This is a genomic window from Neobacillus sp. plas4, from assembly GCF_057221695.1.
In genome coordinates this window covers 811883-866896 of sequence record NZ_CM170152.1, presented here as the reverse complement: position 1 = coordinate 866896, position 55014 = coordinate 811883, and the positions used below count along the sequence as shown (strand labels likewise).

Below are 55014 nucleotides of genomic sequence, written 5' to 3'. Positions count from 1 at the left end.
ATGGGTTTATCCCAATGAATGGTTTTGTCAATTTTCAAATATGAGTTTGCGTCCACAATAAATTCAAATGGAATGGTTGACGTTTGGTCATTCTTGACATAGATTTCCTCCACTGCATAAACAGGAAATAATTTATTCTTTTCGTACAAAGGAAATTCAACCAATTTCAATTGTTCCTTTGCCAGATGGTCTATTTTATTAAAGGAAAGTGTGTATGTTTCCTCCTTTACCTTTTCTTTTGAAGGAAATTGTCCAGAGACAGAAAACGAAGTGAGCTTCCCTTCAGGATTAACTTTAACTTCAATAAATCCAGAGGGTGACACCGCTATGCCTTCAAAACATTCTTTAAAAAGCATTTCTCCTTCCTCTTCTTGATGTAATTGAAATTGCTTCCCATATGTCAATCCAGTTTCATGTTCAAGCCATTTGATAATATCCTTCTTATTATGATTAGCAAACGTAACTCCACCCTTGGCATATGTCTTGCCCATGACAAAAATAACACTTTCAAACTTACCAGTATTCAAATTTACCTCAATCACTGCTGTTCCTTCTGGATTTGAACCATCATCCTCTTCTTCCGTTACAAGATTAGGAAACCATTCCATCCCAAAACTATAGACAGTTTCATTAAAAATATTGACGTATCGGCTAAAACTATAACTTTGTAAATGGTATTGCTCTAATCCAAATTTAACTTTTGTCAAATCAATTAATTCTTTTATTCTTTTATCCACTTGCATTACCCCTTTATACTTTGGTGTATCCTTATAAATTTTTTGTTTCTCAACTATCACAACATCAGTTCGTGGGTTTTAACCTTAATCCAATTACCTCTTGTCTAATTGTTCCGTGAGTATTAATTCCCTTAGCTGATCTGCAGCCTTTGACGATGTTAGATACGTTTCCCCTTCTCCTACCATATACATGAGGGTACTTTTTTCATCTTCCTCTCCTAACCATACATGGATGGCATGAGTAGGAAATTCCCCATCATATTCAACCATTAAGTCATAATCAGGCTTTGTGTCATTGATATTTGATTGCTGTTTAACTGCGGTTCTTATCGCCTTCTCAAACACTTCAATTGATTGTTTATCATCGAAGGTAAGAATAATGTCTTGATTCATGCCACCAATTCCACTTGATTTGGATACGTTTATCTCTTTAACCTTTTCATCTAACAGAACCATCGTATTTTCTTGACTATTTTGACAACCTACAATAATAGATAAAGCTACAAGCAAAAGAAAAGAATATAAAACTTTCATTGTCATCTCCCCTAAAAATATCTTGCACTACTTATCTACAATTTTACTATTTGTTACCAATATAATCTAAGCGTTGTATCGCCTACAAATAATATTGTAATACTACTTTTATATTGGATTAACCCGCTAATCACATCGTTAAATTAAAATAAAAAACGTTACTTCGTTATTTACGAAAACACTGCATTTTCTTGATATAAAAAAACCCCATAAATGTTAGATTAATGTCTAACATTTATGGGGCAGTACAAATTCTATGAACCGAACCATTGCTTTTTCTTCATTTTATTAAACGCATCCGCTAAGTATTCTATTTCAAGCTTTATGACGCCACATGAATAGATGTCATAAAATCCTCAAATGCTCCCACTTTCAATGGTCTGCTGAAGAAGTAACCTTGTCCAAGTATATAACCATCTTTGATAAGTTCATCAACATGTTCCTTTCGTTCAATTCCATCTGCAATGACAGTTAATCCGATGGATTTTGCTAAGTTTATGATAGCCCTTGCAATTTCCTTACTTTCTTTATTCGTATGAATATCTTTTACAAACGATTGGTCGACTTTTAATGTATCAATTGGAAGATCTTTGATATAACTTAGTGAACTATACCCTGTTCCAAAATCATCGACGGAAATTTGGATGCCTGGGTTTCGAATTTCCTCTAAAATGGAGGCGAAACAACGGATAGGGCTTCCAAATTCAAGAAGCCCCATTTTAGTTTAAACCTTTGAAGGATCATAAATCATATAATATATGTGCTTCGAGTTATACTTTGCCTTACTATTACGAATACACATATAGGTATGTTACCACCATAAAAATGCAGCAGCTAGAGATACTCCAACGATTGCGCCTAAAGCAATTCCCCAGCCGGCCCCCCAGCCATATCCGTAATAACCATAACCAAATCCCCCTAGGTTTCTTCCACGTCTTAGAGGTTGTAGATACACTCTGTTTGGAGTAACACGATGAATAATTCCATTGTGAACTCTCCCATCGCGTGTCCTGATTACAACTGCTCTACCTCTATATTTGTTACATAAACCATAATAATTTCCCATTGTCATAAATTTTTACCCCCATCCGATTTAAGTACAAGATATCTTATGTTATTAATTAATAGTCGTATGGACAGACATACCAGGTTTTTTGCGGAAGTGTGTCTTTATTAAAAAATTTTTGATACAACCTGATTAATTTCCAAACATTTAAGCTGTTTTTATCCAAATATTCAGTATCGTGATTTATGAACTTAATCTAATTTCCAGGGTAAGTGATCGTGTTGCATTAAAACCTCCTTTTAAGTCCTCCTTAGCGGGAGGTTATTAAATGAAGCCCCATAAAATAAAAAGTTGGGATTTTAATCGAGGTCCAATGACCTTGAAACGACATAGACTATTTTAGAGCGTTTGGAGGTGATCATAAATGAGTGGAGCTGGAGCAGGCTACGGAGGCGGATTTGCCTTATTAGTCGTATTATTTATACTGCTTATCATCATTGGAGCTTCTTGGTGGGGATACTAAATTTTATGGGCTTTGGATGTTGTGGATTTAGTGGGATATTGATACGGCGATGGCTTTGCAAAAGGATTCGCGTTAATTGTCGTATTATATTTCCTCCTGATTATTATCGGTCCCGTTCGTTATTAAAAGAAGCAGAAAGGGTGGCGGAATAAACCCGTCACCCTTTTTTACTATTTTCATGATCCCATCGATTTTGAAAAAAATTGATTCAATCCCTTTTTTAAAGACTATACTGCTCGGGCTCGGCGGAAAGTAAATCTTTTGACGTTAAATCATTGTTTTCCATATGTGTTTTAACTAAGAAATACCCAACAGAGTATCCCGCCATTTTGGGGTATAAAGGTGATCCATATAATAGGTTATGGTGTTTAAGGTCTGTTTTTAAAATAGAGCGGTTTGGATCAATTAGTTTTTTCCACATTTTAAGCAACTCTTTGTCTGTATAAAAAGAAGTCCAAGAGGACAAAAATTCTTCCCCAAACCTTTCACGTACAGCATTTTCAGCTAATCCTTCTAAAATAATAGTATCTAATAATGTGTAGTCATCTTCATGTTTTGGATAATAATTCAACCGACAAACATGGTTGTATTCATGTGTAAGCAATGATTTTATTTCCGCTTCAGTATTCTTCTCGGAGATAAACAAAAATAATTTATCCTTAAAAGATAAACCAGACTTCCCATTGAAATCAATCTTCATTGTTTGGTTACTATTATCTGATGGAAAGATAAAAATAGGAATATCTGGACCTTTCCACATATTTTGAAGGATTTGTGCTTCATTTTGAACCATTCCCCAGACCTGATTACTTTGTAACTTTATTATTCGATCTTTTCCATTTGTAGAGGGAGAATACATTCCATGTAGTAATAAATAATCATAAATCTCGGAGGCATACGCACCATCAAAAAGCTCCCTTAGTTTTTCACAAAGTTCAATGGGCCTTTCATATGCTTCTAACAGCCATTTATCTGTTCTCATCACGCTCATACCAGCACCGCTTTTCCCTTTTTACTTAAATTAACTCACAGTTTCCATATAAGTATATTCATGGTTCATTCTTCACGATCTTGTTTTCATTCATCTGTGAGGTAAGAGGCTCTGTACGTAATCTTCAATCATAAATTTATGATAGGAGTAATTTTCATTGTACTGTTTCATTCCACTAAAATTCGTCTATTCTTATAAAATTTAGCACAAATTGAAGTTACCGTCTTGATTACAACAAACAATCCATATAAAAATCTGAAGTAAGAAACAAAACATGAAAAACTTATTTCACAAAAAAAATAATGCCTCAATCAAGGCGGATGCCCTATCCCAAACCTACTTTTTGAATAAGATATTGCATTCAATATAGAAGGTATTCATCATGTTTTAAGGGAGATCTAGACACCCATTCTCACCACGATATCATCATGAAAGACACACACATCGTCGTCAAAAGGCCCAAAAATCCATATATTTTATCCCAGCTTTATGATTCGGAAGGAAAATTTAATATAGAGATGATGACAACAACTGCTGGAAATATAAAACAACTTTATGATCAAATTAGTCCAAATTTTACTAATTTGAATTAAAAAATAAAATTTTTAATAAAAGGGAGCAAAAAGGTGGAATACACATATCTTGATTGCTTGGCGTTTTTGGGAGTTGGGGGTGCTCACCCTGGAGGACTTCAATTGACTAAAGAAATTTTGCCACGGGAAAAAATAAGTGAAAAAACCATCATTTTGGATGTTGGCTGTGGTACCGGACAAACGTCTGCCTATATAGCGGAAAAGTATAAATGTAAAATAACATGTTTAGACAACAATGAAATCATGCTTGAGAAGGCGAAAAAAAGATTTAAATCTAGAAATCTTTCTATTGAAACAAAGCATGGAAGTGTTGAACGTCTGCCGTTTGGTGAAGAATCATTTGATCTGATATTATCCGAATCGGTCGCAGCCTTCACAGATGTCTCCAAGACCCTTGCAGAGTTAAGACGAGTTTTGAAGCCAAATGGTGTTTTATTAGCGATAGAAATGGTTCTTGAGGAACCCCTTCCTAAGGAAGAATTAACCACAATCAAGGAGTTTTATGAAGTTCCCCAGATTCTTACAGTTCCGGAGTGGAATTCCCTTTTTCAAAAGGCCAATTTCCAACAAATAAATATTGAAAAAGTCAATTTGCAATTTGATGAATCTGATTTAGAGAGTGCTACTGATTTTTCCATTTCTGAACAGTTAGATGATAAGTTATTTGCCATACTAGACCAACATCTGCAACTAACAGAAATGTATCGTAATATAATAGGTTTCCGAGTGTTTAGATGCTGTGTGTAATAGTAAAGGATCAAGTCAGATAAAACCTTAACCATGTATAAAAATCTGTTGATAAAGGGGTTGGAGCAGGATGACAATCAGAAAAGCCACCTGCCAAGAGAATCAGGAGATTCTGACTTATTCTAAGAAAGTCTTCGAGGAATCCACAATGGGTCTGCTCGATGGTATCGAAAATCATGAAACCCCAATAGGGTCACCTTTTTCAGGAGATGATGGTTATTATCTTGTATATTCAGAGAATAACGTGATTAAAGGGTGGTTAGGTGTAGCGAGTACATGTAACTATTATAACGGTGAAATGGTTGGATTTATTTCAGAGGTGTATGTTATCCCGGAATATCGCAGGAAAGGAATCGCACGACAGTTGTGTATAGAAGGGATTAAAAACTTGAAGAAACAGGGACATCATAAAGTACAATTACATGTATTTGCAGGAAATTGTGCAAAACAACTTTATCAAAAGCTGGGTTTCCACGAGGTGTCAAGATTAATGGGAAAAAACATTTACCTTGACACTTAATAATTTAGATGTAACAAAAGACTTGCAGAAACCTTGCAAGTCTTTTTGTTTTACCAGCTGTAACCGACACAAAACTTAGATAAGAACTCTAAGAAGATTGACGTCTCAATTCTAACTGCCTATAAATATTACTAGATCAATCTGGTTCATTCCCCTTTTCCGTTAAATAGGTTTCAAATGAGTCCATCACATTCCTCATCCATTTTTCATAAATTTTAGCTTTATGATGGATGATTTTATCAAAGGAGCTTTGGTCTGGAAGGAGGGAGAATAAATACGGATCCGGGCCTCCTTGGGTATCATCCGTGTTGATCTCAATAATCCATAGGTTTCCACGATGGTCCAATCCAAAATCAAGTCCTACTTCAGAAAAAAAATGGTATTGATCAAGCATATGACAAATTTCCAAGGAGACATTCTTTAATGTTTCGGTTGAAAAGGGCTGGTTTTGATCAGGGAATATCATAGAAATAACTTCATCAGTCGGTCTAACTGAACCATTGCTAATTTCAACATTGGAAACGATGGATCCTGTCCCGCCAATTCTTACTAAATCACCTGCATAGACCCAAGAACCATCCATCTCCTTATATAAATGGGACCTTATATCAAATACATGATCGTTAAACCTGACTGTTGGGATTCCTCTTTGTATGATAGTACTTTTTTCTTGATAAAATTGGTCAATTTGATGATAGATCTTATTAAAGTCATGAGTAAAGACTGCTTCTCTCCCCTGTATAGTCCAAACAAAGGAGTTGTCGTTTTGTTGAATGGTACTGATATCTTTCCCACCCCAGGAGGCAATTGGCTTTATATAAAGAAGGGGATATTCGATAAGCATCGATGACAAAGATTCTTTTGAAAATAATCTTGTATCTGGGATTTGTATGTTTTTTATGGAATGCCGGAATAGTAATTTATACATCTCCCATTTGTTAAAAAACTCCCTATTTGGATCCAAAAAAGGCGACATTCTATTAATCCTCCCATGATTCCATTAATGGATTTTCTTCAACCTTAATCATTTTATTTTGGCCATCTACATAGGCCACCTTCGTTCTTAAATTCTTGATTTCTTCTTCAGTGAATATTCCAGTACTTAAAATGATGACAAGGTCTCCCTTAGTAAAAAGGTGCGCAGGTGGACCGTTTAAACAAATAACACCCGAATGTGCCTCTCCAGGAATGGCATAGGTTTTCCAGCGGGCTGCATTGCGAAGATTGGTAATTTGGACTATTTCATAGGGCAAGAGGTTTACTGCTTTCATTAGTTCTTTATCTACTGTAATGCTTCCTGGATAATTTAAATCTGCCTCTGTTACAGTAGCTCTATGGATTTTCCCTTTACACATATAACGTTGCATTTTACTCCTCCAATAGTTGAACTTTTAACAACTGTATATGAGGTTTCAGCACACAATGTGCCTAAAAGGAACTAAAGTCTTAAAAAAATATCGGTTTGTTATGATTATTTATCCCAGAGTTAGGATGATTGATATTGATTCAACATTGCAAACACCTTAATAAGAATTCCCAAATACAAAAAAGCCCTACAAGGGCTCTTTTGCATTTGAAGAAAGGTTAATTGGTTTTTACTTAGAAACAGATAACTGCTCCAACGATGATTAACAAGATAAACAATACAACAATTAATGCAAAACCGCCGCCATAACCGACACCGCCATAGCCATAGCCACCACAACCATATCCACCATATCCAAACATTAGATAGCCCTCCTTTATATACTTATTCCTTATAAAATATGCTTAGAAACTAAGGTGGTAAGGGCTATTTCACTAGTTTTTATAAGGACAAACCTACGGAATATGAATAACGCAGTAAATAGGGAGCCGAGTGCAGCAAAAAAATGCCTAATTTGTCTTATTCAAGTAACGGTCCATTTTATTAAAGAATCGGTCCTTTTAAACTGTTCTTTTTCATCTAGAATAGCTCCGCTATGATATGCAAGGAATGCTTTACCTTATACTAATTAAATAAAAAAGACGAGCAGCGATGCTGCTCGTACCTTTTTAACGTCGGTGTTGGACAAGGTCAATAGCTCCTAAAACCACATGTGCTAAACCGAAACCAAAAACGGTATTGGCAATCATTTTATTGGTTCCACGTCTTTGTTTTAGTATATACCCAGTTGCTGTTACAGCTGAACCTAATGCAGTTGGAATTAATCCTTCGCGTATATTCATCGAATGAATCCCTCCACACACCGTTATTTGGTGAATAAACACCTTATTTATTTTGCACGCAGGAACATCATTTATGCTCTCGGTTCTAATTCCCTTTACCCACATTTCCTATCATTCGGAAATGCGTTTTTGTAATTCTTCTCTTTCTGCTTCATATCCTGGTTTGCCTAGGAGCGCAAACATATTCTTCTTGTATGCCTCTACTCCTGGCTGGTCAAAAGGATTCACTCCCATTAATAATCCGCTGATTCCACATGCTTTCTCAAAGAAATAAACCATTTCACCGAAGGTATATTCATTTAATTGATCCATCTCGACAGATAGGTTAGGAACTCCTCCGTCCACATGGGCAAGCACGGTACCCTGTGCAGCATTCTTATTAACAAAGTCCATTGTTTTTCCAGCAAGATAGTTTAATCCATCCAGATCAGCAGCTTCTTCCTTAAGGGTAATATCTAGTTCAGGTGCCTTTATGGATATAACTGTTTCAATAAGGTCCCGTCTTCCTTCTTGGACATATTGTCCCATCGAATGAAGATCGGTCGAGAAATCGACAGAAGCAGGATAAAGTCCTTTTTGGTCTTTTCCTTCACTCTCACCAAATAATTGCTTCCACCATTCAGATACATAATGAAGAGATGGCTCAAAATTGACTAGCAATTCTATTGATTTTCCTTTTCGGTAAAGAGCATTTCTTACTGCAGCATACTGATAACTTTGATTTTCTTCCAAGTTCGGATTATTATACTTATCCGCAGCAGCTGCGGCACCTGCCATCATTTTATCAATATCTAATCCTGCAGTTGCGATAGGTAATAAACCAACTGCGGTTAACACGGAATATCTGCCGCCGACATCATCAGGAATGACAAAGGTTTCATAACCCTCTTCATCAGCTAATGTTTTTAATGCACCTTTAGCACGGTCAGTTGTTGCATAAATACGTTTCTTCGCTTCTTCTTTCCCATACTTTTTCTCTAAATATTCTCGGAAAATTCGGAACGCAATCGCAGGCTCTGTTGTTGTACCTGATTTTGAAATGACATTGACTGAAATATCTTTGTCCTTAATTACATCAAATAAATGGGTTAGATAGGTAGCACTGATATTTTGTCCTGCAAAATAAATTTCTGTTTTGCCATCCATTTGGTTATGAAACGTATGAGATAGTGCCTCTATCGCAGCTCTCGCACCAAGATAGGAGCCTCCTATACCGATTACGATTAATGCGTCTGAATTACTACGGATTCTTTCAGAAGCAGCTTTGATTCTTGCAAATTCTTCTTTGTCATAGTTATGCGGTAGATCTACCCATCCAAGATAATCAGAACCCGGACCTTTTTTCTCGTGAAGCATCTCATGCGCAGTTTTCACAAATTCACTTAAATAATCTACTTCATGCTGCTGCATGAATGATAATGCATTAGAATAATCAAATGTAATAGTCATTGTTGTTTCTCCTCGTTCTATCTTTTAATTTGTCCATTTTGCAGAACCAATGTTGTTTTTTTGAAAATCGGCTAAAACCTATCAGATACTAATCTGATTCCCACTAGCTACTTTTTTCGTGTCCAATGGTAACCAGATGGCTTGTCTGATTCCCTCTAGCCTTTTTTTCGTGTTCAATGGTAACTAGATGGCTCGTCTAATTCCCTCTAGATTCTTTTTTCGTGTTCAACGGTAACCAGATGGCTTGTCTGATTCCCAAAAGCATGACTTTTCAGCTTCAACGGTAATCAGAGGACTCGTTGTTTCCTTTAATAATGTGTAAGGGCGTTAGTTAAAGTAACGCCCTTAAATTTTCCGGAAAATATTAAACAGTTTTCCAGTCAGCAGCAAATTTTTCAAGTCCTTGATCGGTTAAAGGATGTTTTGATAATTGCTCAATGACTTTAAATGGAATCGTTGCAATATGTGCTCCAGCCAACGCTACGCGGGTTACGTGGTCTGGGTGGCGAACAGATGCTGCAATAATTTGTGAATCTAGATTTTGAACACGGAACATCTCGGCAATTTTTGCGACCAGTTCTACACCATCTTCATTAATATCATCTAAACGTCCTAAGAATGGTGAAACATACGTAGCTCCTGCACGTGCCGCCAATAATGCCTGGTTGACACTAAAAATCAGGGTAACATTGGTTTTAACACCTTTTTTAGTTAAATAACGGCAAGTCTCTAGTCCATCAAGTGTCATTGGAACTTTGATAGTAATATTCTTATCGCCACCATTGATTTTAATGAGCTCGTCTGCTTCCGCAATCATTTGCTCAGCCGTTAAAGCGTTGGGTGTTACCTCGGCAGAAACTGACTCAACTTCTGGAACTGCATTTAAGATTTCTGCAATACGATCTTCGAATTTTACGCCTTCTTTAGCCACTAAAGATGGGTTCGTTGTAACACCGGATAACACGCCAATTTTATAGGCCTTTTTGATTTCTTCTAAGTTTGCAGTATCGATAAAGAATTTCATGATGTAATCCTCCAATTATGATTCATTTAGTTTTTTTCGACAGTGTGTCCGCCAAATTCATTTCTAAGTGCAGCTACAACTTTACCTGTAAAGGTATCATCTTCTAGGGAGCGATAGCGCATTAATAAGGACATGGCAATGACTGGTGTTGCTGTTTTAAGGTCTAAAGCAGCTTCTACAGTCCATTTTCCCTCACCTGAGGAATGCATAATCCCCTTAATTTCATCCAAATTTGGATATTTTGAGAATGCATTTTCTGTTAATTCCATCAGCCATGAACGAATAACCGATCCATTATTCCAAACACGTGCGACCTTTTCGTAATCAAAATCAAATTCGCTTTTCTCAAGAACTTCAAAACCTTCACCAATAGCAGCCATCATCGCATATTCGATTCCGTTATGAACCATCTTTAAGAAATGCCCGCTGCCTGCTTTACCAGCGTATAAGAAGCCATTTTCAACAGCTGTATCTTTGAAAAGAGGTTGTACAACTTCCCATGCTTCTGGATCCCCGCCGATCATATAACAAGCACCATTCCGGGCACCTTCCATACCGCCTGAAGTACCCGCATCCATAAATCTTACGCCTATTTCCTTTAATTCATTGTAGCGTTGAATTGATTCCTTATAGTGCGAATTACCTGCTTCAACGACAATATCGCCTTTTTCCAAATAAGGTAAGATTTCACCAATAACGGAATCAACCACTGCATGTGGGACCATGATCCAGATAATTCTTGGTTGTTCCAAGGATTGGACGAGCTCTTTATAACTTGCAACCCCAGTTGCTCCATACTGTTTCATATTTTCTACTGCACTTGGATTCACATCAAATGCTACCACTTCGTGATGGTGGTCCAATAAATTTTGTCCTAAGTTTAATCCCATTTTTCCTAAACCAATAAGTCCTACCTTCATTATGTTCTCCTCCAATTGTGAAATTAATTTGTTTTATATTTTTTCTACTTAGAAATATTTAAGACACTTTTCGCCATACGTACTACATTATCAGTTGTAAAACCAAATTCCTTCATGACCGCAGCTCCATCGCCTGATGCACCAAATGTTTCAATGGATAATATCTTTCCTTCAAATCCAACAAAACGCTCCCATCCAAGTGAGATCCCCATTTCAATAGCAACTCGTTTAGGTTGAGAAGAAGGAAGTACTTCTTGTTTATATTCTGCTGACTGCTGACTAAACAATTCCCAACTTGGCATGGAAACGATACGGACCGAAATATTTTCTTTTTCAAGTTCGGTCTTAGCATTCACTGCCAATGATACTTCGGAACCGGTAGCGATTAAAATGACATCTGGATTTGAATTTGTCTCTCCAAGTACATAAGCTCCTTTAGAGAGGTTCTCTAGATTTGCTTTTGTTTCGTTAAACACCGGTAAGTTTTGGCGGCTTAGGATTAACGCAACCGGGCCTTCTGTTTGCTGAAGTGCATATGCCCAAGCGCTTGCTGTTTCATTTGCATCAGTTGGTCTTATCACCGTTAATCCAGGAATGGATCGAAGTGCTGCTAAATGTTCAACCGGTTCATGTGTTGGACCATCCTCACCTACTGCAATGGAATCATGTGTAAACACATAAATCACTGGAAGTTTAGAGAGAGCAGCAAGGCGGATTGATGGTCGCAAATAATCATTAAAAACAAAGAATGTACTTACAAAAGGTTTGACACCACCGTGATAGGCCATCCCATTAGCTGCTGCTCCCATTGCATGTTCACGAACACCAAAGTAAACATTGCGTGCACCGTATGATTCAACTGCATAGATTTGTTCGCCTTTAATTTCTGTCATGTTAGAATGGGAAAGATCTGCGCTTCCTCCGAAGATTGCTGGCACAGATTTCACATAATGGTTGATTGCGTCTCCACTGGCAACCCTAGTTGAAACTGCTTTCCCTGTATCAAAGGTCAATATATCTTTTGTTTCGATCAGCACTTTTCCATCTATAGCGTTTGTTAATTCATCGGCTAATTCTGGATATGCTTGCTTATAAGATTGGAATAAGTTATTCCAGTTTTGTTCCGTATCGATTCCCTTACGCTTTATTTGCGCAAAATTCTCTTTTACTTCTTCTGGTACAAAGAAATCCTCTTCATAAAGCCAGTTATAAGCTTGTTTTGTTGCTTTTCCTTCTTCAACTCCAAGTGGTGCACCATGTGCTTTATTGGTTCCTGCAACCTTCGGACTGCCATATCCAATAATGGTTCTGATTTCAATCAAACTTGGCTGATCTGTTTTTTGTTTGGCTGCTTCGATGGCATTAGAAATGGCCTCAACGTCATTTCCATCCTCCACTCTCAAATAGTGCCAGTTCGCTGATTCTGCTCTTTTCTCAATATTTTCAGAGAAGGAAGCATTTAATTCTCCATCGAGTGAGATATCATTTGAATCATATAAAACAACTAGCTTCCCAAGTTTCATATGACCTGCCATTGACATGGCTTCATAGGAAATACCTTCCATTAAGTCACCGTCACCGACTAACGCGTAGGTGTAGTGATCAATTACCGGGTGTCCTTCTTTATTGAACTTTGCTGCTAAATGAGCTTCTGCCATCGCCATTCCAACTGCATTTGCAATTCCTTGACCTAATGGACCTGTAGTTGCCTCTACACCCGCTGTGTGACCGAATTCAGGATGCCCTGGTGTTCTGCTATTTAACTTTCGGAAATTTTTCAAATCATCAATCGTGACATTGTAGCCAGCTAAATGCAGCATGCTATAAAGCAAACTCGATCCATGTCCCGCAGATAAGACAAATCTGTCGCGGTTAAACCATTTTGGGTTTTCAGGATTGTGATTCAGATGTTTCGCCCATAATGCATATGTCATGGGTGCTGCACCCATCGGGAGACCGGGATGACCTGAATTTGCCGCATTAATGGCATCTATAGATAATGTTCGAATAGTAGATATTGATAGGTTTTCAATGTTTTGTGACATTGTTTTTATTTCCTCCTAGATGTTCTTAGTTTTGTAGTACCTTATCCTTACTTATTTGAGTTTTTTCATCCAACCACCATTTAAAGCCATTTTCGAAAAGTAATAAATTAGCGGCAGCAGGACCGAAAGAACCTGACTGATATTCATTGAGCGGTACTAAATTTTCCTCAAAGGCATCTAGAATGGGCTGTACCCATTCCCATGACAATTCAACTTCCTTCCAATGAGCAAAGAAGGTCGAATCTCCGTTAATTGCATCATATATAAGCCTTTCATACGCTTCAGGGACCCCTAAGCTTATTTGATCATTCGATAACTGAATCCTAACAGGTTCAACCTTTCCATTATTCAATGGATTTTTGCTGTTTAATTGGAAAGAAATATTTTCATCTGGATTGATCTCAATAATTAATAAGTTAGGGTTCATTTGATTATTTTTATACGAAAGGTTTACCTGATTTTTATATTCAATTACAATTCTTGTAGATTTTTCCTTCATTCTTTTTCCTGTACGAATGTAAAAGGGAACCCCAGCCCATGATGGATGATCAATCCACAATCGAGCAGCCACAAAGGTATCCGTAGTGGAAGCAGAGGCTACACCTGGCTCCTCTTTATAGCTTGGAACCTTCTGCCCGTTTACCTCTCCAGAGATGTATTGTCCGCGAACTACATCGTAATGAACAGCTTCTTTACTTATGGAACGAAGCGATTCCATGACCTTCCGTTTCTCTTTTCTAATTTCTGTTGCGTTTACTTCTCTAGGTGTATCCATAGCAGTCATCATCAGCATTTGCAGCATATGGTTTTGAACCATATCTCGTATTGCTCCAGCCTGATCGTAGTATCCAGCTCTTTTTTCAACTCCAACCGTTTCACTCGCGGTAATTTGTACATTTGCAATATGTTCTCTATTCCACAAGGACTGTAGAATCGGGTTTGCAAAAGACAAAGCTTCTAGGTTCTGTACCATCGGTTTGCCTAAGTAATGGTCTATACGATAAATTTCCTCTTCAAGAAAGGCACGACTTAGTTTTTCATTTAGTTCCCGTGCAGATCGAAGGTCATGACCAAATGGCTTTTCAATGATTAATCGTTTCCACCCAGATGTCTCACCAAGTCCATTGTTATTAATGTTTAAGGCAATTGTATCAAAAAATTCAGGTGCCACTGAAAGGTAAAACATACGATTTTGTGTTAAATCAAGTTCGTCTTCACGCTGCTTTACTAAGTGTAGTAATGATTTGTAATCTTCTTCACGGTACACATCCAATTTACTATAGCGGAAGTAATCTAAAAATTCCCCCATCGCAGCTGCCTCATGTTCAAGGCGTCGTGAAAAGTCCAAAATTGAGTCTTTCACTTTTTCTTGAAAATCTGAATGAGAAAGTTCCCCTCTTCCGAGTCCAATAATTGATATCGACTGTGGTAATTTTTGATCAACATATAAATTGTAAAGAGCTGGAAAAATCTTTCGCTTTGCTAAATCCCCTGTTGCTCCAAATAAGACAAAGGTCATTGATTCCATTATTGTTCCCCCATGTTCGTATTCTGACTTCTCCCACGTTCTAACTTCGGACCATTGTTGTAAGCTTTTTATCTTTCATGGTAATCACACAATCTGCCATTCCTACAAATAGTCCGTTATCCACCACACCTGGTATAAGGTTTAGATTTTTCTCTAACTCTCTTGGGTGTGTAATTTTATGAAAAGAGCTGTCTATAATATAGTTTCCGTTATCTGTTAGATACGTTTTCCCATCCTTTTGCCGCAGCTTTGGACTGCCTCCAAGTTCCCTGATATGTTTTACTGTCATTTCGTATCCAAATGGAACAACTTCTATCGGCAGTGGAAAAGTCCCTAGTGTTTCTACATTTTTATCAGAGTCAGCAACAACAATAAAATTTTTTGCTGCTGCAGCGATGATTTTTTCTCTTAAAAGAGCACCGCCGCCGCCTTTAATGAGGTTTAACTTAGGATCTACCTCATCTGCACCATCAATGGCGACATCAATGTGTTCAATTTCAGCAAACGAAGCTAGCGGAATGCCAAGTTCTATCGCAAGTTGTCTCGTTTGTTCAGAAGTAGGAACTCCTTTAATGGAAAGTCCCTGCTGGACTAACTGACCGAGCTTGGTGATGGTATAAAATACTGTCGAACCAGTACCAAGTCCAACCACCATACCGTCTTTTACATATTCAACAGCTTTTTCTCCCACTTCTTTTTTTTCATTCAAGGCTTTATCTCCCTTCAACTAAAGTTGGGATTTCTCCATTATTAATTTGTCCATTGTTTCGCAACTTGTTCCCATGCCATTTGCAAGATTTGATTTTCAGGAGTGTCCTTTCTTGCAATGACATTCGTTTGGTAATTCTTCCCTTTAAAATTAAGTTTTACAGTTACTTCGATCATCTTGTTCACTCCCTCAATTATTATTATTTTGACTTATAACGGTTATAAATAATAACCTAAGTAACTTTATGTAACCATAATATATCCTAGTGTCGAATAACGTCAAGTAAAATATCTCGAATTTGAGACATTTCTTAAATAACATCCTTCTAATTCCTTATTTAATACTAAAAAGCAAAATAAAAGGACTGGTGCAACCAGGCGAAATTGTTCAACCTCGTTTATTAACTTCAATAAGTTTTCCAAATGACGATAGGCTGCATATGCATAAATAGACCCTGATTTCACAAAATAATTCTTTGTGAAATCAGGGTCTTTCTACAAGAGTTTACTTAATCTAGCATATGTTCTTTATACCCTCCAACAGGTAAGTTGTCGCAAAACTCAATGCGGCTGGCACCGTGTTCGATTGCTTTGAGCACCATAAGAAATTTTCCACACAGACTTCTATCAACAAAAATTTTATTTATATTCTTGCACACTCGAGAGATTTTATTAGTAAAAACGTCTCATTAACTGTTCCCACCACAACCCCAGAATCATTCCTTACAATAGACGGCTTTAACTCCCTCAACCTTCTAATTGTTTCTTTATTACTATAATCAATTTGCTCTAGAATGGAGGCAACGATGTTTGGCCAGACATCCTCTGAACCATTTAATACTTTTAAGGCAAAACCAAGTTTCTCATTTTTTAGTCCGAAGCAATACACACCTTGAGCTCCGCCTTTTGCTACGATATTTGTATCCTGTAGCAGGATTGAACAAATAAAACGTTCTGACGCAACCATAAGTGGGTGTTCGTTCATAATGCCTGTCATTTTACTAACTGCATGTTGTAGTGAAGAGTCATTAATTAAATCAGGACAGGCCAACTTTAAGTATGTAATCGCCATATTCTGTAACGGAATTGCAAATACTGGTACACCGCACCCATCTAGCCCTACTGTAATCTTGGAAACCGGTACTTCGGATAAGGTTGATAGGATATTCAACAATTGCTGCTGAAGCGGATGACTCTCTTCCCAGTACCCTTCCACAGGGTACCCTAATTCTCTACAAACAGTAATGAATCCCATATGCTTTCCAGAGCAATTGTGGTAAAGTCTTCTTTTCTCTACATTTTTCCTTAATAGTTCCTCTCTAGGTCCTACATTTAAGGGATAGGAAGGGGGGCAGAACAATTCTTCTTCCTTGACTGGTAATTTCTTTAACATTGATTCTAGAGCAGCGATATGATAAGTTTCTCCTCTATGAGAAGCTGTGAACAAAGCGGCTTCTTCATTAGTAAGATTATATTTTTCTATTATGTTTGATAAAAAAACAGGTATCGCTTGTATTGGTTTTGCTGCGGACCGAAAATATGTGTAGTGATTTACATCTCCTACATGGTACACCGTTTGCAATTGTTCATTTACCCCACATATGACTCCCGTGTGTATATTTTCAACTAATCCGGCTCTCGTTTCTTCGACTAGGACTTCAAGATTCATGTATTTCATCTCCTTCTGAAGGCCGCAGGAGTTCCCTGACTAACCTTATAAATTAGTCATAAATAATCTATAATGAGGGGCAACGTATTCTGTCGGTTTTAGTCAATCTACTCTCAATTATTCCACTCTTAAGGAATTTCCAAATTCATTTCAATATAACGTTGTCTTGCTTCGCTGACTCCTTCATCACTAAAAAAACGACTCGGGTAAATACCGGAGTCGTCTACAGGTTGTTTATACTATGTTTTTTTCAGATCATATCTCTTTATCTTTTATGGATGGTTTTAAGCGTTCCAGTCAGCCGCGAATTTTTCAATTCCTTGGTCTGTTAAAGGATGTTTTGATAATTGCTCAATCACCTTGAATGGAATCGTTGCAATATGTGCTCCAGCCATCGCTACACGTGTTACGTGATCAGGGTGACGAACAGATGCTGCAATGATTTGTGAATCTAAGTTTTGAACTTGGAACATCTTAGCAATTTTTGCTACCAGTTCTACACCATCTTCGTTAATATCATCCAAACGGCCTAAGAATGGTGAAACATAAGTTGCACCTGCACGTGCAGCCAATAGTGCTTGGTTTACACTAAAAATAAGGGTAACATTGGTTTTAACACCTTTTTTGGTTAGGTAGCGGCAAGCTTCTAGTCCATCAAGAGTCATTGGAAGTTTGATTGTAATATTCTTATCTCCGCCGTTAATTTTAATGAGCTCATCTGCTTCCGCAATCATTTGCTCAGCTGTTACAGCATGAGGAGTTACCTCAGCAGAAACGGATTCCACTTCTGGAACGGCATTTAAGATTTCTTCAATTCGATCTTCGAATTTTACGCCTTCTTTAGCTACTAATGAAGGGTTCGTTGTTACACCAGATAATACACCAATTTTATAGGCTTTTTTGATTTCCTCAAGGTTTGCAGTATCAATGAAAAATTTCATGTTGTAGTTCCTCCAATTCTTTTATGTATGTTTCTTCATTCTTCTTAATCTATTACTTTATTACTTTACCTTAATATAATATATCTTTCATGTCAAAAATCGTCAATAAAAGTAACTTAGAAATACCATTGAACACACCCAGGAAAAAGATTAATCTATTTCTATCGACATTATTTATACTGAGGTGCAGAATTCTTGAAATATACTCTTTGTTTTTTGAAAAAAGATGATGAAGTTTAATGTTATTGCGTGCAAAAGAACCGAATAAAGGAAAATGGAATGGTGTCGGCGGTAAGATTGAGCACGAAGAAACACCTGTTGAAAATTGCAAACGAGAAGTATTGGAGGAAACGGGGTTACAATTAAAAAACCAAATTTTTAAAGGCATGATCGCATTGAACGGGATTGAATGCATTTATGTATTTGCCAGTAATGACTTCGAAGGCAATATTCTTCCATCTGATGAAGGAATCCTTGAATGGAAGAAAATCGATTGGATTTTATCCTCAAAGGGTGTGGTGGAGAATATCCCATTTTTTATTGAGGATGTTATAGATTTTACGAGTGAACCAAAAGTGTACGACTGCAGCTATTCAGATAGTGGAGAATTAACTGAAATCCAAGTTAAATTATTTCAACCCCTTTAGGGTTTAATAATAAAAAAGTCACCGGTACCTATTAAAAAGCAAGGCCCGATTGGCCCTGCTTCTTATTTGACTATTACCTTTCCAACCATACCTTCGTTGACATGATACCTACATATCAGTTCATATGTACCAGGATTTTTCGATATCACAGTAATCGTTTTTTCTTTTCCAGGCTGGACTTCGGTATCAATTCTAAGCTCTTTTACTGTGAAGGTATGTTCTTTTGTATCTGTGTTTTTCAATACCAACGTTGTCGTTCTGCCATTGGGTATAGTGATGACATTTGGTTTAAAGGAATTATCGTTCATCACGACCTCAATCGCTTTAACCGTCTCCATAGGTTGTGTTGCAACACGTGTTTCAGCAAACACGCCGAGTGAGCCCGTAGTTGTCACAACCACTATCATTGCAAGCAAAACAACCAATCCTGTTAACCACTTTTTCACAAACATTTTCAATCCCTCCATTTCTATCACTATTTTTACCAATTCATTAAATATTATCAAAATAAATTGGGTTCCAGTGTCTTTCAATTACTGATTCATTTATCTGGAACTGTATGACCGCAGGATAAAGGATCCGTGCCATACAAGTCTTTAAAAAAGGAGAAAAGAATTAAAAAATTTTTTTGAAGCATTCTATATTTTGTACAGATTAAACGTTATTAAGTCGAGGTGGATGGATAATGGCTAATGAAAACACAGACCCGCCCAATACAATACAATATAGTATATGGGATACACGAACTGACGAACAACACATACCTGTTATCAAGGATAAATTTGTTGAATCCATTGACAAACCTGTCCCTGAATCAAAAGGAACAGAAAATCGGGACTAACTTGGAGAAAGCAACCTGAGGTAAGGTTGCTTTCATTGTTTCTTCAAAACTGGAATCCTATTTCTAGTTCAAACTTTCGTAATTTTCACCTTTATAGGTGTTTACTGTTGATTGTATTGTTAACTAAGTTTTGAGTTGCATCCCGAGACGGCTCTGCCGCATTTTCAATTGCTGGCTGCACGTAGTTTAAAGCTGACTGATTAATGTTTTTAAATCTTTTCATTTTATTTTCAGGTTCGTTCTGATTTCGATTGCTCTCTTTCATTGTCAATTCCTCCAGTGTTTTCTATCATCTCTGTATTCTTCGATTTATTTAGAAAAATATACAAAACCACTACTTTTTCCTTCATACCCAAACCTGCCATTATTTTTCCTTATACAAACAAGAATCTCAAGAATAAGAAGAGAAGCAGGACACAAACTAGGCTAAAAAGGAGAGTGTATTTCATGGATGAAAAGGGTTTAAAACAGAACACTAGTAATAGTTTACCCACTGATAAAAAGGAAACGCCAGAAATAATAGCAAGCATTGATGAGTTGAAAAAAGAGCATGAACCAGAGTATGTCTTTTTATATTGGGATGAATGGTGATGTGTATCTACTAAGAGAACTTAGCTCATTAATTAAGGAGCCGCCACAGGCAACCCCTTTGATTACTCTTTTATAAGGTAGTTGTAGTTCAAGGATATGTTTTCACGGGCGATGGATATTAAAACATCGCCTCAATTAACTAACTATCTATTAGGAAATAAGGTATTTTCCTTGAAGATTGGACTTAGTTCACTCCATACATCAAATTTATTACCATCTAAATCATAAAAAACAAAGTTTCTTCCAGCGTGCCCTCTGTCTTCAATCTCTCCAACTCTAATTTCACTTTGCTTAAAGTCTTTGTGTATTGCTTCTAATGCATTTAATCCATTCACTTCGAATGTTAACGAAAAACGCTCATTACCGTAAATATCAAAGAAATTGGCGCTTTGATTTTCATTTGACTTCACAAGAAAAATGCTTTGATTGGCAAAGTTTAAAATAGCTTTGTCTTGATCCTTGTAGCTTAACTCTGCTCCTATTTTATTAACATACCAATCAGAAGAAAGGTCTACATTCGTTACTGGTATATATGTTGTTCCGATCCTTAATAATTTCTCACCCATTTTTTGTCTCCTTTCAAAATCTTTACGCTTGAATTGGTAAATAAATCTGTACTTCTTCATCTCCTTCCCCTTTAGGGTGATATGTCTCGATAATATAAGAATCGAGATCTCTTTGATAACCTTTTTCTTCTGCCCAATTCAATAAATTCAAATGAAGTTCTCCCAAGTTAGACATATTCCCTCTTGTAGTAATATAACTTTTATTTGTTTCTATATAATCCATTCCTGTTGGTACTTCATTTAATTTCTCACTCACAATTAGCCCTACATAATAATGACCTATCCTATGCTGCTCATACTTTTTAGGCTCATATAATGCAATTTCGGTCTCTGTAGTATGTAGGATTTCGTTTGAGCGACTTAATAGTTGCTTTGCCAGCAAGGGTACTTCATGACCAAAGTTAACAAACTCCCCACTGCCTTTTAATCCAACAATCTTAAATACTTTTTTAACCATCATAAACGGCATTTTAACCACTCCAGTCACATAAAAGTTCCATAATATTCTAATTTTATGATTCAACAAAAAATCCCTACTTCCTGCATAGAAGTAAGGATAAAATTAATGGCAACTAATTAAAATCAACATTAACGTTACAATCTTTTAACTGTTCGAGTATTACCCTAAAGGTGCTGCGTTTATTTTTTGCTAAAAGCCGTTTCAAAGTATGTTTTCGTTTCTTTTTCGCCCAAACTATCACTTCATAGAACAAAGCATTAACCTGTACTTGTTAGGAAAATCTAACTAGCAGGAGGTAATGCCATGCCAATAAAAGTTTTATTACTTATGTTCCTTTTCTTATCTCAATTCTTATCTGTGACGAAGGCAGAGGTACCATTGAAAGCTGCGTTTGTTCGCGACCATCAGTTATGGATGAAAGAGGGAGAACAAGAAATTCAGCTTACGAAAGATAAATATGTCTATTCACCGAAGTGGTCCCATGATGGTAGATTTATTGCTTACCTCGACGGCGATGAGCATGGTAAGAAGTATAACTTGTGGATATATGATACGAAGAGGAAGGAAAACTATGAACCATATACTAGCATTGAAACTTCATCTTTTACTTGGTCCCCTGTTGCAAATGAGCTGGCCTATTTATCTGGATGGGTATTGAATGTTACAAAGATGAAGGATGATAGGCCTTATGGATTTGAAAATGTCTCGTTAGGAGTTAGTGGCTTTGAGTGGTATCCAAATGGGAAAGAGCTTATTGTTTCTTTAGCTCAAACCGTCTTCCCACAGGCTGGTCGCCTATTAATGTGTACCGAATTCCTAAGGATATGAAGCTTAATGAGAAAAAGGCTAAGCTATTATACTCGATCCCAATTGATGAAAATGAATTATTTGCTGTTGATGTAGGTGATTTTAAATGGAGTCATAATGGAAAGTGGGTCAGCTTTCTCGGCACCCCTACACCGTCTTGGGCGATGGACAGTAATCCGTTATGTGTTCTATCTTCAGATGGAAAAGTGTTCAAAGATGTTGGCAGGATGTTAGGTTTTAGCGACTGGTTTAAGTGGGCTCCACAAGCCAGCCAATTAGCTTATATTTCAGGAGAAGGTCGTTTTTTTGTTGAGAATAAGAGTATGAAAATTGCTGATATAGAAGCAGCTGCCAAGCAGGTAGAATATACTCCCAAAGGATTTGTAGACCTAGATTTGGAGTGGCTTTCACCTTCCAAAGTAGTCGTCACACGTTCACAGGAAAACAAAACGTGGAAAGAAGGTCCAGTACCCAAAATGTTTACCTCTCTATATGAAATAGATCTACGTTCAGGCACTCAGAATCAAATCACATCCCCCAAAGAAAATGAGTTAGATATAGATCCCCAGGCTGTTGGCTTTTATTTGACATGGTTACGAAACCAAGATAATACATCCAGAAGTAGTGTCTGGATAAAGCATTATAAGCAGAAATTTGCGGGCATTTGGATTAAAAATGTAGATTCCTCACCTGCTATAATTAAAAACTAACGAAACAATACTTAATCGAGTAAGCAGCAAAGGAAAAATAAGCGAGATTTTCCGGTTAAATGGAGCATGGAGCTCGTTCGGGGCGATATAAGGGGAGATTTTCCGATTATGGAAAGCAAAATTTCCCATTTTTGAATGTTTCTAGTCAATAGGCGGAATCTCTTCGTCTATTTAAGCCCTTTTTAATAAAATTTACCAATTAAGCGGAACTTTTCCCTCTATTTATCAGAACGGGTGCTTAACCTGATTTTCAAACCGATAATTCTTGTCTCTTTTAATAAGTAAGCACCCGAAAGCGGAACCCCCTTGGGGCTCTTGTAGGCTTATTTTAGGTTTGTGCGAAATAGGATTGCTTTAGATTTAGCTACAATTTCTTGTCTATCATTATAAATTGAACACTCCGTGTGAATTAAAGTTTTGCCCTGTTTTTCAATTTTGGCATTTGCCAGCAAGTATGTACCAGTAGCGGGTTTCAAAAAAGAAACATTTAGATCAACGGTTACAGCTTGTTGAATACCGTCTTCATTTGCTGGCAGCAAATTGGAGACGGCTACATCAGCCAAGGAAGAAATGATACCACCATGTATGACCCCTGCACTATTAATGAATAGGTCCTGAACGGGCAATTTAATCTGCAAATGATCTTCATCAAGCCTTGTGTATTTCAAACCTAAAAATTCGTCAAATGCCTGTTTAATAAACATCCTATATACACCTCTCTCAATATTTGATTAAATGCCAGAAAAAGGGCTGATTGAAACAGTCCAGCAGCGCTAAACTCTTTCGTTCAATAATGAAAGAACAACAATGGGTTTTAAACGCCCTCTGCTCATTGGAGAATTACCCCTGAAAAGCTCCCTTTTACTACTTCCTTTCCATCCTGATTTTTACATACAAAGGATGTTGTAATGGCTATTCTATTTTTATTTTCTTGAATCTCGTATTCTTCAACTTTAACTTCACATTTGATTGTATCTCCTGTAAAAACAGGTCTTATAAACTCAAAATTCATCGTACGAGCCAGTATATTGTAATCTCCACCTATTTTTGTAGGCAGAGTTGCTGTTAATAACCCTTGAACGACAAGTCTTCCCTGTTCATCTGGGGTTATATGGTGAATCCCTTTATCACCTGAAATCTCTGTAAATAATTCAACATCCCTTACTGTAAACTTCCGTTCAAACGTAATGACATCTCCTACTTTTAACACCAAATTTTCTCTCCTTTGCTTTATATGATTTTATTTAAATATATATTTACTATTTTAACAGTAATTACCTCCAATTCTCTATAAACCCATCCCGAAGCTCATTTTAGCTGAATGAGCCTTATTCATTAACCTGTTCATTAGTTGAATAACTCTAACATACTGCTTACTTATTTTCGTAATATTAACTCAGTCATAGTGGAACAATAGCTAAAGTAATATATTTGAAAAGGAGTTAAAAATGCTAAAACAAAACATCTTATTTAACTTAGATGATACATTATCATACTGTAATAGATATTTTAGCCTGGTAATAGACGAGTTCGCTGAACAAATGATGGCGTGGTTTGACTCGAGTACCGAGGAAGAGATAAAACAGAAACAGCTTCAACTTGATGTTGCAGCGATTAGTGAGTACGGTCTAAAGTCGGAGCGTTTTCCCGAGTCATTTGTTGGTACTTATAAATACTTTTGCGACTTAACTGGAAGGGAAAAGAAAGAAGATGAAATACAATATTTAAGAAGGTTGGGTTTTAAGGTATTCGAGATCCCTGTTGAACCTATTCCCTATATGAATGAAACTTTACAACGTTTAAAAAAAGAGGGACATGAATTATATTTGCATACAGGAGGAGATGAGGCTAATCAACGCAGAAAAATTTCCCAGTTAGAATTGACTATATTTTTTGAACACCGCATTTTTATTTCGGAACATAAAGATACAACAGCTTTATCCGATATTTTAAAAACCATTAAGGCTGACCCTAATGTAACATGGATGGTTGGAAATTCATTAAGGACGGATATTATTCCAGCACTGGAAATGGATATCCACGCCATATACATCCCGGCAGAAAGCGAATGGAAATATAACATGGTTGAAGTAAACGTTGAGCATCGTAGTGATTTTATAACAGTAGATTCACTTCAAGAAGTTCCTGATGTAATTTATAGATGTATCCAAGATCAAATGATGTAAGTGGAGGGAATAACCCTTATATTTAAGAAAAGAAGCACTCAAATTTTCTTGATTTTGAATATTTCACCTGATTACATTCCTTGAAAAGCAAGTATAAGATGAGGGGCAGGACACAAACTATGCAAAAAGGAGAGTGTATATCATGGATGAAAAGGGTTTAAAACAGGACGCAAGTAATACTTTACCTACAAATAAACAGAAAACTCCAGATACAATAGCAAGCATTGATGAGTTGAAAAAAGAGCATGAACCAGAGTATGTATTTTTATATTGGGATGATTGGAGATAAATATCTTAAGAAGAGAAAATGAAATGAAATGAATATTGGAAAAATAATACCCAAAAAAGCAATTCTCCTTATTGGGAATTGCTTTCAATCCAGTGGGAAATTTAAGTAATGCCCGAGTTAATTGAACAAGGAAAATGACATACAATTCCAATGCTTTGAATCCCTTTTTCTTGGACCTATCCAGCCCCTTTTTTGTAATTCTTTAGCAATAAACATATTAAAAAAACCGTGTCCAACTAAAACCACCGATTTGTATTCATTCGCGTAATCAATTAGCTGTTGTGCTGCCTTATTTGCCCTGAATTTTGCTTGATCCAAAGACTCGCAATTGGTTGAATATCCACTAAACCATAGTATTCTTAAGACAATCGCCCAGGTACTTGGCTTGAATTTTAAATTAAATATTTGTGATGTATAAGAAGGTAACTCAGTTTCTCGGAATGAAGGGTCAGAAATGATATTCGTTACTGGATCTAATAGTCTTGCTGACTCAACAGCCCTTTTTAAATCACTGGTAATAATAATATTTGCAGTTGCAACTTTTTCAAGGGTTGCAGAGGGATAGGTTGACTCTTCAATCACTCCATTGTAATCATACTTTTCAACCCACTTCTTAAATTCCCAACCACTTATTTTATCATTTTCAGTTAGTTGTGATTTTCCATGTCTAATCAATGATATTTCCATAATACTTCTCCTTGAATTTGCATGTTACTTACTACCATTAACTGTTATTCTATAAAGAATTAAGAAATCCGTCTTTCACCAATCCGCCCCGTTTGTGTACAAGAAAAAAAAGCCGCCGCAGTGACCGTATTTAAGAAACCGTTTGTTTAAAAAAATATCACTCATTTGGGTGTCAGTAACAGAAAAGCATTACCGTTGTTACAGTAAGGTTGCATTAGTTCAATAACACTTATAAATACATAATCATAAAGTCTACATCAAAATAAATATTATTTTTCAGTCTTAAACCTTTTTTCTCTGTACCAAAAACTTCAAATCCAAATGAGGAATAAAGTTTTTTTGCTGATTCATTTGTTGAAACAACCGCTAAATATACTTGTTCCAACCCTTCTATATTTTTTGCTTTCTCTATTGCTTCTCCCATTAAAGCCTTCCCAATTCCGAAACCTCTTATGGAATCAGAAACATACATTGCTCCAATATGTGCCCTATGTCTTAGTTTATATAACTTTTCTTCATATAAAGTAATGATTCCAACCAGTTCTCCCTCCTCAAAAGCTCCGTAAGTAAAAGAGTCGTTTGATTGAAACTCGTTTTGATATTTTTCAATAGAAAAAACTCTTTCTTCTTCATAACTGGAAGCAAATGCTTCTGGAATATTTTTTAAAGATTCGAGCCTTATATTACGATACTTTTCTGCATCTTCTAATGAATCTAAAATTCTAATTTCCACCATTTTTCCCCTTTAATCATTTAATCTATATGTTTCATTTTACAATAAAGTTATTACTTGTTTTCAAGTTAAAGGAAGTTAGTCTGATTCAGTTCTTCAAGTCTAATACCGTTTACATTATTATTTGGATTTCCATTCATATTGAATATCAGGTAAATTTTCTTCATTTTCGTGTCCTCTACTAATGATTTTAAATCCATTCTTTCCATAAAATCGTTGTGCGTTTTCATTTACTTCAAATGTATATAATGTTAATCTCCCACTTGATTGTTCTTTTACCTTGTTAAGTAACGTTTGACCTATACCGATTCCTTGATAATCAATATGAATATAAAGTTGGCTTATCTCCCTTTCATTATAGGCAATCATGCCAACTACTTTGTCATCAATTAACGCTAAATCTATTTGAAACTGTTCAGGTAATATATGATTTAAAAAATGTATATGATTTTCAATACTATGAATTTCTTTCTGACCAATAGCTCGTTCTTTACTATCTCTCCACATTTCCACTGTCTGTTTAGCATAAGAAGGAATATACTGAGTTATTATGAATTTGTGTTGGTCCACTACAATAACTCCTTTAGATTTATTTATTGGTTTATACGTTGTTTCTATCTTAAAATACGATAAATATTACACGATAAGAGTATTTTATTTTGTAATATTTCTTTTCAGCCATCTTCTTTCATAATCCTGTCCCTTTAATAGAACTAGCAAAAAAGCCGCCGCAGCGACCGTATTTAAGCACCTGTTTAACTATGTATGAATAATTACGACAAATTATTTTTCCCATAACTCCACTCGTCTGCCTTCAGGATCTTCAATCCAAACAAACTTACCAAATTCACTACTCTCTTTTTCCTTTACAAGAGGGACACCAATTTGTTCAAGATGATTAATCATCTCATCCAGATTATAAACTTGGAAATTTAACATCACTTGTTGCTCTGTTGGGAAGTAGTTGTCCTCTTCAGTAAAGAAAGAAAAAATCGTTTCACTTTCTGATTGGGGCTTGATAATAGTTCCATTCCAATTGTCTATTTCCATCTTAAACACTTCACTGTACCATTTTTTTGTAGCCTCTAGATTTTTAGTTCTCCAAAATATTCCACCAAAACCTTTTATCATCATAATTATCTCCCTCACTTCATCTAATTTCATAATTTTGCCATTAAACTATAATTTCTAGAAATAAGAACAAATTCCTTCTTCCACGAAGCTGCCTCATGCCCTTTCGTCTGAACTATTTTTTCTGCCTTTTTTGAAAAAATAAAAAACCCCTAAAAGGCATAATATCCCTAGGAGGCTGTTCTTCTTTAATTTTTGAAATACTTTTTACCCCTTTTTTCAAGTTTTGTATCTGATTCATATGTACATTGTTCTATCTGTTTATTGTTTTATGGGTCTTTCGAAGATTAATTCATAGTATGTCCCTACTGCAACTCCAGAAGTTGCAAAGTCTGGTGAGAAAATTTGTACAAATCTCCAGCCCTCATTTGCATGTTTTTTAATTACTTCTTGATAGTCTTCTTCAGGTTTACCAGACAATTTTTTAAACTCTATTTTAATAAACTTATATTCATACATATATTTTCTTCCCCCCTATTCAATGCACTCGCGGTCTTAGATTAGATCATAACCAATCTTTCACATAAGCAATTAATCCTAATAAAGCACCTATTCCCGCACCTATAAAAGCTAGCATTACATAACTTGACTTATTTATTGAGTCTTTTGAATTCTCAACATTATGAGTATCCCTATAGCTAAAGCTAGGGGTTTCGAAAGAATAGTCTTTAAAAGCACCATTGTCTATACGTGGGCTACCACAAGTCCCGCTACTACATCAGGCCGAAGCCTTCAGCTTTGCATGTCTATTTTTTATGATAAAGATTTTCTGTGGAGATTGAAGGATTTGTCTTCTTTCAAGTCCTTCGAACGCATTCTTTACATGTTTACGCACGATATTATAGGCACCATTTACATCTGCATGGATTAACACTTTTGATCCTTTAATTTTGTAAAAGGCTCTTGTGCTTCGATACCCACTAAAAGTAGTTTGGTGTTCTTCTCCGAAAGTTGGGATCGGGTCATTATTCAAGAAACTTGACTTGGAGGTATAGCTTTCTTCCCTATCAATGACTTGAATACCTTTACGCTCAGCTTTGTATCGAATCATTTCAATGAAAGTTGTATAGGGAATTTGGATGAACGTTTGCTTATCTGCCTTTTGCAAAGTCACCTCCAATTTCCAGCCAACATTCCTTCCAATAATGATGGTATCGATGTTTCTTTCTAGCGCAATTTCCACCACTTTAGCACTAGCCTTATGCAAAAAATCCATGACTCGGTTATTTCTTTTTCGATCCAGCGAAATCATTCGAGTAGTGGTAAATATCCCTTCTTTTGGTCCTTTACCATTTCGAATGATACTCATGTACTTTGCCTTTAATTTGTTATAGTATTGATTCGTTGATTTTAACCATGTGCCCTTGATAAGCAAAGGCTTTTGCCCCGTATTATCGACGATAGTTGCCAGGTTATCAACACCTAAATCAATACCCATTACCCGTTTCGGTTCAAATACCAATTCATTAGTTTGTTTTTCAGACCGTTGGATTTCCTTTTCTTGTTTACTTTTAAAAACAACTTCCACTACATAGTGTCCATAGGACGGTACAATTCGAACCTGTTGCAGTTTCCCTTCGGAATAAGCCACCTTTCCCAAGTTTAATAGAAGATGGGTTCCTGGTAATTTAAGAACATTTCCATCTTTAATTTTGGCAATTTGATTGGTTAAATAACACGTCGTGCGTCCATTTTTCTTTTTGTATTTTGGAATCTTTGGTTTTCCAGTAAAGCAGGCAGGATTGATTTTATATTTCTTTGAGGCTTCGAAGAAACTTTTCCAATCGTCATATACTTTTTTCATCGTTTGTTGATTGGACTGGGAGGGCATAGAAGTATAATCTACTTGTTTCATCACTTTAAATAAGGCTTCAACAAAGCCATATCCAATAAATGATTTTTCATGATGGGGCCTTTGAAATGGTTTGAACTTTACATCAATTATTTTGCCGCTTTTGTTTATTTTCTTAGGTTTCGCCTTTTCTTTTTCATAGCTTTTCTGGCGAATCTCATTCATTTTAGGTAAATGCAATTCAAGATCCGTTAAAGCCTGAAGTTGATTTTTATTTCTCGTTCCTTTTTTAAAAGCGGTGTAGACCTGTCTAATATAGTAATTGGTAATGTTGTACAAATTCTTCGCTTTAAAACATAGAGAATCAAAGTAATCGAACAATTCATGATCCGGATGTATTTGTATTTTATAGGAACTATACATTAGGTTCACCCGCCCTAAAGGAACAAATGTTCTATTTTTATTTCCATTATACCATGTTGTTTTATAGAATGTATAGTGCAAGCACATACTCTTATCATAAAAAAATTATAAATTACAGCTAATATCCCCATATCTAAAGCTAGGGGTTTTACGCTGCTTTTTGATAACTTATTGGGACCCCTCCTCTTTATAACTTTACTCAATTTAATCATCCTCAAAAAATTTATAGCTTACAATTCTACTAAATATTTAGTAGAATTTCCTTCTTGTGTAGCTGTATCGTTGCACCCTTTTTTATGTTCCCACTAACAAGGCAGTCACGACATCATTGATCCTGTAAGAATGGGTATAGCTGCTAATGTTTGGTATGCCCTTACTGCTATTGGGAAAAATAAATTGGCATGCAATTTCAAATGGAGGAATTTAACATGGGCAAAACAATTTTCATTACTGGTGCAGGCACCGGGCTTGGCCGAGGTGCAGCAATAGGTCTTGCCAAAAATGGGCATAGTGTGATTGCAACTACAGAACTGACTTCTCAAAAGACAGACCTACTGCGGGAAGCAAATGACTTAGGACTGAATATAGAAGTGATTAAAGTGGACATTACGAATCCTTTGGACCTGGAACAGATGGAGAAGTATGATTTTGACGTATTTGTTGCAAATGCTGCCATCAATGAACGAGGGCCACTCGGGGAAATGCCGATGGACCGTTTTCGGGCACTTTTTGAGGTAAATATTTTCGCAACCTTGGAAACAGTACAGATAGCTGCACGGAAGATGGTTGAAAAGGGAAGCGGGAAAATCGTTTTTATGAGTTCGATTTCTGGAATATTAGCAGCTCCTTACAACGGTGCATATGCCGCTACAAAGCATGCGATTGAAGCAATTGCGCATACCCTAAAGTTAGAACTTCAAGGATTCGGAGTAAAAGTTGCTACTATTAACCCTGGTGCCTTCAAGACGGGCTTTAATGATCGGGCGGCAGAAGAGTTATGGAAATGGTACGATGAAGGGAAATGCTTCACAAAAAAAGAGGATATCAAAAAGGCGGAAGATGGGTTAAAGAACCAGTATGACCCGGAAGTTCTAATTGCAAAAATGGTAGAAATCATCCCAGCTGACCAACATAAATTCCGAACCGCCTATCCTCAACAAACAGAGAAACAGATGAAACAAGAAGAACAAAAGTGGTGGGAGATGGATATATAGGACGCTTCATCCAATTCTTTTAACCTGTGGTATGGGGCTGTTGATAAAAAGGGAAAAGAGAGAAGGCTCTTTTCTCCTTTTTGATTTGGTGTTTGTTGAGGCTGACTAATTTTATGGGATTGGCGGCAATCCCTTTTTATTGCACTAAAAGGTTTGTTGAAGAAGGTTATTTTCTGTTTTAAGCGAATTAGAATTTCAAACAAATCTTGTACGAAAACAGGTATTGTATATAACTGGAACATAGGAGGTATTAGATATGAAGATCAATAGAATAGATCATGTGAGTATAAACGTAAATGATCTTTCAGCGGCTAAAATGTTTTTTCTTGATTTAGGACTTGAAGTGCAGGCGGAATGGGAATTGGCTGGAGAACTGTTGGACAAAATAGTTGGGCTTAATGATGTTAAAACGGCATGTGTAGGATTGGGGATGCCAGATGGTCAGGCATGGATAGAGTTAGTCAAATTTTATACGCCTTCAGATGAAAAAAATATTCAGCAGCCTTTTGCAAATACGCTGGGTATCCGACATATATGCTTTGCTGTTGAAGATATTGAAGCTATTGTTGCCAAATTGAAAAAGAATGGCACGGAAATCTTTAGTGAGATACAGCAATATGAAGAAAGTTATAAGTTGTGCTACGTTCGTGGTCCAGAGGGAATTATTTTAGAGTTGGCGGAGAAAATCAAATAAATTTAAGCTTTTTTGACTCTGAAAAAAACTGTGATTTGTGTTGAATTATTCTAGGGTTGGTACCAATTTATCATCCCAGACGGCTTGCCAAAAAACTTATCAAATTTCTTGCCATTAGCTTTAATGATAATGCTGGCGCTGCTTCAGATCAGTTAAAGAATTAATAGATTGATTAGTGTTAACTAAAAATCAACTTGCTCCGACCATTCAATCGTTTAAGCACCAAAACGTTACCCAGTTCAAAGTTTACTCGACTTCGGACATGACCTTGCTTTTTTGACCCTGCCTTGTCCGAAGGTGACACGCCTTCGGACACGACCTTGCTTTTTATGTCTTCCCTTGTCTGAAGGTGACTCGACTTCGGACATAATCTAGGAATTGGCTTCAACTATTTTTATTTTCAAGGAAAAAGTTGGACATATTATCCGTAGGAGGTGATATGGTGGCTGATAACAAGAAAAATTCCGAGACAATAGAAAAATACAGTAAATTAGATAGAAACGAAAACGATCGACACAATGATAATGCTATGGCAGCAGCGGATCCTGAAACCAATACCCCAAGAATAAATACAGATAATCTTTAACCGTAAGTTCATTATCAAACATTGAATAATGAAAAGGCGATTCTTCATTATGGAAGCATCGCACTATTCTTCTACTTACTTAGTTATTTTATGTATATAGAAATTCTATGTATATAAAATAATATTATTATAACTGTAAATAAACAATTTAATCTTGTTAGGGTGTAAATTTGAAATTTATCAAGACCTAAATCGTAAAAAGTCATAAAAAATAGAGGTTGATACATATAGACATGACTATGTATCAACCTTTACTTCTTGTTCCGCAATCGTTTTCCTTTGCAGAACCATAATACCTTTTTCTTTATCTATTAATTACAGTACATCGCATTGCGCCTCTGCGAATTAACTCCTCTGCTCTTGTTAATGAAATTCTAACAAGTACAGCTTCGTCTTCATTGTTTTCCACGTCGAAAACCAAAAATGCTTGACCATTTTCAATTAAAACACATATGAATTCTGCATTGTTACGTGGAATACGGTTAGCAATTGTACAACGTTCGACTCCCGCTCTTATTAACGTTCTAAACTCCCGCTCAGAAATTCGGATAAAAACAAATTCCTCTAAGTCTATATTCTCCACTTCAATTTCTACCAGTAGAAAGAACCGATTTCCAATTCTCACCACACAATTTGCTCCAATAGAAACAACGTCATTATTCATTATTTTCCACCTCCCTATGATTTCATTAAATTCAAAAGGCAGAAAAATGTTTGGACAAACATACAATTATTTTGAAATCTTATTTTATGAAACACTTAAAATAACCCAAGGTATTATACATTCAATCGAACAGATTCCCTAACCTAATTTCAACTAACCTCCCCATAGCAAAACACAAGAAGAAATCGAAACGTTCGGCAAAGAAGAATTCGGTCAATCCCTATTCATTAGTTATACAGAATAATTAAAGGACGGTCCTTTTTGATAATTAGTTCCGTTATTGTATAGAAACATTGTAAATAGAATATGAATTAGCATATCAATTAACAAAGTAATTGGTATGCTTTTTTTCTGTTGACATAACAGTGTTTTCGCCTAAATTATATGTAAATTAGCATAGTAATTAACATACCTAATAACAGAGTGACAACAGTTAATGTCATCTTGCTATTGAAAAAAATCAAGGATTGTTACCATTTTATGTTAAAATATAGTTAAATATTTTCGAAAATTGTTTACTTCAACTATATTAAGATAAAAAACAATTAATTTATAGAAAAAATAAGTAAGGTGTTGAATTTTTTCAAAAATCATATGGGGGGAAAAAATGAATAAAATTTTAATCGGTGGATTTGTTATGTTTGGTGGTTTATTAGTTTGTTTAACAATAATATTATCTGGTGCTATATACGCAACGAGTATTACAGCTTGGTCTGGAAAGTCAAAATTATGGTTTGCAATTTTTGGAGAAAAACAATACGGCGATGAAGTTGTACAGTCTTTGTTTCTTGGTTTCCCATTTATTGTTGGAGCTTTGTTTGCGACAATTGGTTTGATAATCTTAGGTTATGAATATTATAAAACATTTAAGAAATAGGCTTTATAATTGTACGAATGGGTTCTTCGATTCAATAAGCACTAATCATACAAAGGTTGGGTTTCCTCAATTTTACCCAACCTTTTTTGTATGCTAAACATATTGTTATTTATGTTGCTATTACATATGTTATTTAATCTGTGATTTCTGATTTTCTCCAAATTATCGGAACTACTTACCTTTTTGAGGGACCTTCCTTTGTTAACCCAAATATTAGATTTGTTTATTAAACTAATCTCCCCATGGCCCAAAAAAAGATTGTTCTAGCTCTTTAATTTTATTCCTCACAGTGTTAAAAGCACTCGATCGTTTATACAATTTTTAGGGAAATCTCTTACAAATATATGCTATTCTTATCATTTAGGTATCCAATTAAATCATCTGTTCCAAAAGGCTTTTGCTTCTTCCTCAAGTACCTTTAATCTTTTATAGTAATCAGGAAACTCGTTAAGATGGGCCAGTGCAATTTTTCCAGTCATAATAGGATCATCGCCTGTAACATTCGTTTGGCTGGAAATTTTTCCATGCTCAAGCTCTGTATTTACTCCCATCCAAAATTCATTTAAATCGAACTTGCTTTTATTAAAATCAATACCTAATAGTAAAGCAATTGCTGCTGCTTCCTCTTTGGAAAATGATTTAACCCTAGCTGCAGATCGATTATTTCTATACCTGTTCGTACTTCCGGTGGTTGAATATAGATATTGAGTACCATAGTTATAATCGTTAATGAAGTGGTTCAAATAGGGATTATGATAGTAGTACAAAACACATCTCTCCTAAAAAGGTAATTATCAACACTATACGTTAGACAGCTATTTATGAGCATGTCTTCTAAAAGTTAACCAATAGTGAATATAACCAAAAATACCACTTGGCTAATTAACTGACCTCCCCGTTTTGAACAAAAAAAAAGATCGCTGCAGCGATCTCCCCATTAACTCTAATATATCACCCTAATATACTCACGGTAGAAACGTTGAACCTATTTCATTTGCACTCTTAGTGTTCAAAGAAGCATTTTCATTTAATTGTTGATTAGTCGATTTGTGATGTTCTTGATCTATAAATTTTGCTCTGTTAGGAAATAGTTTATCGAAGACTACACCAAACAGAACAAGTGACAATAATAATCCCCAAAACAGGTAAGCGAAGAATGACATAAAATAACCTCCTTCAATAATTTTTCCAATATTCAAGCAAGTCTAATATTATTATACTATAAAATACATATTTTTACAATGTAGTTAATAAGTTACCCATCTTGGTTCGATTCTGCCCGCAACCTTGAAGCTGAATTCTATCTCTCAGCTGCATATGGAGGTTGTACTATCAGGAAAACCATATTTCGAAGCTGTAATGAGTAGGTTATCAATGTTCAAAGCTGAAAAGGTAAACCTATTCGACCTGGTTAAAGAGCAAAGCCTCGATGGGATTGCCCTAAAGAAGAAGGACAGCACCTATGTGTTTCCGTTGACTAATAAATGCATAGTCAAGCTAAAAAACACCCATAGTTAGGCTAAAAAACACCCATAGTTAGGCTAAAAAAAACCATAATCCAGTCCCGGAAAGTATAGGATAATATCTGTAGATTTACAAAAAGGAGGCTGTATAGTGAAAAAGTTACGGAAATCTTTATTGTCATTTTGTATTGTGATCGCTTTCTCTGCAATCCCTTTCGGTGCCTCTGCTGAGGAATCGTTAGTGAAGGTCTCTTCAGTGGACGAAATTTCAGCAGCGATGAGCAAAGCGCAACCAGGTGATACGATTGTGATGAGAAACGGAGTATGGAAGGATGCTGCCATTGTGATGGAAGGCGCAGGCAAGCCGAATAAGCCCATCACTCTGCGAGCGGAAACACCGGGTCAGGTAGTGCTCAGCGGTGCCTCCACACTCAATATCGGAGGATCGTATATAGTGGTGGACGGCTTGGTATTCAAAGATGGGGGAGATATTGATGATTCCGGTGTCATTGAGTTCAGGGTGGGAGATCAAGAAGCACGCATTCCCGTCTTACTAACGTCCAAATGATTGATTATAACCCTTCAAGCAATGAGAAGAACACGAAGTGGGTTGGATTATACGGCAGCTATAACAGGGTGGATCATTCCTATTTCAAAGGCAAGAAAAACATCGGTGCGATGATGGTAGTTTGGAGAGAGCAGGCGGGCGAGCAGCACCATGTCATTGATCACAATCATTTTGCCGGCCGTCCCATCTTGCTCGACGATAGTGGACAAGTGATTAGTAATGAAGCGGAAACGCTGAGAATCGGAACGAGTACCTATTCGCTCTCGGATTCCTATACAACAGTAGAGAACAACCTATTCGAGAACAATGATGGAGAAATCGAAATGGTTTCGGTTAAATCAGGGAAGAATGTGATTCGCGGCAATACATTTTTGAACAATGCAGCCACCGTCACACTTCGTCATGGCAATGGAACGCACATTGAAAACAACTTCTTTTTCGCCAATGGCAAGGCGAACGCCGGCGCGATCCGCGTTATAGGCGAAGACCATGTGATAGCCAACAATTATATCAGTGGCATTGTGGGCAGCAATACGACACGTGGGGCCATTGTTCTAACCAATGGCATACCTAACTCTGCTCTCAACAAATATTTTCAAGTCAAAAATGTGCTCATTACTCACAACACACTGGTGAACAATGAAAACAACATTGTCGTAGGCGATAAAAAAAGCAGTACGAATACTTTAGCGCCTGTAGAAACGATTATAGCAAATAACGTTGTACAGGCAAGCGGGAACGCTAAGCTTCCTCTTATTAAGGTAATCGACGATTCAGCAGCTCTTATGTATGAAGGAAATTTCATGGATGGCGCTGAACTCGGGATTGGGCCGGTCGCAGGGATTAACCAGCAAAATCCTCAGCTGGCTTTGACAGAAGACGGATTATTCCGTGCGGGCGAAAAAAGTCCGATTATCAATGCATTGAAAAACGGGCCTTACTCCGTAAAAGATGATATGGATGGCCAGCCCCGACCTCAAGGAAACAGGGATGCCGGAGCGGATGAGGTATCCAAAACACCTATAAGAAATAAGCCTTTACAGCCTAGCCATGTCGGACCCGAATGGCTGAACGCCTCTAAATAAGAACTAACCGAGCTCCCATGAGTATGTCCCATATCGAGACACGAATCATTGAATCAATATAGTATGAAGGAAGGCGTACAAAAAACGCCTGCCTTCTTCTATTCTTTTGAATAAGCGTTTCACTGTTCCTCCTCTCAAGCCTCCCATCGTTTCATCCGTTCTGTTTACTTACCTGCTTCGTAGCTCAATAAGAAAAGCCGCGAAATGGCGCTCCAATCTTTAACTCTTGTATTTTTTTATGCACCCAATATGGTTAAACCAATACAATCAAAGAACAGATAAACCTTGCGATCCAAAATAAGGAAATTTTCTCCATTTAGCAACTTGTATTCTTACTAGACTACCATCATCATTGATATTAAAGACTGATACTGTACCCTGATTTCCGTTTAGAGTGTAAAGATTTCGGCCATCCTTACTCACTCCAACATTCAATGGCAAGCCAGTTGCTGTCCCTGCTGGTGTACTAGTAGTATGCCCGACAACTGTTAGTACACCGTTACGATCAATACGATAGGTGGTTATTGTACCGCTTATGGTGTTGATAGCGTAAGCAAATTGCTCATTCCTCGTTGTGGTAACCCAGCAAGTGGCTTTTTGGCCGGTCGGTACAGAGCCACTAATTACATTAAGTATCCCGTTGTCACTTAACGAATATGATGATAGCGCATTAGAACCTGCCTCCGAAACCAAAAGCAGTCCTGAGGAAAGGATAATAGAGCCAAACGGTGTCATCCCATTGGATTCGTTAATAATTGGTCCGGTAAGAGTACCATTTTTATTAACAAGGAATACACTGAGATGGTTTGTAGTAAGCTCGGGTACAACAATTTTACTGCCATCCCGAGTGAAGAGAATTTGCACGGGCTGAGCATTAATGGTACTTAGAGAATGAATAGATTCCGGGATATAAGAAAGGTGCCCACTATCCTCTATGCGAAAACCCGAAATATTGGATGTAAATTGATTAGCGGGATCACCCACATTGGAAACATAGAGAAGATTACCGAACACACCTATGCTATTGGGCTGAGTGCCTCCAGAAGGCTTCACATCCACGAGAATAAGTTTTCTGCTGTCGGATACGATAAAACTACTTATACTATTGCTGCCTGTATTAACTGCAAATAGGAAACGGCCATCAGGGGACAAAGTTAGTGAACCTTCTGACATAAGGGGATCAATTCCATCGTTTGGTGTTGCAGTTGAGACCTCCTTTGCACCGGTACCTTTTCCATATGTTGGGTATGATCCGACAAAAGTAAGCATTCCATTCAAATCCCTGTAAAAGGCAATGACTGAATTCATTGCTTCCATATTAGTCATAATATAAACCATACTCGAATGAACATAGTTGTTGGTCATCAGCATTTTATGATTCTCCACCCCCTTCATAATTTTATATGGTTCCTTTTACAATTTAATTCCCCAAATGGATGTAAATTGGTTTACAAAGTGAGGTTTAATGCAACTACTGCCCTGCCTGCTAAAGAGACTGCTTAAACACAGGGTCTATTATGACCCAAAGAGGGCTTAATACAAGTCCTTAAATCACGTACCTAAGAATACATATAAACAACGAATTTGAGGTGCATTCCTTCAACATTTTCTAAGTTGATACTATATATTAGGGGGCGTTAGTTCAAAAAGAAATCCTTTTATAACTTATGACTTATAAAACTAAACTACATTGTGTCATCTATTATGTAGAAGCATAATATGTATTACCACTCATTGTAATACCTCCTAAATAGGAGGTGATTTTATGTCAGGAGCAGTTGGAGGATACGCTGGCGGAGGTTTCGCCTTATTAATCGTATTGTTTATCCTCTTAGTCATTATTGGAGCTAGTTTCTGTGGTTATGGATACTAATTAAAAATGGATCTCACTTTTGGGTTTTTCATTTTCCAAATTGACTTTACCTGAACTAAAATCAAAGAGGTGATTCCTTAGGAATCGCCTTTTTTTGTGTACCAGACATGTACAGGTTGCTAATCATTATTTGATTAATACTATCTAGAACTCGGAAATCAGCCCGTTCTCTTCTAACATAAACACAAAAATCGTCCGCAAAGCGAACGAATTTTGACCACGTTTCTTCAGTTCCTTATCTAATTAGTTTAAGTAAACATTACTAAGGATTGAGCCATCTTTAAGTTTCCTTTTAAGATGGTGCAGGTATTTACTGACGTGACCAAAGAGTTCATCTACAGTCATTCCGTCAATTCCGGGCGCACCATAAAACAAGTCTGTCTATTGACAGCCTTGTTCCTAAACTAAAGCATCCTGTTAGTTGAAGATTTTATGCTAAGATGATATACAGAAATAATTAAGCTGATATGGAGATAAATAAATATGATTAGATTAGACTCACTAATATTGTTAGCTATTCCTTGGATAATTTACAGAGTTGTAGTTTTAGTAGTTAAAAAGCAAATCTCCATAAAAAACGAATTGATTAAAGTTCTTTTCTATTTTTCGGTAACTTTTATCTATTCCTTAACACTCTTTCCTTTTCCTTTTTATGACTATCCAAATATGGAAAGTGGCGGTATAAACCTGACTCCCTTTGAGAGCATATATAATTTATTAACTCATTCTAATTTTATGTATACATTAAGGAATATAGTTGGAAACATCCTATTATTTATGCCCTTAGGTTTTTCTATTCCACTAAGATTTAAGGTAAACAAGTTTTGGAAAGTAATAATTTTTGGATTTTTCACTTCATGTTTAGTTGAGGTTATACAGTTATTAACTTCTATACGTTCATTTGATGTGGACCCTTATACTGAATACGCTTGGAGCAATTATAGGGTTCGTTCTTTTTCGACTATTTGATAAAGTTAGACCCTTAACAAAAACAAATTAGAAAATGATTTTCATGTCCGATAATACATATTTTTACAATGCAGATAAAACTAAAACCCATGTTGGTTTGATAAAGTTAAGCATGTTATCCTATTACTATACTGTATGAAATATTAAGTTTATCCCAAACCCAAGCCTGAAAAACTCTGTCTATTTCTATTTTTAGAGCTTCATCATCCAAATTTTCATCAATACCTAATTCTTTAAAAGCAAATGTTTCTGTCGCCTCTGTACCTTCATATTTTGTACTACTGAATGAAAATGTAACGGTCCTATCCATTGTTCCCATCCTCCTATTTTAACCCTGCATGAACTCGCCTTCCATTACAGTTTACAGTATGCCTCCTTAATGCACTAAACTCGTTCGTACAACATGCAAATGGATTTCCGCGGGGATTTCCACTTTTAGTGTTAGGTAAGCTATCACTTGGCTAGTTTGATGGAATGTGCACCCGCTCAAACTGACAAGCTGATTCTCTCATCCTGATGTGCAGCTCAATTCAGAATGACACGAAGAGAACCTCGTGTTGACCCAAGCAATACCATAGATTTCTTCATTAGATTACTTCAAAGATTTCTTCAAAGAAAAAATAATATGTTCTCTTCCATTTCATATACCACCAATCAAAAATAATTTTTATATACCCTATCCTTTTTACAATGTAATAAATATATACACATTGAAGGGACTAAACCAATCGGCGGGCTATTATCGTCTTACGACCGAACCAAGGTTCCTTATTATTAAGATCTATAAAGGAGAGATAAATTTGAGCAGGTTGTTAATCAATGAAAGCCCCGTAATGATTATTCCTGGTTTAGCAGCTAAGATAGGTTTAAATGAGGCAGTGGTGCTACAGCAGATCCATTATTGGCTTGGAATCAGCAAGCATAAGATCGAGGGCAGAACCTGGGTTTATAATACATATGAAGAGTGGCAGAAGCAGCTGCCATTTTGGTCAGTGAGTACCATAAAACGGAGTATACGCTCGTTAGAGATGCTGGGGCTATTGATTTCAGCTAATTTTAATCAGTTGAAAATGGATAAGACAAAATGGTATAGCATTGACTATGAAAAATTGCTGGAGTTTGAAGAAAGCCTGCAAGAACGCAAAGCTGCTCCTATTAAGGAACATGCACCTGAGGAAGATTCCGGTGTTACAAAAGAATCCGCTGTTCCCTCTTCCACGAAAAAGGAGATCCCATGCAGAAATTATTGACTATTTGAATGAGAAAGCGGGAAAGAACTTTAAACTAAGTTCGATTAAAACCAGGGAACTGATTCATGCTAGATATAGAGAAGGTTTTACGCTTGAGGATTTTACTAGAGTCATAAATTTGAAGTCCGCTGATTGGCTGTCTAATCCTGCTTGGAATAAGTTCCTGCGGCCTGAGACACTCTTTGGGACAAAGTTTGAATCGTATCTGAATCAGCAGGAAGGCAAGAATAAAATATCCGAGGAGGATTTTAATTTGGATGACTAAGAAAGAGTTTTATATGTTGATGATACAGATTCAAGCCTATTATGAAAAGTTTCAATTTGATCAACATAAGCTGGATGCCTGGCATTTGGTCCTGCAAAAATATTCGTATGATCGAGTGCAATCGAATCTATTGAAATTTGTGGCAGATTCGCCTCATCCGCCAAAAATTAGTGACCTGGTCCAGAATACATCGAATGGACGCCCTATCCCTGGTAGATTTATATTAGATCTCAGTGATTAGAAACAGATTGGTAAATTAAATGCCCGTGCGTTTTATCTCAAAAGTAGATAATTTAAATTCGGATTTATATACTAGTGTATTTCCCATTGAGGCACAGATAAATGTTTTGGACTATTAAAAACGCAGTAGGTTTTTAGAATGAAAAAAGCCGAAAATATGCAAGAAATAAATAAAAATTCAGCATATCTTCGGCTTACTGATAACTTTAGATAGTAAACAAACTCCCCTATCACTATCTCTCTGCTGCATATGGAGGTTGTTCCATCCAGCCATTTTCGATCATGATTTTAGCTGCCTCTTCACAGAATAATGAAATTTTTGCAAACGATCTTGTATAGACTAGCCCAACATCGTGTCTTCCATTTACAGCAACTGAATTTCCAAATGCTCTTAACTTCATTGAAAACATATCTGCCTTGTGAAACAACATGATCTTATCTGAAAAAGGAGAAAACACAGAGTTTGTCACTAAGTGGTCTATAAGAGATGGAGAAGGCAAATTTTCATCGTGTAGTTTTTGCATGTAACGTTCTACATTTGTTTGTGTAAGATCTCTCCCTTTTTCAAACAATTGCCGAACTTGTTCATCTTTTGCAACTTGGGCAAATGCCATAATGAGTGCTTTACTGGTTACATTGTTCTCAATATTATCGTAAAAATGGGTAATTTCCAAAGCATGTAAAGGTCGTACATGACCGAAGAAACCATTTAAAAAATCCTTTTGGATAAATTCAACTTTATCTGGAACTGGAATAAGAGGTGGTTTTATTATAAGCCCTTTATGCATTAGGATTGTTTTGATTTGGTCCATTAAATCCATAGTGGACTCTAAACAATATCTAAAAAGATCTCTTACATCTTTCCTGTAAACAAGCGGGTATCCTACGTTATAGATACTCATTCCTGCTTTTGCGGTATATTTTAAGTAATGGACATAGAACTCATCTTCAAATAAGCGAGGTGCGCCTTGGTTTACATCTTCCTCTTCAGAAAAGCCCTTAGGAATAGGGAAATTTTCTTTCTTAAAAATTTCTTCCGTTGTCTTCATGAAATCCGCACATAAATGATATGCATTTTCTACTAACGTTTTAATATCCTCATCCTCAACGTGTTGACGAAAATAAGTTAAAATGCATTTTGCCATACTGTTTCCCATATATGTTGCCCAAAGTTTTCCCATTTCTGCTGAAGTTAATTTTTCAGTAGTGTCTGTTTTTGGTGAACTTAGATTAATCGGTTTAAGTGCTATCATGTTAACCCCTTGCATTGCTTTTTCCGATAGTATTTAGCATAATGTGAAATTATATACAGACTCAACATTTAATGATTCCAGCACAAAGGAAAAACAAAATTCTGAAGGTAACGGGTTCGGTTGATGAGGAGAAAAATCCTAAAAACATATGTAAATAACAAACTAATTAACATATGTTTTAACAACAAATGAGCAATATGAATGACAAGTAAAAACGCTCAGATTTTTCCTGAGCGTTTTTGTCGTAATATTTATCAACCTAATTGAACTAAGCTACCCGTTAGTGGAACAAGGGTGGTTTCCAATTACCTCTCTTTTAATCGCTCTAACCACTGAATAAACCACTCTTGAGGTAATTTTACCTTTGATAAGTCTATTTTCTGCAACTCTTTTAATGAATAGGAATTAACCAAAAATAAATCCCACTGACATTCTATATCTCGTGCAACAATAGCTGCTTTTTCAATGATTGGAGACAATTCAGCATCCTCAAAGACCATTGTAAAATTATCACACCACTGTGCAAAATCATAATGTGAGAAATGGTTTTTATTTTTGGATATGCAACTTAATAGCTCACTTAAACTTTCGTATGAATATGGTAAAGTAATCGTTGTTTTATTCAAATTCCAACCAGTTGTCACATTTATCACCCTTTTTTAAGAAAAGCTACCCGTTAGCTTAACAAGTACCTTCTGGAAACATTCGTCAAAGTTGCACACTAATTTTCTATAACAAAGTGAACTAAACAAACTACAAATACATATAGATGCCTATAGAGTTTTTAATGACTATGTACTTGTTCGATGCGGCTGTCGTGTCAATGCTGAACTTTTAAAAAAACAACTTCTCTATCTTTCCTGAACAGGTAACAAACATTTCCGCAAGCTTATGCTGCGAGGGAGGTAAGTAATTTGCCGTTTAAACCACATCCCAATAATACTGCCATTGTAATCACAGACCCACAAAATGACTTTATGAGTCCTGGGGGAAGAGGCTATCATCTGACTAAAGGAACTATTGAACGAAACAATACCATACAAAAACTTGAACTATTAATGAGAACTGCCATCAATAAGGGATACCAACTTTTCATATCGCCCCATTATTTATACCCTCATGATTATGGCTGGCAATTTACAGGAAATGAACAAAAGATGCTATTAGGTCTTAGAATGTATCAAGTGGCAAATGCGTACACACCACCGTCATTTGGAGCTGATTTTGTTCATTCTTTCAAACCTTATATTTTTGATAGAAGAACCGTCATTGCAACTCCTCACAAGGTTGCCAGCCCACAAACAAATGACTTGGAATATCAGTTACGACAACATAGAAAAGAGAAGATAATTATTGCAGGGGTGCTTTCCAACGTTTGTGTAGAGTCCCATATGAGGCATCTAATCGAAACTGGTTTTGAAACAGCTGTTGTATACGATGCCACCGCAACAATTAGTGAAGAGGATTTTCAAGCTGCCGTTACCAATTATAAAGCATTTGCCAGTGCTACTTGGACGACACAGGAGGCTATTTCAAACTTATAAATCATTCCCCAATTGGTAATTTCCTATACAACTTGTCTGAACTGTCCCCAAGTGGTTACTTGGTCAGAATAAGAGCTTGGAATAACGGATGAATTTAGATAGCACACCCCCCTCCAATCTGTTCGGAGGGGGCTATTCTTGCTTGGTACAAACATAAAAGAGCCATTTCCATTCTTCAACTAAATTGCAACGTTACTTTAAGTGTATTTCTTCACAATCAATTGCGAAAGGCATTGAAAAAGAAAACAAATTTATATTAAACGATATTTGGTATTGTACAAGAAATGATTCAGAGGATATTCTAAAAGGATGGAAATTGATGATGGAACATTTCTAATTATTGGATGGGAGACTGTGGTTATGAAAGAATATCAAGAAATAACAGTAACGAAAAATGTTGCCACTTCAATAACTTGCAATAAATGTGGTAAGAAGGAAAAAATAACTGAATATGGATTTGAAGTAAATGAATTTCATGCTTTCAACTTATCTTTTGGATATCCATCTATGTATGATGAACAAAGATGGAAATTTGACATTTTCGAGACTTGTCTTGTTGATTTTGTAAAAACTTTCAAACATTCTCCCGACATCTATGAAGTCTAGCTGATGTTAGGCTTTTTTTTGATCTTGTTTAAGTTTCTTTAAATTATATGGTTATATGTCAAAATTTATATGCCATAGTGATACACAATTTCTTACAGTTATTTGATTTCCTCAATATTATAATTGTTTATTTAATTCTGATTAATCCTTTTATTGTAAATTGAAATGGTGTGATAGAATAATATTTGGGGGAATTATTTATGATAAAAGAGATCGAACCTGAATTTGAAGATGAAATGGAAGTTGAAACAAACTCTAAAAATAAAAAAATCAACAGAGTAGCTTTAGGTGGTACCATTCTTGGGATTGCAGCGATGGTTGGAATTGCTTGGTATTACATAAGTGGAAACGTCCAAAAATACGAAGCTGAGAAGTTTGCGCAGGAACATCCAAATGATGCTATAGCAATAGCTGCCAAATTGGAAGACACAAAAGCTAATGCAATTGGTCTCTTTGATAATGAGGATAGCGTTCTAATGACTATGAATCAAATGACACATCAGAAAATAGCTGCTGAAGAGAAGACCGGTGCTGTACCAATGACTAAAGCGAACATTGAAGAAGTTACTGAATTCGTTGAAAACAGCGAATTTGAGCATAAAGATGAAATGCTAAGGATTTTAGACAAATGGCAAGAAGGAGACTTCTCTTCTGTCAACGGTGACCATGACTATATCTTAAAAATGCAAGATGGTACTAAAGGCTGGTCTACTGGATTGTTCACACCTGAAGAAGAAGCCCAATTCGTTTTGGAGAACTGGGGTAGCAAATTTGACTAAGAAAGGAAGCTATATGGAGCTTAAATGCGTTCATTGTAATGAGAAAAACGTCCCTGAAGAAGGTATTCTTTGCTTTAAGTGCCTTGAGGAATTAATGGAAAAAATAAAAGTAGTTGATCCAAAAAGAGTCCTCCATTGAGGGCTTATTTTTTTGAATATATAATTATTATAAATATCAATTATGGCCGTTTTCAATTGAAAAAATTAGGAAGAGGAACAATTAAGAGTAATATTGATGTTCTTTCTAGGCCTGGTAATATATCAGAAATAAAGGATAGGCTTCTAATGGATATTTAACATGCAAAGCAACGATCATATGTTGCTATTACCTTTATTTCCAAAGATGAAATAATGACATCTAATTCTAAGCTGGATAAAGTAGAAGAAGTGAAATAAAACATTTGTCCTATTCAACTAACTCATTCGTTATTACATAAGATCGTAAAAGGACTGTCTAATTTAGACAAGTCCTTTTTTAAAATTCAAAATATCAACATTTTTCTTTAACAGAGCCTAGAAAATAAAAAAGGATTGTATGGGGCTAGAAAAAATCTTCTAAAGCTTCTCTGTAGTTTAACAAGGAAAAAAAGTAAAAAGGACCGATGGATCCTATTACTTTAACTTCTTATTAACTTAAAGTCCCCCTTTAAAATAAGACACTCTTCTGTCCAACAATTTGAATGACTTTTAGAAATTAATAGCTTCTAATCACCAAATGCATATATTATCTCTGTTTCGCAAACTACTTCTCCATCAACTGTAGCTATGCCTTTGCCTTTTCCAATAGAACCTTTTATTCGGGTTATTTCAACCTCAAGACGGAGTTGGCCTCCTGGTTTTACTTGCTGTTTAAATCGGCATTTATCTATACCTGCTAAAAGCCCTAATCTTCCTTGATTTCCTTCTTTAGTTAACATTACAACTGCACTTACTTGGGCTAATGCCTCTACAATTAATACGCCTGGCATAACTGGATAATTGGGGAAGTGTCCGTTAAAAAAGTCCTCATTCACAGTCACATTTTTAATACCAACTGCTCTTTATCCTTCTTCTAATTCCAAAATTCTATCCACTAAAAGAAATGGATAACGATGTCTAATAACTTTCTTAATTTTTTGAGTATCTAACATCATTTGAAAAAATCTATTTATCTCTTGGTATCTCCGATTGTATGTGAATTGATGTGCTAATTAGTGTATTAATTCCATTAAAGTATTGATATAACAACAAAAAGAAGGACAGCAATTCGTATGTGAATTATGTCCTCAATTAGTCTGTTATTGGATGTTTTCTCCCCGTCAACCGATCCTGTTATTCTGAAGGAACGTTACTTGCAGTAAAAAAACATTTCTTAAAATAAATTGAAGTTTACTCTTTTTCGGTAATAAACCATCCTTCAGGTTTTTTTTCTATATGAAATACATCTTCATCGAATTTTTTTCTTAGTTCTTTATATTCCTCATTTTCAATTTTAATCTGTGCTACTCTAATTTGCTTCAATGTTATTTCTGGTTTCTTCATTTCAAAAACCAGATCTTTTAGAATAAAAAAAGTCTTTTGACGTTTCAAACTCTCCACTTCCTTCCTTTTACATCTCTTCTATTTAAGAATTAACCAATAATGAATAAAACCCTACAAAATCTTTGTTAAATGTTTGTAAATCATAAAATATAAGATAAATATGAATGATTTCTTCATTAAAGCAACCGTTTGTATTTTTAGGAAATTAATGATGAAAAAAGATATATGGCGGTGCCCCACATTATTAACGCCGATACTTTGTTTAAAATGGACATAAATCCTTCTGACTTGTTTAACCTTCCAACCTGTCTTCCAATGAATGCAAGACAAAAAAACCAGATCCAAGATATGGTGATACATGCGAAGGTAAATCCCAGTTTTTCTATACCTGAATACGAAATTGAACTTGTACCTATTACTCCAATGGTATCCATGATTGCGTGGGGATTTAACAAAGAAACGGAAATAGCAAAAGCAATTTGCTTTTTTGGAGAAAGTGCTTTATTTTCTGATGAATTTGAATTAGGCTTATTTTTCCAAGTCACAAACCCCATAAACACTAAAAAAATAATTCCAGCTGTTAATAAAACAAACTTTATCCAATAAACCCCTAAAACAATGACGGATATACCCAATACTGCTATAGAAATAAGGAGAGTGTCACAAATGGATGCAGTAAGGACTACAGGTAAGGTCCTTCTGAATTTCGTTTGAGTTGCCCCCTGATTAAAAACAAATACATTCTGAACTCCTAATGGAAGAATGAGCCCAAAAGCCAAAATAATACCGTGAATGATTGCACTTATCATCTAAAACTACTATCCTTTCTAACCATGTATACCAAAAGGCAGTGATAAAGATGTCTTATTTCATTAAACTGCCTTTACTTTCAATAAGCGAAGTGGCTGCCGTCACAACAATCCTACTAAATATGAGTGTCTGTGAATGTAATAAGTTGGCCCCATTTGGACCAACCCTTTTTAATTCTATTTAATCGTTACCTATGTTACGATACAACACTGCCCTATGAATCGTCATTTCGTTGATTTTACTAAATCCTTATTCTTGCGGTTTTTAACTTCATCCATCTTTGAATAAAAGCTTTCTTCCAAATCGATTCCAAAATAATTATAAAATTTCAACATATAAGCCAGACAGTCTGCCAGCTCTTTGCCCATGTTTTCTTTAATTTGATCCTTTGCTAACTCAAATGCCTTCTTTTCTTCCATGCCATTTTCAACGTAGGACGCAGTAAGATTAAAGGCCTTTCGCAGCTCCTCCGCTACCTCAGCAACCTCGGTCGTAAGCAGCATGTAGTTATTTAAAAGAGAGTCTCTGCTCTCCGCATAGCTCTCTTCAGAAATTTCCCATCCCATTTCTTTTTGATACTGTTTCGCAAAGTTTTGTATGTCTTTCATTATTACTCCTTTCACACTAAAGATACCAATATCGTTAATCTGAATGTTTCTAATGTACGGTCTTTTAGTAGCTAGCAGCAGCTTAGTAATATCCATCTGTACCAATTTGGCAAATTACAATTGAATTGTATTATTAACTGCTTGGATCGTGCCAAATTCCTTTGATAATGCGTCCCTCATTTTTTCTCCACATTTCACACTACAAATAGGAAAAATACCATCAATTCCTTTTTTATCTGCTTCAGAGTCTATACCAGGAACTAACATTGGAACACTTGTGTTCCTTGACTCAAGATGTATATGTACAATTCTTCCGTCTGGATCTGAAATCTTCTTCTCTTCGACAAACTTTATATTTAGCCCATAAATTGGCTTTCCGCTATTAAACTTTTTCATACACCATGAACATTTCAGCATATAATCACCTTATATTAAAATTGTTTTAATAGATATTTAACATAAAAAACTGCACTGTAAAAACACTTTAGGTCAAAGCATGCAAAGATTGCGAACAGTGCCTATAAATGTTTGCTAACATTAAAGTTGTAAATGTGATAATTTTGCTTCGAAAAATGCACGTACTTCCTCTAACTCTTTTAATTCTCTTTTAGGAATGATGTAGGCACTAACAGAGCTATTATATAAATAAAGATTAGAGTTATCCTCCATCATCTTAACGACCCCTGACCAATTCACCTTCGTTTCACCGTTAGAATTCGTATCAATGATTCCATCCTCTGTCAAAAGCATCGTATGTTCTCCTAATAAACCCTCATTTTTCCCTTCTCTAATCATCTTTTTGGTTTGACTTTTAATACGATTTTGAAAATACTTCGGATAAAATAGGACCCAAAAGATTCCCATTATTAAAAAGGGAATGAATGCATATAAAAATGGGATGTCCGCAAGATTTGAAAATACATAAGCAACTATTAGGTAAATAATAGGAATCGAGTATCTTTGTATATTAAAGGATTTACTAGCGGACTCTGAGTTTTTTATGTGAAACAAATTAAAATTCAAATAATCTTCTTCGGTTAAATTATATATGATTTTCATGTTTATTCTCCAAGATCTATTTTTTGTAAATTATTAAATTTTTCAAATAAATTTTAAAATTTTTATCCTTTTATACTAACAGTTTTTTGATATAACCGATACCGTCCTGGTGATACTCTTTATAAAACCCTATTTTCTTCACTTACAGTAGATGATGAATTGCCACCCAGCGACTTCGGAACCATATCTGCTAGGGCTATTCCAGCATCTTTCCACTTATTAGGATACCTTGTTTGAATCCAATCGCTTACTTCTTTTATGGTTCCCTCTCCGCCTAAACTATCCAACGCTAGAATAATAGCTTGGTTATGATTCATATAAACACCAGTCCTTTCAAAAATAGCTGCCATTTTTTAACGTCTATTACCAGGTCCAATCCTTTAATAATTGACTAGCTTTTAAACTGTTGCCAGTTTTCGGGTTGATTATATGTGTAATCTTCACAATTCCAGCCTCCGCCAAAATATCAGATATGATATTAGCTGTTCTTAAATCAGATCCCATTCTGTTTTTTATCCTATAATCCAGTCCATCTGGTGTCCTACTTCTAACGTCATTTCTACAATTTTGAGGTAAGGTCTTGGATGGTTCCTCATTCAAACATTCTAATGTAACTTGAATTAATTGATGTGTTATTTTAATACCGCGACATTTGTATGGAAGAGTTTGTTCCAATCTTTCTATTACTAGGTTCATAAGTTCACGAGGTACATTTTTATCTATCGGACTCTTTTTCAGCAATTACATCCACCTTATTTCCTCCTTAGCAATCTTAAAAACCAATGAACTAGTCCGTTCGCAGGTATCATACTCTCCTGTCTGGCATTAGGGTTCTGGTATACATGTGGTTTCATTGTGTCCCGCTCATTTAATAAAGTTATTTTTTCCCGCAGATCTGTTAATTTTACCTCCTCATTTTGAGTCCCATCAACAGCTTTAATAGCAGTATCTTTCTGGGCAGAAATCGTCTCCTTTGATAGTCTACCAAGCTTTTGCTTCAATTCATCTTGAGTAACTTCCTCAATAATAAATTGCATTTTATCTCTTTGATTTATAATTATGTATTGACCATTTACATGTCTAATATTGAATTTCCAATGAACTCCACTTACTTTCGTTTTTACATAGTTTTCTTTCGAAACCATTGATCGTAAAAACAATCTTAAATCTCCCAGCAAAAATTTATCAAAAAACCTGATAAGCAAATAACCTTTTTGATTCTTTCGATCAAACTGTTTTAGATTTACTAATCGAAGATCAAACCAATTATAGGAGTTCTGTACTGAAGGTGATAATACGAAATATTTTCCTTTGAGAAAGATAGTTGTGTTCGAAGCCTGTTTTAAATCTAGTTCATTGATAAGGATATCTCTATTAACATTTCTCGCTGCAGAATGATCCCCAGCCATTTTGTTCCCCCTCGTGTTAGTAGTTTGCCTTTTTCCCTATACGGTAGCTTTGTTTGCCTCAGCAATTAAAGCAAAAATATAGGCAGTGTTCTGTGATTTCTTTGCTGCCTCCTGCCGGCTGCCGGTATCGCCATTTAACCAACGTTCATAATATTGGTACACATGTTCTAAATCTTTAAAAGTGATCGTTCTATCCATTGATATTTTGACACTCGGTGAGTGTGGTTTGGCCTTCTTGATGACGAGGTGCTTATCTTTTTTCCCCTACTAAAAACCACAAAGGAACACTCTTATTTTGCGGAACCGTATGTATTTCAAACTCTGATAAACTAGCTTTTGCTCTTAAATGATTCCATAAAGTCTCTGCGCTCATATACCTCTCCCCCTTTAACAAATTTCTCCAAATATTATCTCTATTATAGCAAAATCCTTACTGGGTTAATTAGTAAGGTTTTTATTACTATTAGAAATTCAGAGCTTTTCCTTGCTTATAAATTTTCTGGCAACAATTCAAATACCAAAGATGCAAAGACACATTCTTTTATCAGTTTAAAGAATACATCTTAAAAAAATGATATTATTATGTTTATAACTATTTCATTAGGAGGCTATCATGAAAAAACTTGTAAAAGTAGTTGCTGCTGTTATTGAAAATGAAAATAACGAAATATTATGTGCGTTAAGATCTCCAGAAATGTCTATTCCTAATATGTGGGAGTTTCCAGGTGGAAAAGTAGAGGCTAATGAGGATATATACTCAGCACTAATGAGAGAAATAGATGAAGAATTGGACTGTAAGATTGAAACAACCAAAGAAATCTTCAACGACAACACACATGAATATGAAACATTTATCATTAATTTAATTTCGATTAAATGTAAAGTAGTCGATGGTACGCCCACACCTAGTGAACATTCAAAGTTAATCTGGTTAAAAAGAGAAAACCTTGATTCCCTCAAGTGGGCTCCAGCGGATATTCCCGCTGTTAAGCAGTTAATTCAAGAAAAATAGTCTTCTCGAATGAGAAGACTAAACTTTTTCTGTAAACTCTGTATATAGGTTTGCCGGTACTTCATTCCCTAATTCCATTCTTACCGTAATTGGTTTGTCACCTTCGAAATAAACAGAATTCCCTTTTCCAATATAGATATAGGGTTCCGTCTTCCCATCAATCTCTCTATACTTACGAATAAACAAGTGAAGATTAATACCACGTTGTTTATTGAAAATAATATTTTTCCCTCTTTCAGACTGTTGAGTGGTACTATTCACTGATTGCCATTGGAACTCATGAGGACTAATAAATTTATCTTTGTAGTTAATACTTTCTTTTACATCCTCTTCTTTGTGTAGATCAATAAACAGAAAATACTCATTCCCATTTGCTAACAATCCTGACCCTCTAAAGGAACTGTGGATTTTACGATAGTTAGACAATAAAGCTGCATCCACCATTTGATATTGCTCATAAAGTTTAAAATGTGGAACTCCGTAGTATTCATTTTTAAATTCCTTTTCATATCGGAAGATCCCATAGGTAATAATATCTTCGATAAACTTCCTGTAATCTTCAGTTTCCAATAGCTTTTTAAAGAGTGGAGATTTAATAACTTTGCCATTGCTAAAATGAACTAATTTCGGCTTGTTCTTTATTTGGACACTATCATAGTAGGTTTGATTCAGGCACTCAAATGCATGTAGAACACTATCATCATCAACTTCAGTTATCATCTTTAAGATTTGTCTTTTTGCAATTTCAAGATCTATTTCATCGTGATCTAATAAATATCGAATGATAACAAACTCATAAATTCGCTTAAGTGGAAGCTTGCTTGATAATTCTTTTAAAGTCCCCTCAAATGCCTCATTATGTAAAAGTTCCTTTAAATAATCATCCTTCTCCACTTTGGCCACAAATTGTATATATGTTTTTTCCCGATCAATGAATTTAACAGGATCCGGTGCTCCATCATATTTCAGATAATCCAATAACAATAATGGTATACGACCCTGATTAAGTTTCTTAAATTCAAAGTACTCTTCCTTGAGGTACTTCATTGAATTGAAGTTTTCTCTATCAATCTGAGTCAATATTCTCTCCTGAGTTATTTTATCCATTTGAATATGGGTACACCCAGGTATATTAGCAAATCCTGTTGCAACTGCTACCTTCAAGCTTTCTTTATCATAATAACGACTTCCGTTTAATGCCAACGCAATTAGGAAAGTTTTGTTATGGTTCCCAATAAAATCGAGTACTGTTAAGAAAGACTTTTCTGCATGTTTCCGTAGCCCTCTTCCGAGCTGCTGAATAAAAACAATGGGAGAATTAGTTGGCCTTAACATTAGTACACTATTTACAGATGGAATATCCACACCTTCATTAAATATATCAACTGTAAAAATGAATTCTAATTCGTCATGGTCACTTTCTAATTGATTAATAAATCGTTCCCTTGTTTCGGGTGAGTCTCCACCATGTAAACAAACACTCTGATAACCTCTTTTATTAAATTCACTAGCCATATACTGTGCATGCTCAATACTGGCGCAGAAACCTAGTCCCTTTCTTTTTTCACCGTCATGACCATAGAAGTCCATTTTCTCAATAATAAAATCGACTCGTTCATTAACTTTTAACCTTTTTGTGATTTCAGCGATATCGTCGATGTTCACATCACTCAAATCTATACCTTCAATATCCGTTATTCCAAAGTAGTGAAAAGGAATAACTAGCTCGTCCTCAAGTGCCTCATGCAAGCGAACCTCTATTGCTACATTATTATCAAAAAGGTCAAAAACGTTATAACCATCACTGCGCTCTGGTGTTGCAGTCATTCCTAATGTAAATTCAGGCTTAAAGTAATCTAATACCGTTTGATAAGTTGGGCTAGTCGCATGATGGGCTTCATCAATGATTAGATATTCAAATTCATCCCTTTTAAATTCATAGTAACATTTAGACATGGTTTGAATGGTAGCAAATACATAATCAACATTTTTCTGTTTATGGTTACCAGTGAGCAGACCAAAGGATAGCCCTTCATTTGGTAATAGCAACTCAAATGCTTCCTTTGCTTTTTTCAAAATCTCTTCTCTATGAACAATAAAAAGAAGTTTCTTTGGTTTAAAGCTTTTTACATCAAATGCCGACATATAGGTTTTACCTGTACCAGTCGCCGCAATGACAAGAGCCTTTTTCTCACCAAAGTTTCTCAGTCTCTCTAAATTCTCAGTAGCTCTTCTTTGCATTCTATTGGGGACAATATATTTTTTATTCTCATATATTAAGTTCCTTGATTGTTTGGTATCCTTAAAGCTCTTTAGAAACTCTTCATATCTATTAATAAAATCTTGATCTGCAACCTCACTCATATTCCAAAGATATTCGTATTCCTTTAAAACATCCTGTATAAATCGACCATTCTCTTTCGTGATGATTTCAACATTCCATTCAATATTACTCTTCAATGCACTCTGAGTAATATTAGAAGAACCAATAATCACCTTATAGCTATCTTTGTATTCAAATATGTATGCCTTGGTGTGGAAACCAATCTCTTTATCCGTAACAAAAACCTTTAAATCCACATTTTTAAACTCTCTTATCTTTTCCAATGCCTTTGCATCAGTGAAATTTAGATAAGTTGAAGTAATAATTTTCCCTTGA

The 55014-nt window shown here is 35.8% G+C and carries 72 protein-coding genes and 2 pseudogenes (2 of these 74 only partly in view); 26 read left to right on the top strand and 48 right to left on the bottom strand.

All coding sequences use genetic code 11. The features are described 5' to 3' along the window. The 4 genes from AC2TFD_RS04325 to AC2TFD_RS04310 all read right to left on the bottom strand — a co-directional run. A protein-coding gene (locus AC2TFD_RS04325; RefSeq protein WP_335510078.1) for a hypothetical protein crosses the window boundary here: on the bottom strand, nt 1-737 show its 5' portion. Its footprint begins 535 nt before the window's first position; only the first 737 of its 1272 coding nucleotides appear in the window; it begins with the start codon at nt 735-737; its stop codon lies beyond the left edge, outside the window. 93 nt (nt 738-830) lie between these two features. Next, nucleotides 831-1271: a YhfM domain-containing protein gene (locus AC2TFD_RS04320; protein WP_335510081.1), complete on the bottom strand. Its 441-nt coding sequence runs from the start codon at nt 1269-1271 to the stop codon at nt 831-833. A 322-nt stretch (nt 1272-1593) separates the two neighbouring features. Continuing rightward, entirely contained in the window at nt 1594-1989 is a 396-nt protein-coding gene (locus AC2TFD_RS04315) for an EAL domain-containing protein (protein WP_335510083.1), read from the bottom strand. A 93-nt stretch (nt 1990-2082) separates the two neighbouring features. After that, nucleotides 2083-2343, bottom strand: a complete 261-nt coding sequence (locus AC2TFD_RS04310; RefSeq protein WP_335510084.1) for a hypothetical protein — start codon at nt 2341-2343, stop codon at nt 2083-2085. Nucleotides 2344-2701: 358 nt separating this feature from the next. Between AC2TFD_RS04310 and AC2TFD_RS04305 the strand changes: the two genes are divergently transcribed. Both AC2TFD_RS04305 and AC2TFD_RS04300 read left to right on the top strand, forming a co-directional pair. Next, the gene (locus tag AC2TFD_RS04305; protein WP_335510086.1) at nt 2702-2800 is read left to right on the top strand and encodes a YjcZ family sporulation protein; all 99 of its coding nucleotides are present in this window, start codon (nt 2702-2704) and stop codon (nt 2798-2800) included. Nucleotides 2801-2872: 72 nt separating this feature from the next. Further along, a pseudogene (locus tag AC2TFD_RS04300) lies at nt 2873-2926 on the top strand (hypothetical protein); the annotation flags it as partial. Nucleotides 2927-3020: 94 nt separating this feature from the next. On the opposite strand, the gene AC2TFD_RS04295 reads toward AC2TFD_RS04300, so the two are convergent. Continuing rightward, the gene (locus tag AC2TFD_RS04295; RefSeq protein ID WP_484675048.1) at nt 3021-3791 is read right to left on the bottom strand and encodes a DUF2268 domain-containing putative Zn-dependent protease; all 771 of its coding nucleotides are present in this window, start codon (nt 3789-3791) and stop codon (nt 3021-3023) included. Nucleotides 3792-4486: 695 nt separating this feature from the next. Here AC2TFD_RS04295 and AC2TFD_RS04290 point away from each other — a divergent pair. Both AC2TFD_RS04290 and AC2TFD_RS04285 read left to right on the top strand, forming a co-directional pair. Then, on the top strand, nt 4487-5131 hold the full coding sequence (locus tag AC2TFD_RS04290) for a class I SAM-dependent methyltransferase (RefSeq protein WP_484675047.1): 645 nt from the start codon (nt 4487-4489) through the stop codon (nt 5129-5131). A 70-nt stretch (nt 5132-5201) separates the two neighbouring features. Then, complete coding sequence (locus AC2TFD_RS04285; RefSeq protein ID WP_484675046.1) at nt 5202-5651, top strand: GNAT family N-acetyltransferase; 450 nt, start codon at nt 5202-5204, stop codon at nt 5649-5651. Nucleotides 5652-5787: 136 nt separating this feature from the next. Here the strand turns inward: AC2TFD_RS04285 and AC2TFD_RS04280 are convergent, their stop codons facing one another. The 13 genes from AC2TFD_RS04280 to fsa (AC2TFD_RS04220) all read right to left on the bottom strand — a co-directional run bounded on the left by AC2TFD_RS04280 (nt 5788) and on the right by fsa (AC2TFD_RS04220) (nt 18143). After that, nucleotides 5788-6627, bottom strand: a complete 840-nt coding sequence (locus tag AC2TFD_RS04280) for a YheC/YheD family protein (RefSeq protein WP_335568205.1) — start codon at nt 6625-6627, stop codon at nt 5788-5790. A 4-nt stretch (nt 6628-6631) separates the two neighbouring features. Further along, nucleotides 6632-7018: an aspartate 1-decarboxylase gene (gene panD / locus AC2TFD_RS04275; protein ID WP_335568204.1), complete on the bottom strand. Its 387-nt coding sequence runs from the start codon at nt 7016-7018 to the stop codon at nt 6632-6634. Between the two features lie 232 nt (nt 7019-7250). Next, nucleotides 7251-7379 carry a YjcZ family sporulation protein gene (locus AC2TFD_RS04270; protein WP_335568203.1) on the bottom strand — a complete coding sequence of 43 codons (129 nt, stop codon included), beginning with the start codon at nt 7377-7379 and terminating at the stop codon, nt 7251-7253. A gap of 306 nt (nt 7380-7685) precedes the next feature. Next, nucleotides 7686-7859, bottom strand: coding sequence for an asparagine synthase (locus AC2TFD_RS04265; protein ID WP_335510100.1), 174 nt, complete (start codon nt 7857-7859; stop codon nt 7686-7688). A gap of 111 nt (nt 7860-7970) precedes the next feature. Continuing rightward, nucleotides 7971-9308 carry a glucose-6-phosphate isomerase gene (locus tag AC2TFD_RS04260; RefSeq protein WP_484675045.1) on the bottom strand — a complete coding sequence of 446 codons (1338 nt, stop codon included), beginning with the start codon at nt 9306-9308 and terminating at the stop codon, nt 7971-7973. 364 nt (nt 9309-9672) lie between these two features. Next, nucleotides 9673-10332, bottom strand: coding sequence for a fructose-6-phosphate aldolase (gene fsa, locus AC2TFD_RS04255; RefSeq protein ID WP_335510104.1), 660 nt, complete (start codon nt 10330-10332; stop codon nt 9673-9675). A 26-nt stretch (nt 10333-10358) separates the two neighbouring features. Continuing rightward, nucleotides 10359-11252 (bottom strand): phosphogluconate dehydrogenase (NAD(+)-dependent, decarboxylating), encoded by an 894-nt coding sequence (gene gnd / locus AC2TFD_RS04250; protein ID WP_335510108.1) that lies wholly within the window; start codon nt 11250-11252, stop codon nt 10359-10361. A 44-nt stretch (nt 11253-11296) separates the two neighbouring features. After that, entirely contained in the window at nt 11297-13297 is a 2001-nt protein-coding gene (tkt, locus tag AC2TFD_RS04245; RefSeq protein ID WP_335568201.1) for a transketolase, read from the bottom strand. 25 nt (nt 13298-13322) lie between these two features. After that, nucleotides 13323-14825: a glucose-6-phosphate dehydrogenase gene (gene zwf, locus AC2TFD_RS04240; protein ID WP_484675044.1), complete on the bottom strand. Its 1503-nt coding sequence runs from the start codon at nt 14823-14825 to the stop codon at nt 13323-13325. A 40-nt stretch (nt 14826-14865) separates the two neighbouring features. Further along, entirely contained in the window at nt 14866-15534 is a 669-nt protein-coding gene (gene rpiA / locus AC2TFD_RS04235) for a ribose-5-phosphate isomerase RpiA (RefSeq protein WP_484675043.1), read from the bottom strand. Between the two features lie 41 nt (nt 15535-15575). After that, entirely contained in the window at nt 15576-15710 is a 135-nt protein-coding gene (locus tag AC2TFD_RS04230; protein WP_335568198.1) for a BA3454 family stress response protein, read from the bottom strand. 466 nt (nt 15711-16176) lie between these two features. Beyond that, entirely contained in the window at nt 16177-17202 is a 1026-nt protein-coding gene (locus AC2TFD_RS04225) for an asparaginase (RefSeq protein WP_335568197.1), read from the bottom strand. A gap of 284 nt (nt 17203-17486) precedes the next feature. After that, nucleotides 17487-18143, bottom strand: coding sequence for a fructose-6-phosphate aldolase (gene fsa, locus AC2TFD_RS04220; protein WP_335568196.1), 657 nt, complete (start codon nt 18141-18143; stop codon nt 17487-17489). A 245-nt stretch (nt 18144-18388) separates the two neighbouring features. Here fsa (AC2TFD_RS04220) and AC2TFD_RS04215 point away from each other — a divergent pair, with 245 nt between their 5' ends. Continuing rightward, nucleotides 18389-18790: an NUDIX hydrolase gene (locus AC2TFD_RS04215; protein WP_484675042.1), complete on the top strand. Its 402-nt coding sequence runs from the start codon at nt 18389-18391 to the stop codon at nt 18788-18790. 62 nt (nt 18791-18852) lie between these two features. On the opposite strand, the gene AC2TFD_RS04210 is transcribed toward AC2TFD_RS04215, so the two are convergent. Next, complete coding sequence (locus tag AC2TFD_RS04210; protein ID WP_484675041.1) at nt 18853-19242, bottom strand: cupredoxin domain-containing protein; 390 nt, start codon at nt 19240-19242, stop codon at nt 18853-18855. Nucleotides 19243-19475: 233 nt separating this feature from the next. On the opposite strand from AC2TFD_RS04210, the gene AC2TFD_RS04205 reads away from it, so the two are divergent. Continuing rightward, nucleotides 19476-19631, top strand: coding sequence for a hypothetical protein (locus tag AC2TFD_RS04205; RefSeq protein ID WP_484675040.1), 156 nt, complete (start codon nt 19476-19478; stop codon nt 19629-19631). 91 nt (nt 19632-19722) lie between these two features. Here the strand turns inward: AC2TFD_RS04205 and AC2TFD_RS04200 are convergent, their stop codons facing one another. Further along, nucleotides 19723-19896: a hypothetical protein gene (locus AC2TFD_RS04200; protein ID WP_335517624.1), complete on the bottom strand. Its 174-nt coding sequence runs from the start codon at nt 19894-19896 to the stop codon at nt 19723-19725. A 182-nt stretch (nt 19897-20078) separates the two neighbouring features. Here AC2TFD_RS04200 and AC2TFD_RS04195 point away from each other — a divergent pair, with 182 nt between their 5' ends. Next, nucleotides 20079-20222: a hypothetical protein gene (locus tag AC2TFD_RS04195; RefSeq protein WP_484675039.1), complete on the top strand. Its 144-nt coding sequence runs from the start codon at nt 20079-20081 to the stop codon at nt 20220-20222. A 143-nt stretch (nt 20223-20365) separates the two neighbouring features. Here AC2TFD_RS04195 and AC2TFD_RS04190 read toward each other — a convergent pair whose 3' ends face one another. Both AC2TFD_RS04190 and AC2TFD_RS04185 read right to left on the bottom strand, forming a co-directional pair. After that, the gene (locus AC2TFD_RS04190; RefSeq protein WP_484676265.1) at nt 20366-20788 is read right to left on the bottom strand and encodes a VOC family protein; all 423 of its coding nucleotides are present in this window, start codon (nt 20786-20788) and stop codon (nt 20366-20368) included. 22 nt (nt 20789-20810) lie between these two features. Then, nucleotides 20811-21257: a GyrI-like domain-containing protein gene (locus AC2TFD_RS04185; RefSeq protein WP_484675038.1), complete on the bottom strand. Its 447-nt coding sequence runs from the start codon at nt 21255-21257 to the stop codon at nt 20811-20813. A 294-nt stretch (nt 21258-21551) separates the two neighbouring features. Between AC2TFD_RS04185 and AC2TFD_RS04180 the strand changes: the two genes are divergently transcribed. Both AC2TFD_RS04180 and AC2TFD_RS04175 read left to right on the top strand, forming a co-directional pair. Then, nucleotides 21552-22076, top strand: a complete 525-nt coding sequence (locus AC2TFD_RS04180; RefSeq protein WP_484675037.1) for a hypothetical protein — start codon at nt 21552-21554, stop codon at nt 22074-22076. After that, on the top strand, nt 22052-22765 hold the full coding sequence (locus AC2TFD_RS04175; protein ID WP_484675036.1) for a hypothetical protein: 714 nt from the start codon (nt 22052-22054) through the stop codon (nt 22763-22765). The genes AC2TFD_RS04180 and AC2TFD_RS04175 overlap by 25 nt, the downstream gene beginning before the upstream one ends. A 323-nt stretch (nt 22766-23088) precedes the next feature. Here the strand turns inward: AC2TFD_RS04175 and AC2TFD_RS04170 are convergent, their stop codons facing one another. Both AC2TFD_RS04170 and AC2TFD_RS04165 read right to left on the bottom strand, forming a co-directional pair. Then, the gene (locus AC2TFD_RS04170) at nt 23089-23469 is read right to left on the bottom strand and encodes a PaaI family thioesterase (protein WP_335568190.1); all 381 of its coding nucleotides are present in this window, start codon (nt 23467-23469) and stop codon (nt 23089-23091) included. A gap of 125 nt (nt 23470-23594) precedes the next feature. Beyond that, nucleotides 23595-23978, bottom strand: coding sequence for an FAS1-like dehydratase domain-containing protein (locus AC2TFD_RS04165; protein ID WP_484675035.1), 384 nt, complete (start codon nt 23976-23978; stop codon nt 23595-23597). 235 nt (nt 23979-24213) lie between these two features. Here AC2TFD_RS04165 and AC2TFD_RS04160 point away from each other — a divergent pair, with 235 nt between their 5' ends. Beyond that, nucleotides 24214-24951, top strand: a complete 738-nt coding sequence (locus AC2TFD_RS04160) for an HAD family hydrolase (RefSeq protein WP_484675034.1) — start codon at nt 24214-24216, stop codon at nt 24949-24951. A gap of 142 nt (nt 24952-25093) precedes the next feature. Further along, complete coding sequence (locus AC2TFD_RS04155; protein WP_335517644.1) at nt 25094-25240, top strand: hypothetical protein; 147 nt, start codon at nt 25094-25096, stop codon at nt 25238-25240. Nucleotides 25241-25357: 117 nt separating this feature from the next. Here the strand turns inward: AC2TFD_RS04155 and AC2TFD_RS04150 are convergent, their stop codons facing one another. The 6 genes from AC2TFD_RS04150 to AC2TFD_RS04125 form a co-directional block, all read right to left on the bottom strand. Then, complete coding sequence (locus AC2TFD_RS04150) at nt 25358-25927, bottom strand: histidine phosphatase family protein (protein WP_484675033.1); 570 nt, start codon at nt 25925-25927, stop codon at nt 25358-25360. 229 nt (nt 25928-26156) lie between these two features. Further along, complete coding sequence (locus AC2TFD_RS04145) at nt 26157-26663, bottom strand: GNAT family N-acetyltransferase (protein ID WP_335517650.1); 507 nt, start codon at nt 26661-26663, stop codon at nt 26157-26159. 117 nt (nt 26664-26780) lie between these two features. Next, entirely contained in the window at nt 26781-27230 is a 450-nt protein-coding gene (locus AC2TFD_RS04140; protein ID WP_335568186.1) for a GNAT family N-acetyltransferase, read from the bottom strand. Nucleotides 27231-27443: 213 nt separating this feature from the next. After that, nucleotides 27444-27791 (bottom strand): VOC family protein, encoded by a 348-nt coding sequence (locus AC2TFD_RS04135; protein WP_335517656.1) that lies wholly within the window; start codon nt 27789-27791, stop codon nt 27444-27446. A gap of 261 nt (nt 27792-28052) precedes the next feature. Next, on the bottom strand, nt 28053-28250 hold the full coding sequence (locus AC2TFD_RS04130) for a DUF4177 domain-containing protein (RefSeq protein ID WP_335568185.1): 198 nt from the start codon (nt 28248-28250) through the stop codon (nt 28053-28055). Between the two features lie 259 nt (nt 28251-28509). After that, a complete protein-coding gene (locus AC2TFD_RS04125) occupies nt 28510-30006 on the bottom strand; it encodes an RNA-guided endonuclease InsQ/TnpB family protein (protein ID WP_484675032.1) in 1497 nt (498 codons plus the stop codon). Between the two features lie 428 nt (nt 30007-30434). On the opposite strand from AC2TFD_RS04125, the gene AC2TFD_RS04120 reads away from it, so the two are divergent. The 3 genes from AC2TFD_RS04120 (at nt 30435) to AC2TFD_RS04110 (ending at nt 32500) form a co-directional block, all read left to right on the top strand. Beyond that, nucleotides 30435-31220, top strand: a complete 786-nt coding sequence (locus AC2TFD_RS04120; RefSeq protein ID WP_484675031.1) for an SDR family oxidoreductase — start codon at nt 30435-30437, stop codon at nt 31218-31220. Between the two features lie 256 nt (nt 31221-31476). Next, entirely contained in the window at nt 31477-31914 is a 438-nt protein-coding gene (locus AC2TFD_RS04115; RefSeq protein WP_335568182.1) for a VOC family protein, read from the top strand. Between the two features lie 442 nt (nt 31915-32356). Next, entirely contained in the window at nt 32357-32500 is a 144-nt protein-coding gene (locus tag AC2TFD_RS04110) for a hypothetical protein (RefSeq protein ID WP_335517674.1), read from the top strand. Nucleotides 32501-32804: 304 nt separating this feature from the next. Here AC2TFD_RS04110 and AC2TFD_RS04105 read toward each other — a convergent pair whose 3' ends face one another. Next, nucleotides 32805-33164: a hypothetical protein gene (locus tag AC2TFD_RS04105; protein WP_335517676.1), complete on the bottom strand. Its 360-nt coding sequence runs from the start codon at nt 33162-33164 to the stop codon at nt 32805-32807. A gap of 607 nt (nt 33165-33771) precedes the next feature. On the opposite strand from AC2TFD_RS04105, the gene AC2TFD_RS04100 reads away from it, so the two are divergent. Then, nucleotides 33772-34041, top strand: coding sequence for a hypothetical protein (locus AC2TFD_RS04100; protein ID WP_335509275.1), 270 nt, complete (start codon nt 33772-33774; stop codon nt 34039-34041). 377 nt (nt 34042-34418) lie between these two features. Here the strand turns inward: AC2TFD_RS04100 and AC2TFD_RS04095 are convergent, their stop codons facing one another. Next, the gene (locus tag AC2TFD_RS04095) at nt 34419-34808 is read right to left on the bottom strand and encodes a DUF5661 family protein (protein WP_335568181.1); all 390 of its coding nucleotides are present in this window, start codon (nt 34806-34808) and stop codon (nt 34419-34421) included. An 847-nt stretch (nt 34809-35655) separates the two neighbouring features. Between AC2TFD_RS04095 and AC2TFD_RS04090 the strand changes: the two genes are divergently transcribed. Together AC2TFD_RS04090 and AC2TFD_RS04085 are read left to right on the top strand one after the other, a co-directional pair. After that, the gene (locus tag AC2TFD_RS04090) at nt 35656-36072 is read left to right on the top strand and encodes a chondroitinase-B domain-containing protein (protein ID WP_484675030.1); all 417 of its coding nucleotides are present in this window, start codon (nt 35656-35658) and stop codon (nt 36070-36072) included. Beyond that, the gene (locus AC2TFD_RS04085; RefSeq protein ID WP_484675029.1) at nt 36069-37157 is read left to right on the top strand and encodes a polysaccharide lyase 6 family protein; all 1089 of its coding nucleotides are present in this window, start codon (nt 36069-36071) and stop codon (nt 37155-37157) included. The genes AC2TFD_RS04090 and AC2TFD_RS04085 overlap by 4 nt, the downstream gene beginning before the upstream one ends. A gap of 267 nt (nt 37158-37424) precedes the next feature. On the opposite strand, the gene AC2TFD_RS04080 is transcribed toward AC2TFD_RS04085, so the two are convergent. Next, on the bottom strand, nt 37425-38528 hold the full coding sequence (locus tag AC2TFD_RS04080; RefSeq protein WP_484675028.1) for a lactonase family protein: 1104 nt from the start codon (nt 38526-38528) through the stop codon (nt 37425-37427). 394 nt (nt 38529-38922) lie between these two features. Between AC2TFD_RS04080 and AC2TFD_RS04075 the strand changes: the two genes are divergently transcribed. Both AC2TFD_RS04075 and AC2TFD_RS04070 read left to right on the top strand, forming a co-directional pair. Further along, nucleotides 38923-39030: a YjcZ family sporulation protein gene (locus AC2TFD_RS04075; RefSeq protein ID WP_335519467.1), complete on the top strand. Its 108-nt coding sequence runs from the start codon at nt 38923-38925 to the stop codon at nt 39028-39030. Between the two features lie 483 nt (nt 39031-39513). After that, nucleotides 39514-39999 (top strand): VanZ family protein, encoded by a 486-nt coding sequence (locus AC2TFD_RS04070; RefSeq protein WP_335519464.1) that lies wholly within the window; start codon nt 39514-39516, stop codon nt 39997-39999. A 115-nt stretch (nt 40000-40114) separates the two neighbouring features. Here AC2TFD_RS04070 and AC2TFD_RS04065 read toward each other — a convergent pair whose 3' ends face one another. After that, nucleotides 40115-40309, bottom strand: a complete 195-nt coding sequence (locus tag AC2TFD_RS04065; protein ID WP_335519462.1) for a hypothetical protein — start codon at nt 40307-40309, stop codon at nt 40115-40117. A 490-nt stretch (nt 40310-40799) separates the two neighbouring features. Between AC2TFD_RS04065 and AC2TFD_RS04060 the strand changes: the two genes are divergently transcribed. From AC2TFD_RS04060 to AC2TFD_RS04050, 3 genes are read left to right on the top strand one after another with little or no spacing between them, the layout of a single operon-like run. Then, nucleotides 40800-41249 (top strand): hypothetical protein, encoded by a 450-nt coding sequence (locus tag AC2TFD_RS04060; protein ID WP_484675027.1) that lies wholly within the window; start codon nt 40800-40802, stop codon nt 41247-41249. Beyond that, a complete protein-coding gene (locus AC2TFD_RS04055; protein ID WP_335519456.1) occupies nt 41185-41514 on the top strand; it encodes a conserved phage C-terminal domain-containing protein in 330 nt (109 codons plus the stop codon). Before AC2TFD_RS04060 ends, AC2TFD_RS04055 begins: the two co-directional genes overlap by 65 nt. Next, nucleotides 41507-41755, top strand: a complete 249-nt coding sequence (locus tag AC2TFD_RS04050) for a hypothetical protein (protein WP_484675026.1) — start codon at nt 41507-41509, stop codon at nt 41753-41755. Before AC2TFD_RS04055 ends, AC2TFD_RS04050 begins: the two co-directional genes overlap by 8 nt. Nucleotides 41756-41987: 232 nt before the next feature. Here AC2TFD_RS04050 and AC2TFD_RS04045 read toward each other — a convergent pair whose 3' ends face one another. Both AC2TFD_RS04045 and AC2TFD_RS04040 read right to left on the bottom strand, forming a co-directional pair. After that, nucleotides 41988-43007, bottom strand: a complete 1020-nt coding sequence (locus tag AC2TFD_RS04045) for a DUF3231 family protein (RefSeq protein ID WP_335519450.1) — start codon at nt 43005-43007, stop codon at nt 41988-41990. A 305-nt stretch (nt 43008-43312) separates the two neighbouring features. Continuing rightward, the gene (locus AC2TFD_RS04040) at nt 43313-43651 is read right to left on the bottom strand and encodes a hypothetical protein (RefSeq protein WP_335568174.1); all 339 of its coding nucleotides are present in this window, start codon (nt 43649-43651) and stop codon (nt 43313-43315) included. A 270-nt stretch (nt 43652-43921) separates the two neighbouring features. On the opposite strand from AC2TFD_RS04040, the gene AC2TFD_RS04035 reads away from it, so the two are divergent. The 3 genes from AC2TFD_RS04035 to AC2TFD_RS04025 all read left to right on the top strand — a co-directional run bounded on the left by AC2TFD_RS04035 (nt 43922) and on the right by AC2TFD_RS04025 (nt 45936). Further along, a complete protein-coding gene (locus AC2TFD_RS04035) occupies nt 43922-44551 on the top strand; it encodes a cysteine hydrolase family protein (RefSeq protein ID WP_179602073.1) in 630 nt (209 codons plus the stop codon). Between the two features lie 309 nt (nt 44552-44860). Beyond that, on the top strand, nt 44861-45157 hold the full coding sequence (locus tag AC2TFD_RS04030) for a hypothetical protein (RefSeq protein WP_335568173.1): 297 nt from the start codon (nt 44861-44863) through the stop codon (nt 45155-45157). A 200-nt stretch (nt 45158-45357) separates the two neighbouring features. Further along, on the top strand, nt 45358-45936 hold the full coding sequence (locus AC2TFD_RS04025; RefSeq protein WP_335568172.1) for a DUF6241 domain-containing protein: 579 nt from the start codon (nt 45358-45360) through the stop codon (nt 45934-45936). 704 nt (nt 45937-46640) lie between these two features. Here AC2TFD_RS04025 and fabZ read toward each other — a convergent pair. The 11 genes and pseudogenes from fabZ to AC2TFD_RS03970 form a co-directional block, all read right to left on the bottom strand. Beyond that, nucleotides 46641-47066, bottom strand: a pseudogene (gene fabZ, locus AC2TFD_RS04020) (3-hydroxyacyl-ACP dehydratase FabZ). A gap of 238 nt (nt 47067-47304) precedes the next feature. Next, nucleotides 47305-47505, bottom strand: a complete 201-nt coding sequence (locus tag AC2TFD_RS04015) for a hypothetical protein (RefSeq protein ID WP_335520623.1) — start codon at nt 47503-47505, stop codon at nt 47305-47307. Between the two features lie 149 nt (nt 47506-47654). Continuing rightward, nucleotides 47655-48266 (bottom strand): LysE/ArgO family amino acid transporter, encoded by a 612-nt coding sequence (locus tag AC2TFD_RS04010; protein ID WP_484675025.1) that lies wholly within the window; start codon nt 48264-48266, stop codon nt 47655-47657. A gap of 225 nt (nt 48267-48491) precedes the next feature. Then, the gene (locus tag AC2TFD_RS04005) at nt 48492-48875 is read right to left on the bottom strand and encodes a MazG nucleotide pyrophosphohydrolase domain-containing protein (protein ID WP_484675024.1); all 384 of its coding nucleotides are present in this window, start codon (nt 48873-48875) and stop codon (nt 48492-48494) included. Nucleotides 48876-48989: 114 nt separating this feature from the next. Further along, the gene (locus AC2TFD_RS04000) at nt 48990-49292 is read right to left on the bottom strand and encodes a hypothetical protein (protein WP_484675023.1); all 303 of its coding nucleotides are present in this window, start codon (nt 49290-49292) and stop codon (nt 48990-48992) included. 120 nt (nt 49293-49412) lie between these two features. After that, entirely contained in the window at nt 49413-49934 is a 522-nt protein-coding gene (locus tag AC2TFD_RS03995; protein ID WP_335568170.1) for a YcxB family protein, read from the bottom strand. 119 nt (nt 49935-50053) lie between these two features. Then, nucleotides 50054-50284, bottom strand: coding sequence for a hypothetical protein (locus AC2TFD_RS03990; protein WP_484675022.1), 231 nt, complete (start codon nt 50282-50284; stop codon nt 50054-50056). A gap of 13 nt (nt 50285-50297) precedes the next feature. Beyond that, nucleotides 50298-50675, bottom strand: a complete 378-nt coding sequence (locus AC2TFD_RS03985; RefSeq protein WP_484675021.1) for a hypothetical protein — start codon at nt 50673-50675, stop codon at nt 50298-50300. 11 nt (nt 50676-50686) lie between these two features. Further along, nucleotides 50687-51343: a hypothetical protein gene (locus tag AC2TFD_RS03980; protein ID WP_484675020.1), complete on the bottom strand. Its 657-nt coding sequence runs from the start codon at nt 51341-51343 to the stop codon at nt 50687-50689. 36 nt (nt 51344-51379) lie between these two features. Next, nucleotides 51380-51541, bottom strand: coding sequence for a hypothetical protein (locus tag AC2TFD_RS03975; protein WP_484675019.1), 162 nt, complete (start codon nt 51539-51541; stop codon nt 51380-51382). Between the two features lie 52 nt (nt 51542-51593). Continuing rightward, the gene (locus AC2TFD_RS03970; RefSeq protein WP_335568165.1) at nt 51594-51716 is read right to left on the bottom strand and encodes a hypothetical protein; all 123 of its coding nucleotides are present in this window, start codon (nt 51714-51716) and stop codon (nt 51594-51596) included. 240 nt (nt 51717-51956) lie between these two features. Between AC2TFD_RS03970 and AC2TFD_RS03965 the strand changes: the two genes are divergently transcribed. Then, the gene (locus AC2TFD_RS03965) at nt 51957-52355 is read left to right on the top strand and encodes a (deoxy)nucleoside triphosphate pyrophosphohydrolase (protein ID WP_335568164.1); all 399 of its coding nucleotides are present in this window, start codon (nt 51957-51959) and stop codon (nt 52353-52355) included. A gap of 18 nt (nt 52356-52373) precedes the next feature. On the opposite strand, the gene AC2TFD_RS03960 is transcribed toward AC2TFD_RS03965, so the two are convergent. Then, a protein-coding gene (locus tag AC2TFD_RS03960) for a DEAD/DEAH box helicase (protein ID WP_335568163.1) crosses the window boundary here: on the bottom strand, nt 52374-55014 show its 3' portion. Its footprint extends 173 nt past the window's final position; 2641 of the gene's 2814 nt are visible here — the last part of the coding sequence; the start codon falls outside the window, past its right edge; it ends in the stop codon at nt 52374-52376.

Bases quoted from the DNA above. Each gene is read 5' to 3' on its own strand.
- AC2TFD_RS04070 (WP_335519464.1), top strand. From the start codon at position 39,514: ATGATTAGATTAGACTCACTAATATTGTTAGCTATTCCTTGGATAATT.
- AC2TFD_RS04265 (WP_335510100.1), bottom strand. From the start codon at position 7,859: ATGAATATACGCGAAGGATTAATTCCAACTGCATTAGGTTCAGCTGTA.
- AC2TFD_RS04135 (WP_335517656.1), bottom strand. From the start codon at position 27,791: ATGATAAAAGGTTTTGGTGGAATATTTTGGAGAACTAAAAATCTAGAG.
- AC2TFD_RS03980 (WP_484675020.1), bottom strand. From the start codon at position 51,343: ATGGCTGGGGATCATTCTGCAGCGAGAAATGTTAATAGAGATATCCTT.
- AC2TFD_RS04050 (WP_484675026.1), top strand. From the start codon at position 41,507: ATGACTAAGAAAGAGTTTTATATGTTGATGATACAGATTCAAGCCTAT.
- AC2TFD_RS04120 (WP_484675031.1), top strand. From the start codon at position 30,435: ATGGGCAAAACAATTTTCATTACTGGTGCAGGCACCGGGCTTGGCCGA.
- fsa (WP_335568196.1), bottom strand. From the start codon at position 18,143: ATGAAATTTTTCATTGATACTGCAAACCTTGAGGAAATCAAAAAAGCC.
- AC2TFD_RS04225 (WP_335568197.1), bottom strand. From the start codon at position 17,202: ATGAATCTTGAAGTCCTAGTCGAAGAAACGAGAGCCGGATTAGTTGAA.
- AC2TFD_RS04285 (WP_484675046.1), top strand. From the start codon at position 5,202: ATGACAATCAGAAAAGCCACCTGCCAAGAGAATCAGGAGATTCTGACT.
- AC2TFD_RS04210 (WP_484675041.1), bottom strand. From the start codon at position 19,242: ATGTTTGTGAAAAAGTGGTTAACAGGATTGGTTGTTTTGCTTGCAATG.
- AC2TFD_RS04115 (WP_335568182.1), top strand. From the start codon at position 31,477: ATGAAGATCAATAGAATAGATCATGTGAGTATAAACGTAAATGATCTT.
- AC2TFD_RS04190 (WP_484676265.1), bottom strand. From the start codon at position 20,788: ATGGGTGAGAAATTATTAAGGATCGGAACAACATATATACCAGTAACG.
- AC2TFD_RS04305 (WP_335510086.1), top strand. From the start codon at position 2,702: ATGAGTGGAGCTGGAGCAGGCTACGGAGGCGGATTTGCCTTATTAGTC.
- AC2TFD_RS04185 (WP_484675038.1), bottom strand. From the start codon at position 21,257: ATGCCGTTTATGATGGTTAAAAAAGTATTTAAGATTGTTGGATTAAAA.
- AC2TFD_RS04260 (WP_484675045.1), bottom strand. From the start codon at position 9,308: ATGACTATTACATTTGATTATTCTAATGCATTATCATTCATGCAGCAG.
- AC2TFD_RS04030 (WP_335568173.1), top strand. From the start codon at position 44,861: ATGGAAATTGATGATGGAACATTTCTAATTATTGGATGGGAGACTGTG.
- AC2TFD_RS03995 (WP_335568170.1), bottom strand. From the start codon at position 49,934: ATGAAAATCATATATAATTTAACCGAAGAAGATTATTTGAATTTTAAT.
- AC2TFD_RS04000 (WP_484675023.1), bottom strand. From the start codon at position 49,292: ATGCTGAAATGTTCATGGTGTATGAAAAAGTTTAATAGCGGAAAGCCA.
- tkt (WP_335568201.1), bottom strand. From the start codon at position 13,297: ATGTCACAAAACATTGAAAACCTATCAATATCTACTATTCGAACATTA.
- AC2TFD_RS04045 (WP_335519450.1), bottom strand. From the start codon at position 43,007: ATGATAGCACTTAAACCGATTAATCTAAGTTCACCAAAAACAGACACT.
- AC2TFD_RS04200 (WP_335517624.1), bottom strand. From the start codon at position 19,896: ATGAAAGAGAGCAATCGAAATCAGAACGAACCTGAAAATAAAATGAAA.
- AC2TFD_RS04010 (WP_484675025.1), bottom strand. From the start codon at position 48,266: ATGATAAGTGCAATCATTCACGGTATTATTTTGGCTTTTGGGCTCATT.
- AC2TFD_RS03975 (WP_484675019.1), bottom strand. From the start codon at position 51,541: ATGGATAGAACGATCACTTTTAAAGATTTAGAACATGTGTACCAATAT.
- AC2TFD_RS04105 (WP_335517676.1), bottom strand. From the start codon at position 33,164: ATGAATAATGACGTTGTTTCTATTGGAGCAAATTGTGTGGTGAGAATT.
- AC2TFD_RS04205 (WP_484675040.1), top strand. From the start codon at position 19,476: ATGGCTAATGAAAACACAGACCCGCCCAATACAATACAATATAGTATA.
- AC2TFD_RS03965 (WP_335568164.1), top strand. From the start codon at position 51,957: ATGAAAAAACTTGTAAAAGTAGTTGCTGCTGTTATTGAAAATGAAAAT.
- AC2TFD_RS04315 (WP_335510083.1), bottom strand. From the start codon at position 1,989: ATGGGGCTTCTTGAATTTGGAAGCCCTATCCGTTGTTTCGCCTCCATT.
- AC2TFD_RS04180 (WP_484675037.1), top strand. From the start codon at position 21,552: ATGCCAATAAAAGTTTTATTACTTATGTTCCTTTTCTTATCTCAATTC.
- AC2TFD_RS04150 (WP_484675033.1), bottom strand. From the start codon at position 25,927: ATGGAAATATCATTGATTAGACATGGAAAATCACAACTAACTGAAAAT.
- fsa (WP_335510104.1), bottom strand. From the start codon at position 10,332: ATGAAATTCTTTATCGATACTGCAAACTTAGAAGAAATCAAAAAGGCC.
- AC2TFD_RS04270 (WP_335568203.1), bottom strand. From the start codon at position 7,379: ATGTTTGGATATGGTGGATATGGTTGTGGTGGCTATGGCTATGGCGGT.
- AC2TFD_RS04085 (WP_484675029.1), top strand. From the start codon at position 36,069: ATGATTGATTATAACCCTTCAAGCAATGAGAAGAACACGAAGTGGGTT.
- AC2TFD_RS04280 (WP_335568205.1), bottom strand. From the start codon at position 6,627: ATGTCGCCTTTTTTGGATCCAAATAGGGAGTTTTTTAACAAATGGGAG.
- AC2TFD_RS04125 (WP_484675032.1), bottom strand. From the start codon at position 30,006: ATGTATAGTTCCTATAAAATACAAATACATCCGGATCATGAATTGTTC.
- AC2TFD_RS04295 (WP_484675048.1), bottom strand. From the start codon at position 3,791: ATGAGCGTGATGAGAACAGATAAATGGCTGTTAGAAGCATATGAAAGG.
- AC2TFD_RS04320 (WP_335510081.1), bottom strand. From the start codon at position 1,271: ATGAAAGTTTTATATTCTTTTCTTTTGCTTGTAGCTTTATCTATTATT.
- zwf (WP_484675044.1), bottom strand. From the start codon at position 14,825: ATGGAATCAATGACCTTTGTCTTATTTGGAGCAACAGGGGATTTAGCA.
- AC2TFD_RS04080 (WP_484675028.1), bottom strand. From the start codon at position 38,528: ATGCTGATGACCAACAACTATGTTCATTCGAGTATGGTTTATATTATG.
- AC2TFD_RS03990 (WP_484675022.1), bottom strand. From the start codon at position 50,284: ATGGCAGCTATTTTTGAAAGGACTGGTGTTTATATGAATCATAACCAA.
- AC2TFD_RS03970 (WP_335568165.1), bottom strand. From the start codon at position 51,716: ATGAGCGCAGAGACTTTATGGAATCATTTAAGAGCAAAAGCTAGTTTA.
- AC2TFD_RS04170 (WP_335568190.1), bottom strand. From the start codon at position 23,469: ATGTTTATTAAACAGGCATTTGACGAATTTTTAGGTTTGAAATACACA.
- AC2TFD_RS04230 (WP_335568198.1), bottom strand. From the start codon at position 15,710: ATGATCGAAGTAACTGTAAAACTTAATTTTAAAGGGAAGAATTACCAA.
- AC2TFD_RS04160 (WP_484675034.1), top strand. From the start codon at position 24,214: ATGCTAAAACAAAACATCTTATTTAACTTAGATGATACATTATCATAC.
- AC2TFD_RS04155 (WP_335517644.1), top strand. From the start codon at position 25,094: ATGGATGAAAAGGGTTTAAAACAGGACGCAAGTAATACTTTACCTACA.
- gnd (WP_335510108.1), bottom strand. From the start codon at position 11,252: ATGAAGGTAGGACTTATTGGTTTAGGAAAAATGGGATTAAACTTAGGA.
- AC2TFD_RS04100 (WP_335509275.1), top strand. From the start codon at position 33,772: ATGAATAAAATTTTAATCGGTGGATTTGTTATGTTTGGTGGTTTATTA.
- AC2TFD_RS04310 (WP_335510084.1), bottom strand. From the start codon at position 2,343: ATGACAATGGGAAATTATTATGGTTTATGTAACAAATATAGAGGTAGA.
- panD (WP_335568204.1), bottom strand. From the start codon at position 7,018: ATGCAACGTTATATGTGTAAAGGGAAAATCCATAGAGCTACTGTAACA.
- AC2TFD_RS04075 (WP_335519467.1), top strand. From the start codon at position 38,923: ATGTCAGGAGCAGTTGGAGGATACGCTGGCGGAGGTTTCGCCTTATTA.
- AC2TFD_RS04195 (WP_484675039.1), top strand. From the start codon at position 20,079: ATGGATGAAAAGGGTTTAAAACAGAACACTAGTAATAGTTTACCCACT.
- AC2TFD_RS04005 (WP_484675024.1), bottom strand. From the start codon at position 48,875: ATGAAAGACATACAAAACTTTGCGAAACAGTATCAAAAAGAAATGGGA.
- AC2TFD_RS04065 (WP_335519462.1), bottom strand. From the start codon at position 40,309: ATGGATAGGACCGTTACATTTTCATTCAGTAGTACAAAATATGAAGGT.
- AC2TFD_RS04130 (WP_335568185.1), bottom strand. From the start codon at position 28,250: ATGTATGAATATAAGTTTATTAAAATAGAGTTTAAAAAATTGTCTGGT.
- AC2TFD_RS04145 (WP_335517650.1), bottom strand. From the start codon at position 26,663: ATGGTGGAAATTAGAATTTTAGATTCATTAGAAGATGCAGAAAAGTAT.
- AC2TFD_RS04025 (WP_335568172.1), top strand. From the start codon at position 45,358: ATGATAAAAGAGATCGAACCTGAATTTGAAGATGAAATGGAAGTTGAA.